Consider the following 56993-nt stretch of genomic DNA (forward strand, 5'->3'; position numbering starts at 1 on the left):
CGTCCGCTGCGCCACGACGCGTGCACGACCACGCCGGCGAGCACGGCGCCGACGGTGCCGAGGGTGAGGTCGCCGAGGGTGTCGGTGTAGGCGCCGGCGCGCTCGACGGAGGTGCTGAGGAAGGCGTAGTACTCCGCGACCTCCCAGACGAGGGCAGCCGTGGCGCCGAAGGCGAGGGAGCGCTCCAGGGTCGCGCCGAGGCTCGAGCTCCAGTGCATCGTCAGGAGGATGACGGCGGCGGCGAGCAGGCCGGTGTTCATGAAGTGCATCCAGTCGTCGAACCACACGATGGTGTCGTAGAGATCCATCCGGTTGCCCAGGATGTCGGTGAAGCAGGTGATGGTGACCAACAGGTCGGCGGCCCAGGGGAACGACGTGCGCTCGCGCCACAGCGTGAACCACACGGCCGGGATGGTGAACGCCAGCAGGGGGTAGGCGATGGCTCGGATCCCCGCGCCCTTGCCCTCCATGTTCCCGACCTCGGGGTTGATCAGCGCCACCACCAGCAGGAGCAGCAGCCCGCCCTTGGCCGACACGTTGAGCGTGCGCACCACCTGAGGGGTCGGGTAGCGCAGTGCCGGTGCCAGGTCGGTCATGGGGATGCACGCTATCCGCGGGCTCCGGTCACCCCGGGACCGGCCCTCGTCGGTGGCCTCTGGGATGCTTGCCCGTCGCACGAGGGACGCGGCTGGACGCGAGAGGAGCAGCGCAGTGAGCGAGATCGCCGGTGAGCTGGCACGGGTGAGGGGCGCCTTCGCGCAGCCGACCCTGACCCTGCTCCACCAGCGGCAGGCGCCCGTCGTGATCACGATCTTCCGCGCGGCCTTCGGGCGCAACAACAAGCCGATCCCGACGGCGCGGCTGCACGCGCAGGTCGAGGAGCACCTCGCGGTGGTCAGGCGCTCCGGTGAGGCGGAGGTTCCCGCGGGCAGCGGCAAGGACCTCTGCCAGCGCTGGATGCGTGGCCAGTGGTTGGTCCGCTCGCTCGACGAGGCCGGTCACGAGGTCTACACGCTGACCTCCCACGCCCAGCAGGCGCTCGAGCTGGTGAAGAACCTCGCGCGCGACCGCGCCACCCTGAGCGAGCACCGGATCGCGACCATCCTCGGGACGGTCCGGCGGTTCAACTCCGAGGCCAACCCCGACCGCACCGCGCGGGTCACGATCCTCAATGCCGAGATCGCCCGGCTCCAGGCCGAGCGCGACCGGCTGGTCGACGGTGCCGAGATGGTGAGCGCCACCGAGGACTACATGCACGAGGGGTTCACCGAGCTGCTCTCGTTGATCTCCGCGCTGCCCAGCGACTTCGCCCGGGTGGAGGAGCGGTTCGCCGTGATCAGGGCCGAGATCCTGGCGGCGTTCCGGGCCGAGGACCGGCCCGCCGGCGAGGTGATCGACGACTACTTGTCCCGCGCCGACGCGCTCATGCACGCGACCCACGAGGGTCGGGCCTTCGAGGGCGCCTTCGCGCTGCTGCGCGACGACGCCCTGGTCACGCAGCTGCGCGAGGACCTCACCGCGCTGCTCGAGCACCCGATCGCCGACGGCATCCTCAGCGACGCCGACCGCGCCGAGCTGCGGGGGACCGTCCGGCTGGTGCGCGACGGCCTCGACCGGGTGCTCGCCCAGCGCTCGCGGGTCACCGCCACCCTCAAGGACTACATCGTGTCCCACGACGTGGCCCGCGACCGCGAGCTCGAGCAGACGCTGCGCCAGGTGGAGTCCGAGCTCATGACCTGGATGGCGACCACCGGCCCGCGCGCGGTGCTCGACGTGCCGCTGCTGCCCGCGCGTGCCGGGGTCGAGCACCTCCGGGAGCGGTTCTACGACCCGGCCGACGACGTCCTCCCGGAGCGCATCACCACCGCCGACCCGGGCGACGGGCCGGCGGTCTCCCTGGCGGCCGTCATGGCACAGGGCGGCCCGCAGCTGACCTCGCTGCGGCAGCGGCTCGACGCCGCCCTTGCCTCGTTGCTCCCGGCCGGCTCGCTCGGGGAGGTCTTCGACGGCTTCGAGCCGGCCCTGCGTCGGCCGGTCGAGATCTTCGGGCTGCTGCACCTGGCGGCCGACCGTGAGTGGGAGGCCGAGGATGCCGTCGAGGAGTTCGCCGCCGTCCGCCCCGACGGGTCGCGGCGCACCTTCGCCGTGCCACGTCTGCCCCTGCCCGATCCCGACCGACCCGAGAGCGAGACCCGAGCATGAGCGTCGACACCGACCTGGACCTCGACCCCGCGATCCTCGACGAGGGGTCGGTCTCGCTCTTCGAGGGCGACGAGGGCGGGCTGGAGCACGCCCAGCGCCACGCCCTGGTGACCCTGCTCAAGCAGCGCTTCATCAGCGCGCGCACGCACCCACGGGACTGGCAGGTGCTCGTCGAGCACGAGCGGGTGCTGCGCTCACGGCTCAACGACCTCTTCCTCGAGCTCGCCGTCGACCGCGCCCGCGAGGTGGCGTGGAAGCGTCAGGCGACCTCCGAGACCGGCAGCCGCTTCCCGACCCTCCTCTACGACGCGGCCTGGTCGCGCGAGGAGACGCTCGTGCTGGTGCACCTGCGCGACCGGCTCCGTGCCGGCCTCGCGGGCGGCGACGCGCACGTGTTCATCGACCGCGACGACATCGTCGACTACGTCGCGACCTTCCGACCGGTGCACGCGACCGACGAGGCGGGCGACGAGAAGCGGGCCCGCAACGCGGTGATCAGCATCGCCAAGGCGGGGCTGCTGATCGCCACCGCGGCCGAGGACCGGTTCGAGATCAGCGAGGCGGTGGAGCCGCTGCTGCCGCTCGACCTGCTCCACGAGCTGCTCGAGGCGCTCCAGCGAGCCACCAGCGCGGAGGCCCCGGCCAGCCCGGAGGAGCAGGCCGAGCTCTTCGACGAGGAAGCCGAGCCCGTGGGCGACGCAGGGGAGGAGTGACGATGTCCATCGACGAGACCGAGCGCATCGACGAGGCCGAGGGCGATGCCACCGACGGGCTCTTCGAGCAGCACACGGTGGAGACCCCCGCCGACGACACCGTGCAGTGGCGGGCCACGCTGCTGCAGCTGGTCAACTGGGGCGGCTTCAGCGGGCTCACCACGGTCCCGCTGCGCGGCGACGCGACGATGATCTCGGGTGCCTCCGGCGTCGGCAAGAGCACGGTCCTCGACGCCTACACCGCCCTGATGATGTCCTCGGACACCAAGTTCAACGGCGCGTCCAACGACGCCGTGGCGGGGCGTGCTCGGGGGGTGGGCCAGCGCAACCTGCTGTCCTACCTGCGCGGTGCGGTCGACGTGATCGACGACCCACGCACGGGCCGACCCGTGGAGAAGCTCCTGCGCGGCAAGGGCACCGACACCTGGGGCGCGGTGGCGATGACGTTCGTCAACGACCAGGGTGGCCGCTTCACCGCGCTGCGCACCTACTACGTGCCCCGGCGCGCCACCCGCTCCGGCGAGGTGCAGATGCAGCTCGCCACGCACGAGGGCACCCTCACGCTCGACAGCCTCGAGGTCGCCGTACCCGAGCGCTTCCACGCCACGACCCTCAAGAAGCTCTTCCCGGGCATCCGGGTGCACCGCACCTACGCCGACTACTCCGCCGTCCTCCACGCGCGGCTGGGCATCGGCGCCAACGGCGACGGCGCCAAGGCGCTGCGGCTGCTCGCCCGCATCCAGGCCGGCAACCAGGTGCGCAGCGTCGACGAGCTCTACAAGGACATGGTCCTGGAGCGGCCCGTCACCTATGCGGCGGCCGACCGGGCGATCGAGCACTTCGACGACCTCGACGCCGCCTACGCCGCCATGCGCACCGAGGAGCAGAAGCTCGACCTGCTCGAGCCGATCGCCGGGCTCCACGAGCGCAAGGGCATCGCCGAGCGTCGCCTCGCCGAGCTCGACTCCTACGGCGTGACGCTGCCCGGTGACACGCCGCTGCGCCTGTGGCTGCTGCGCACCCACCTCGGGCTGATCGAGACCGCCGTCGGCACCAACCGCCACGAGCGTGCGACGACCGCCGACGAGCTGGCGGCCACCGCCGCGGCGGAGCAGACCCTCCAGGCGGACGTGGAGGCGGCCAAGGAGGCCCACCACGCGGCCGGGGGCTCGACGCTCCAGTCGCTCGCACTGTCGCTGGAGCAGGAGCAGGTGATCCGCGAGGGACGCCTCTCACGGCGCACGGTCCTGCAGGAGCGGCTGCTGCCGCTGATCGCGGCCACCGACGCCGGGTCGCCGGACCTCGAGGCGGCGCTGGAGTCGAGCGAGGCCTTCAGCGTGCTCCAGCTGCACGCCCGGCAGTGGCTGGCCGGCTGGGAGCGCCAGCAGGAGAGCACCAAACGCGAGCGCGACGCCACGCGCGACCGTCGCTACCCGATCAGCCAGCGCCAGGCCGAGCTCCGCCGCGAGCGCGCCTCGTTGGAGAGCCGGGCCGGCCGCGTGCCCGCGCGGATGCACGAGCTGAGGGCCGAGGTGGCGCAGGCGAGCGGCCTGAGCATCGAGGAGCTGCCCTTCGTGGCCGAGCTGCTCGACGTGGCTCCCGACGAGTCCCGGTGGCGCGACGCGATCGAGACCGTGCTCGGCGGCAGCGCGCGGATGCTGCTCGTCCCGCTCGACCGGCTCGCCGACTTCTCCGCGGCCATCGACGGACTGCGCCTGCGGGGGCGGTTGACCTTCGAGGGCGTGCCGCTCGACCTTCCCGACCTCGGTCCGGCCGACCCCGAGCGCGTCGCCGGCAAGCTGGTCTTCCAGGACTCGCCGTTCTCCGGGTGGGTCCAGGCACACGTCGCCGAGCCCGGCCGCAACGCGCTGTGCGTGGAGTCGGCCGACGGCCTGGCCGGACCCGGCTTCCGCGTCACGATGGCCGGCCAGACCCGCAGCGGTCGACGCGGCGCCCACGGTCGCAACGACAGCCGCAGCATCATCGGCTTCTCCAACGGCGACGCCCTGGCCGAGCTCGACGCCGAGCTCGCGTCGCTGGAGCGCGAGCTCGCGGACCTCGACGCCGAGGTCTCCGAGCTCGACCGGCAGTCCAGCGTGCTCGAGCAGCGCCGCACCTCCTACGACGCCGTCGCCACCGCGCGTTTCGACGACCTGGACGTGGAGGGCAGCGAGCGACGCATCGCCGACCTCGAGGCCCGTCGTGCCGAGATCCTCGCCTCCGACGACCAGCTCCAGGCGCTGGAGGCACAGATCGAGACCCTGGCCGCCCGTCTGGAGGAGACGCGACGGACGCGCTTCGGCCTGGAGCAGCGCCAGCGCGAGCTCAACGACGCGCACGGCCGCCTGGTCGACGACGAGGACCACGTCAAGGACCGGCTCGAGGCGCTGGACGCCGACGGTGCCGTGGTGCTGACCGAGCAGCAGGAGGCGGCGCTGGCCGCGGACTTCGCTGCCGCGGCCGCTCCGACGGACCCGGCCGACCTCGAGCGGTTCACCGAGACGTCGCACCGCCTGGCTGAGCGGCTGCGCGGTGCGGTCGCGGTCGCGGAGGCCGAGATCAAGCGCGTCGAGGAGGACCTCGCCGCGATCTTCCGGGTCTACAAGTTCCAGTGGGACTCGCCCAACCTGGGGGCCACCGCGGACTCCTACGCCGACTACGCCCGCATCCTCGAGGAGATCCGCGGCAAGGGCCTGGCGCACCGGCGGGCCGAGTGGCGTCGCCGGCTGACCGAGTGGAGCGGGCAGGACCTGGTGCCGCTGGTCGGTGCCATGGCCGCGTCGATCGAGGAGATCGAGGACCGGCTCGAGCCGATCAACGCGATCCTGCGCCGACTCGAGTTCGGCGGGGCCGGCGACCGGCTCCGGATCCGGCTGCGCCGACTGGCTCCGGCGCACGTGCAGGTCTTCATGAAGGACCTCCGAGCGCTCTCGGCAGGCTCCACGTCGGAGCTGGGGGAGGCGGAGCTGGAGCAGCGCTTCACCGCGCTGAGCCGCTTCATGGAGCAGCTCCGCAAGCCAGCGCAGTCCGGCGAGACGGCCGGGGCACCCACCGACCGCGACCGGCTCCTCGACGTACGACGGCACGTGGAGATCAGCGCCGAGCGCTACGACTCGCTCACCGGCGAGCTGCGGGCGACCTACCGCACGCTGGGGGAGAAGAGCGGTGGCGAGAGCCAGGAGCTCGTGGCCTTCATCGTGGGCTCCGCGCTGCGCTTCCGGCTCGGTGACGAGATGCGCTCGCGGCCGCGCTTCGCGCCGGTCTTCCTCGACGAGGGCTTCGTCAAGGCCGACTCCGAGTTCGCCGGTCGCGCCGTCCAGGCGTGGCGTGGCCTCGGCTTCCAGCTGATCATCGGCGTCCCGCTCGACAAGGTCACCGGCCTCGAGCCGCACATGGACGAGCTGCTCGCGATCACCAAGAGCAGCACCACCCATCAGTCGTGGATCATGTCGATCACCGATGCCGAGCGGGTGCCGGCGCCGTGATTGGAGACCGGTCCGCACGATGCCCTAGGTTCCGACCGTGAGTGCACAGGCCCCTTCCACCGTCATCCTCGTCCGCGCCGCACGGTTCGTGCCCAACCCCGCGACCGCGGCCGACAACGCCTTCCAGCGCGACGTCCCCGCGGGGCAGTCCGAGGCGGCCACGTCGACCAGGGCGGTCGCCGAGATGGACGCCGTCGCGCAGGCGCTGCGCGACGCGGGGGTGACCGTGCACGTCTTCGACGACCACGACCACACCCGGCCCGACAGCGTCTTCCCCAACAACTGGCTCTCGACCCATGCGGGCGGCAAGATCGCGGTCTACCCGATGTATGCCTCCAACCGGCGCCACGAGCGCCGTGCCGACGTGCTGGAGCTGCTCAAGTCGCACTACCGCGTGCAGACCATCGTCGACTACTCCGGCCTCGAGCCCGACGGGATCTTCCTCGAGGGCACCGGCGCGATGGTGCTCGACCACGTCTCGCGCGTCGCCTACACCGCGCGCAGCCACCGGGCCGACACCCATGTCCTCGAGCGCTTCTGCACCGACTTCGGCTACGAGCCGATGGCCTTCGAGGCGGTCGACTCCGCGGGCGTGCCGGTCTACCACACCAACGTGATCGCCTGCATCGGCACGAAGGTGGCCATGTTCGCCCTCGAGATGATCCCCGACGAGCAGCGTCGCGCCGAGGTGCGCGAGCGGCTCGCGGTGACCGGTCGCAAGATCGTGGAGCTCACCGAGCAGCAGATCCGCGACTTCGCCGGCAACGCCGTCGAGCTGCAGGGGCGCCGGCCCGACGGCCAGACCCGCTCCATCATGGCGATGTCGGCGCGCGCGCGGGCCAGCCTCACGCCCGACCAGCTGGCGACGATCGAGGAGTCCTGCGAGATCGTCGCCGTCGACATCCCCACCATCGAGCTGGCCGGTGGGTCGGTGCGCTGCATGATCGCCGGCGTCCACCTCGACCGACGTCCCACCGCCGACCTCGACCTCACCCCGGCCGTCGCCGCGATCGACCAGGATCCCCACAGCGCCGACGGCCAGGACCTGGCACGCTAGGGGCGCGGGCTGAGCCCTCGTGCTCTGGTCGGGGGGTGCTGCTTCGGGGACAGTCGTCGCCATGGACACCACTCCCGCACGACACCCCAAGCCCACGGCGACGAGCACCCAGGGTGCTGACGGCCCCCGCGTCCGGCCAGGCGCTTCCGTGCCCGGGCCCCGACCGTGGGTGTCCCTGGCTTTCGCGGTCCTGTCCGCAGGCACCTTCGCCGGAGCGGGCGTGGTGGTGGTGCGAGCCAACGAGTACGCGTGGGACCTCGAGGCGCGCTACGTCCTGAGCCCCAACGAGGACCAGTCCCTGTACGGCGTCGCCTTCGTGCTCTACGCCGCCGTCCTGCTGCTGCCTGCGCTCGTGCACGTCGGTTCACTGGTGGTCCATGCCTTCCGGATCGCCCGCCCGGCGCGCAGCGACCGGTCCGCGAGCGTGCTGCCGATCGCCTGGGTGGCCTACGGCGTCGGCGTCCTGGGCTACGCGGCTGTCACTGCTCTGGGGGTCTCCATGTGTCTGGGTCTCGGCCGTGCCCCCGCTGGCCTCCAGGCAGCGGCGGTGATCGCCAACCTCGCTCCGCTGGCGCTGGTCGCAGCCCCGGGTGCGCTTCCGTTCCTCCTGCGCAAGCGGGCCGTCTCCTAGGCGAGCCCCCCACCAGCAACGCGGCCTCGCTCAGGGTCGCTTGGCCACCGTCAACAAGACCGCAGAGTCTTCGACGGCTTCCAGGGAGTGCCGGGCATCGGGGATGGGCATCAGGTCGCCGGCGGCCCCGTCCACTCGACGATCTCCGGCGACGAGGGTGACGCGACCGCAAACGACCTGCAGAGTCGCCTCGCCAGGACTCTCGTGCTCGTCGAGGCGGGTCCCGGCGCGCAGAGCGATGAGGGTCTGGCGCAGGACGTGGGCGTGACCGCCGTACAGCGTGTGTGCGCTCCGTCCGCTGGACGCTGTCCGAGCGATCTCGAGGTGCTGTGACGCGAGCGCTGTCAGGGATTCATGTTCCATCGTGTTCATCTCCGGGTTCGGGTGTGCGCGGGTCGAGCAGGAAGCTCGGTGACTCCGTCCGGGAGCGTTCGACCACGTCCCAGCCGTCGACGCCGAGGGTGACGACGGAGACGGGGAAGACGCCGAGCTCCTCGCGTTCGATGTGGGTGGCGAGGTCGTCGAGGAGTCGGGTGACGGCCTCGCTGAAGTCGTCGGCCTCCGGGTCGAGACCGGTCAGGGAGCCGTCCAGGTGTCGGTGCTCGCCCTCGAGGTCGCCGAGCTCGTCGAGGAACTCTGCCTTGTGACGCAGAGCGGTGAACAGCCCCGCTTCCTCCCGTCCGGTGTGGCGGGTGAGGTGACCGACCAGACGGGTGAGGAGGGCGAGTGTCCGGTCCCGGTCCCCGTGGTCGAGTGCCTTCCGGATCTCGTAGGCCTCGCCGGCCAACGCTGTGTGCTCCTCCATGAGCTCGCCGATCGGTTCGACGCCTCGGCAGCCGCAGTACTCACACATGTCAGCCGACCCGATCCCATCCACGGCGGGGTCGGTGGCTGCCGAGCCGGTCGTCGTCGCGGCTGCGGTAGACGATGTAGGGCCGGGTGAGGTAGCCCAGCGGGGCGCTGAAGACGTGCACGAGTCGGGTGAACGGCCAGAGCGCGAACAGGCCGAACGCGACGAGCGCGTGGAGCTGGAAGCCGATCGGGGCGTCCGCCATCAGCTGTGGGTCCGGGTTGAACGCGAGGAACGAGCGGAACCAGACCGACACGCCTTCGCGGTAGTTGTACTCACCGCTGATGGTGAGGATCGAGCCGGCGATGGTGTTCCACATCCCCAGCACGATCACGATCCCGAGGAAGGCGTACATGACCTTGTCCATGCGCGTCGTGGCCGAGAAGACCGGGCCGACGGTGCGGCGACGGTAGACGAGGATCGCGAGGCCCACCACGGTCATGACGCCGGCGAGCAGCCCGCCCGCGACGGCGACCACGTGGTAGGTGTGCTCGCTGATGCCGAGGGCATCTGTCCAGGACTCGGGGATGAGCAGGCCGATGACATGGCCGCCGATGACGCCGAGCATCCCGAAGTGGAACAACGGGCTGCCGATGCGCAGCAACCGGTTCTCGTAGAGCTGCGAGGAGCGGGTCGTCCAGCCGAACTTGTCGTAGCGGTAGCGCCACAGGTGGCCGACGACGAAGGTGGTCAGGCACAGGTAGGGGACGACGACGAAGAGGAACTCGTTCATGCGCGTGCTCCTGGAAAGGACGGCATCGGAAGCAGCGTGGACCCGGAGCCGGCGGCGGTGGCTGCTCCGGGGCTGAACTGGGGCGCGGCAAAGGGTGCGAGCCCGACCTCTTCCTCGGGCGGGCCTTCGGCCGCGAGACGTCGTACGGCGTCGCGCTCGTCGCCGCGGAGCGGCGGGAGGGTGGCGGTGACCGCGTCGAGCAGGGGCGCCCACGGAGAGCTCATGTCACGCAGCGAGAGCCGCAGCAGCTCGAGCCCAGCGCGATGGTCGAGCATCAGGTCGCGCCCGAGTGCCTGGTCGCCGGTGGCGGCGAACTCGAGGACGACGCAGAGGTGGTCGGGGAGCTCGGCGTCGTCGAGCTCGAAGCCGGCGGAGAGGTAGGTCTGCTTGAAGCGCAGCAGTGCCATCCCGCGCTTGCGGGTGTCGCCGTGAGCGAAGTAGGTCAGGAACAGGTTGCAGCGTCGTCGGGTGTCGAAGGTCTCGACGTAGTCGGCCTGCAGCTCCGGCAGCGGCGTGGACCCGAGGTGAGCGAGGAACGTCCGGATCGAGCCCCCGATGTCGGCCGGGAGGCCGCGCGAGGCCGAGTGGAGCAGGTCCGTCCGGGCGACCAGGGCCTCGTCGGGGTAGTCGAGCAGCAACGAGACCGACTGCCACACGATCGTCAGCTGCTCCGGCGGCAGGGTCGGCTTCGGACGCCGGCCGCTCACGAGTCGTCCTTCTTCTGCGGGAACAGCCCAGGTGGTGATCCTTTGCCGTCCCAGTTGAGCAGGTTGACGCGAGAGCCCTTGTTCTCGGGTCCGGCGAGGGAGTCGGAGGTCTGGCGGTCCTGGAGCATCTGGAAGTTCTCGACGGCGATCGGGGTCGGTGCGCCGGATCCTTCGCCGAAGAGGTCGTTCTGGCCGCCGCCGTACTCCGAGACCGAGCACTCCGTGGACAGCTCTTCCAGGGAGTGCGCCTGCTCGGCGTGGGCCGGCGGGATCACGTAGCGGTCCTCGTACTTCGCGATCGCGAGGAGGCGGTACATGTCGTACATCTCCTCCTCGGTCATCCCGACAGCGGCCGGGATGGAGCCGTCGGGGTCGCGGCCCATGTTGATGTCGCGCATGTAGCAGCGCATCGCGGCGAGCTTCTTGAGGACGGCGTCCACGGGTGCGACGTCGCCGGCTGTGAAGAGCTCGGCGAGGTACTCGACCGGGATCCGCAGGGCGTCGATCGCGGCGAAGAGGTTGCCCTTGTCCTCGGCGTCCTCACCGGTCTCCGCGACGACGTCCACGACGGGCGACAGGGGCGGGATGTACCAGACCATCGGCATGGTGCGGTACTCCGGGTGCAGCGGCAGCGCGACCTTGTAGGTGTTGATGAGCGCGTAGATCGGGGACCGTTGGGCGGCATCGATCCAGTCGCGGGCGATGCCGGCCTTCTCCGCCTCCCGGATCACCTCGGGGTCATGGGGGTCGAGGAAGACGTCGCGCTGGGCCTCGTAGAGACCCTGGTCGTCGGTGGTGGAGGCGGCCTCGAGGACCTTGTCGGCGTCGTAGAGCATCAGGCCGATGTAGCGCAGCCGGCCGACGCAGGTCTCGGCGCACACCGTCGGCAGCCCGACCTCGATGCGCGGGAAGCAGAAGGTGCACTTCTCCGCCTTGCCGGTGCGGTGGTTGAAGTAGATCTTCTTGTAGGGGCACCCCGAGACGCACATGCGCCAGCCGCGGCACTTGTCCTGGTCGACCAGGACGATGCCGTCCTCCTCGCGCTTGTAGATCGCGCCGCTCGGGCAGGACGCAGCGCACGAGGGGTTGAGGCAGTGCTCGCAGATCCGCGGCAGGTAGAACATGAAGGTCTGCTCGAACTCGAACTTCACCTTGTCGGCGATCTTCGCGAGCATCGGGTCACGGTGGGCGTTGGCGGTCGAGCCGCCGAGGTCGTCGTCCCAGTTGGCCGACCACTCGATCTTCATGTTCTTGCCACTGATCAGCGACTTCGGCCGGGCGACCGGCGTGTGCTCCTGGGCGGGCGCGTCGGTGAGCGTGGCGTAGTCGTAGGTCCACGGCTCGTAGTACTCGCCGATCGACGGCAGCTTGGGGTTGGAGAAGATCGTGAAGAGCTTCTTGAAGCGCCCACCGGCCTTGAGCTTGAGCCGACCGCGCTTGTTGAGCTCCCAGCCGCCCTGCCACTTCTCCTGGTCCTCGTAGGTGCGGGGATAGCCCAGGCCGGGCCGGGTCTCGACGTTGTTGAACCAGATGTACTCGGTGCCCGAGCGGTTGGTCCACGCCTGCTTGCAGGTCACCGAGCAGGTGTGGCACCCGATGCACTTGTCGAGGTTCATCACCATCGCCATCTGTGCCATGACCTTCATCAGTACGTCACGTCCTGGCTGCGCTTGCGGATGATGGTGACCTCGTCGCGTTGGTTGCCGGTGGGTCCCAGGTAGTTGAAGGCGAAGCTCAGCTGGGCGTAGCCGCCGATCAGGTGTGACGGCTTCACGAGCAGCCGGGTGAGGGAGTTGTGGATGCCGCCCCGTTTGCCGGAGGTCTCGGCGATCGGGACGTCGATCAGGCGGTCCTGGGCGTGGTACATGTACACGGTCCCTTCGGGCATCCGGTGCGACACGATGGCGCGGGCCACGACGACGCCGTTGCGGTTGACCGCCTCGATCCAGTCGTTGTCGACGATCCCGACCTTGGCGGCGTCGCGGTCGCTCATCCAGATGTTCTGGCCACCGCGCGAGAGCGACAGCATGAACAGGTTGTCCTGGTACTCCGAGTGGATGGACCACTTGTTGTGCGGGGTCAGGTAGCGGACGGTGAGGCCCTCGACCTGTCCGGCCGACCCGTCGGAGACGGTGCCGAGTGCGGGCTCGGCGAAGAGGGCTGCCATGTTGAGCGGTGGTCGGTAGACCGGCAGGCCCTCGCCGAGCTCGGTCATCCAGTCGTGGTCGAGGTAGAAGTGCATCCGGCCGGTCAGGGTGTGCCAGGGCTTCTTGCGCTCGACGTTGATCGTGAACGGCGAGTAGCGGCGTCCGCCGGTCTCGGAGCCTGACCATTCCGGTGAGGTGATCACCGGGACGGGCGGGCCCTGGGTGTCGGCGAAGGTGATCTGCTTGCCCTCGTGCTCCTCGGCGAGGTCGGCGAGGCGGACCCCGGTGCGCTTCTCGAGGGTCTTGAAGCCCTGGGTGGCGAGGTGTCCGTTGGTGGTCCCGGACATCGCCAGGATCGCCTCGCAGACGTTGATGTCCTTCTTGAGCGAGGGCCGGCCGTCGGCGACCCCGCCGCGGACGGCGCCGTTCTTGGCGCGGAGGTAGTCGACCTGCTTGCTGAGCTCGAACGTGACGCCCTTGGTCGTCGCGCCGAGCGTGTCGACGAGGGGCCCGAGGGCGTTCATCTTCTCGGCGACCGCGCCGTAGTCGCGCTCGACCTCGACGAGCTTGGGCATCGTCACGCCGGGGATCGGCTCGCACTCGCCCTTCTTCCAGTCACGGACGATGCCGTGCGGGTTGGCCATCGCGTCCGGGGTGTCGTGGGTGAGTGGCACGGCGACGACGTCGGTGCGGACGCCGAGGTGGACGGCGGCGAGCTCGCTGAACCTCTCGGCGATCGTCTGCCACGCGTCCCAGTCGGTGCGTGTCTGCCACGGAGGCGCGATGGCGGGGTTGAAGGAGTGCACGAAGGGGTGCATGTCGGTGGTGTTGAGGTCGTGCTTCTCGTACCAGGTCGCGGCCGGGAGGACGACGTCGGAGAAGATCGTGGTGCTGGTCTGACGGAAGTCGATCGTCATCAGCAGGTCGAGCTTGCCCTCGGGTGCCGTCTCTCGCCACGTCACGTCGACCGGACGCTGACCTTCTGGTGTCTCGGTCGCCCGGACCGAGGAGTCGGTGCCCAGCAGGTGCTTGAGGAAGTACTCGTTGCCCTTGCCCGAGGAACCGAGCAGGTTGGCCCGCCAGATGGAGAGGATCCGCGGGTAGTTGCCTGGCGCGTCGGGGTCCTCGCCGGCGAAGTCGAGGTCGCCGGACTTGAGCTGGTCGACGACGTACTCGCCGACCGGCTGGCCGGCGGCGGCAGCGTCGGCGCTGAGGTCGAGCGGATTGCGGTCGAAGGTGGGGTACGACGGCATCCAGCCCATGCGGGCGCTCTGGGCGATGACGTCGGCGGTGGACTTCCCGGCGAGCTGGCCCTTGCCGGTGGTCGCCGAGAGCGTGTCGGCGCCGAACTGGTCGTAGCGGAACTGGTCGGTGTGCAGGTACCAGAACGCGGTCTGGATCATGTTGCGTGGAGGCCGGTTCCAGTCGAGCGCGTTGGCAATCTGGGTGTAGCCGGTGATCGGGCGGACCTTCTCCTGGCCCACGTAGTGGGCCCAGCCACCCCCGTTGACGCCCTGGCAGCCGGTCAGGTTGGTGAGGGTCAGGAACGCGCGGTAGATCGTGTCGGAGTGGAACCAGTGGTTGGTGCCCGCGCCCATCACGATCATCGAGCGGCCCTTGGACTCCTCGGCGTTGGCGGCGAACTCGCGTCCGATGCGGGCTGCGGTCGCGGCGGGGACACCGGTGATGGCTTCCTGCCAGGCCGGGGTGTACGGCGAGCTCGCGTCGTCGTAGCCGGTCGGCCACTGGCCGGGCAGGCTCTGCCCGTTGACGGAACGGCCGACGCCGTACTGCGCCATGAGGAGGTCGAAGACCGTGGTGACCAGGTGGCCGTCGACCCGGCGTGCCGGGACGCCACGCGGCAGGTCGGCAGCGGCGCCGTCGGGGGTGTCGAAGCGCGGCATCCGCACGACGACGGACTCGGTGGCGGTCTCGAGCAGGGACAGGACGGGGTCCACCTCGCCCAGGTCGAGGTTCCACCTGCCGACCCCGGCCTCGCCGTAGCGGTGACCCAGCGATCCGTTCGGCACGACGGGCTGCCCGCTCTGCGAGTCGATGAGCACGGTCTTGAACGCGGCGTTCTCCTCGTCGGCGTGGTCGACGAGGTCGGCGGCGGTGAGGAACTTGCCGGCGGTGTACTCACCCTCACCGGCCTCCTCGAGGCGGACCAGGTGGGGCAGGTCGGTGTAGGTCTTCACGTACTCGGTGAAGTACGGCGTCTGCCGGTCGACGAAGAACTCCTGGAGCACGACGTGACCCATCGCCATGGCGAGGGCTGCGTCGGTGCCGGGCTTCGCGGGCAGCCACTCGTCGGCGAACTTCACGTTGTCGGCGTAGTCGGGAGCGACCGCGATCACCTTCTGGCCGCGGTAGCGGGCCTCGGTCATCCAGTGCGCGTCCGGTGTGCGGGTGACCGGAAGGTTGGAGCCCCACATGATCAGGTAGCCGGCGTTCCACCAGTCGCCCGACTCCGGGACGTCGGTCTGGTCGCCGAACACCTGGGGTGAGGCGACCGGCAGGTCGGCGTACCAGTCGTAGAAGCTCAGCATCGAGCCGCCGATGAGATTCACGAACCGGGCACCGGACGCGTGCGACACCATCGACATCGCGGGGATGGGGGAGAAGCCGGCGACCCGATCGGGCCCGTAGTTCTTGATCGTGTAGACGTGCGCGGCGGCCACGATCTCGGCGGCCTCGTCCCACGTGGCGCGGACCAGACCGCCCTTGCCCCGGGCCGACTTGTAGGCCTTGGCGCGCATCGGGTTCTCGACGATGTGCTCCCAGGCGAGGACGGGGTCGCCGTCGTGCTGGACCTTGGCCTCGCGGAACATCTGGAGCAGGACGCCACGCACGTAGGGGTAGCGCACCCGGGTCGGTGAGTAGGTGTACCAGGAGAACGCCGCGCCGCGAGGGCAGCCGCGTGGTTCGTACTCGGGGGAGTCCGGACCCACCGAGGGGTAGTCGGTCTGCTGGGTCTCCCAGGTGATGATCCCGTCCTTGACGTAGACCTTCCACGAGCACGAGCCGGTGCAGTTGACGCCGTGGGTCGAGCGCACCACCTTGTCGTGGCTCCAACGGTCCCGGTAGAAGTCGTCCGCGTCCCGCCCTCCCTTCTGCGAGAGCGTCCGCAGGTCCGCGGACACCGTCCCCCGGGTGAAGAACCTCCTGCTGCGGACCAGCGCGTCGCTCAGGGCGCCGTCCATGCCGATGTCGGTCGTGGGGCTCTTCGGTGGTGGGGTCAACGGGTTTCCTGTCCTGGGGCGGCGGTGCGTCGGACGACGGTGACGGTGAGGAGCAGGGCGAGGGCGGCGGTGCCGCAGAGCATCCAGAGCCCGAGGGCGTAGGACTCGGTGCGGCCGTAGACGAAGCCCATGATCAGCGGCGGCACGAAGCCGCCCAGCCCCCCGGCGGCGCCGACGATGCCGGTGACGCCGCCGACCCGCGAGGGGTCGGTGACCTTGGCGATGAGGGCGAAGGTCGCTCCGCTGCCGGAGCCCAGCGCGGCCGCCATGGCGAGGAAGGCGATCGTCCCGAGGCCGTGCAGCGGTGGGGTCCCGGCAGAGATGCCCGCACCCACCACGACGATCCCGAAGCCGGTGGCGAGCACGGGGATCGCGCCGAGCTTGTCGGCGAGCCACCCACCCACGGGTCGCATGATGACCGCGACCAGCACGAAGCCGGCCATCCGGTTGGCTGCGTCGGCCGGGGTGAGCCCGTGAGCGGTCTTGAGGTAGGCGGGCAGGTAGACCGAGAACGCGACGTACCCGCCGAACGCGACGGCGTAGAGGAGGCATGCCTGCCAGGTGATCGAGAGCCGGGAGTTGGCCGCGATCCGTGACGTCAGGGAGGTCGTGGGCACCGCGCGACCCGGTGCGTCGCGCATGATCAGCCAGGCCGCCAGCGCGTAGCAGGCCAGCACCGCGGCGGTGATCAGGAACGGCGCCCTGGCGCCCAGCTGATCGGTCAGCCTGACGGTGGTGAGCGCGCTGATCGCGGTGCCCCCCATCCCGGCGCCGAAGATGCCGATCGCCAGACCGCGCTTCTCCGGGGGGAACCACGCGTTGACGAAGGGCACGCCGACGGCGAACGACGTCCCGGCGATACCGAGGAAGAACCCGCCGACGAGGAGCAGGTTGTAGGAGTCCAGCGCGACGAAGGCGATGAAGAGGACCGGCAGGATCGTGACGCCCGAGACGATCGGGAACATCACGCGCCCGCCGTGCTTGTCGGTCAGCCCGCCGACGAGGATGCGGCCGAGCGAGCCGACCACGACCGGGACGGCGACCAGCAGCGCGACGTCGGACTCGCTGAGCGTGCCGATGCTGCCGGTGGCACGGAACAGCGGACCGAGCGGGCTGATCAGCGCCCACGCCCAGAAGTTCACCGCGAAGCCGATGGTCGCCATGGCCAGCATCAGCCAGGGAGATCTGGCCACCGTGTGGTCGCCCCGCGCGGCCGGCGGGGCGGTCGGCGTGGTGATCTTCATCCGAGACTCATGCGGCCCACCATGGACCTCTTCGGTCGGTTTGCCAATGGACGTGCCCACGTCAGACGTCCTTCCGGGTCAGGTGGGTCATGTCAGATCTCCTCACCGGCCGCCATGATGGCGGCTCCGCGTGGAATTAAGTACAGTCAAAACCGTGGAAAATGAAGAGGGTCGAAAGTCCCTCGCTTCCCAGGCAGCCCCCAGACGCCTCGGTCCTCGCGGTGGTTCTCCGGATCGTCGACTGTCGGCGTCGACCGAGCGACTCCTCACCAGCCTGCGGGCCCAGGACCGGCCGGTCACCCTGGCCTCCTTGGCCGCGACCACGTCACTGCACCCCAACACCGTGCGCGAGCACCTCGACACGCTCGTGCGCGCCGGGCTGGCCGGCCGCACCCGCGAGCAACCGCACGGACGAGGCCGACCTGCGTGGGCCTACGAGGCGACGACAGCTGTCTCCGAGGCATCCGAGTACGCCGCACTAGCCGTCGTCCTGTCCTCCACCATCGCTCGCACCAGCCCCCAGCCGAGCGTGGACGCCGAGCGCGCGGGGGAGGACTGGGGACGCACCCTGGCCCGTGACCGGGGTGCCGCACCGACGACCCCCGAGCTGGCTCGCGACCGTGCCCTGGAGCTGCTCGACGACCTGGGCTTCGAGCCCCGTCAGGACCCGTCGGTCCCGTCAACGGTCCGCCTGACCCGCTGCCCGCTGCTCGAGGCCGCCCGCAGCAACCCACTCATCGTGTGCAACGTCCACCTCGGCATGCTGCGCGGAGTCCTGGGCGAGCACGGCGCAGATCCCGCTGGGAGCGCCTTGATGCCGTTCGCCGAGCCCGGTGCCTGCCTGCTGGTGGTCCCGCCGGTCGAGGAGCCCTGAGGGCTCAGAAGCTCACCGCGAAGGCCGCGGCGACTGCCACCGCCACGAAGCAGGCCAGCTCGACGAGCCCGATCCGGCCGGGGCGCCATCCGCTCCAGTCCCGTTTGAAGGCCCGCAGTGCCAACAGGATGAACGGCACGACGAGAGCGACGCCACCAGGCAGCCCCCACGCTCCTGCCAGACCGACGCCGGCGACGAGAGAGGCCACGGCGAAGGCGCGCGACGCCCGGGCGTACGACGCGTTGCGTCGCTCCCGCAGCAGGGACTTCACGTGCAGGGTCGAGCCGACCAGGACGAGCCCGCAGAGCGCGGTCAGCAACCACACCTGTGACGGGACGGTGGTGTGCGGCTCCGCCGACAGCCAGGTGAGGGGGACCAGCGCCACGACCTCGAGGATCAGGACCGCGTCGTTGACCAGGTCCCGCTCATGGTTGCGTCGCGCGAAGGCCAGGTTCACCGCGAACAGCCCGGCGTATCCCAGACCCACTACGAGCAACCACGGCCGCATCGCAACCAGCACCGCCGCCGGCACGGCCGCCGCCAGCATCCAGGTCGCCAGGGGTCGGCGGAAGCGATCGCCTCGGCGAGCCCGCACCAGGCTCAGGGCGAAGTACGAGGCGGGGTAGCAGGTGAACGCCGCCCAGGTGAGCAGCGCCGTGGTCCAGGACGCCGGAGTCACCAGCGTCCCGAGGACGAGCGGGAGCCCCACGAACGCCCAAGCCCCGTGCTGCGGCGGAACCAAGGAGGTCCGTGGCACCCGCGGACGCGCGGTGGGGGCAGCCCAGCCCACGGAGGAGGGGGTCGACACGCGTTCATCGTGAGCACACTGGATCCGCGTGCACAGAGTCGAACGTCCTCAGCTCGAGCGTCTCGGGCTTCATGGCCCGACGAAGACCCCGCTGCGAAGGTGAGCGACATGGCACTCCCGGGCCCGGTTCTCCAGCAGACCGTCGCCGACGTGATGATCACCGACCCGAAGACGCTGGGCGTCGGAGTCAGCCTCGCCGATGCGCAGCGAGCTTTCGCCGACGACCGTGTCCACATGCTCCTGCTGACCCGTGACGGAATCCTGCCAGGGACCCCGGGGCGTGAGGATCTCCCGCCGGGTCTGGACCCACAAGGGCCGCGATCGCTCTCGCCTCACGCGCATCTCCTCGGACTGCTGTGCCTCAAGGGGAGTCGCCAAGGATCCTGCACCGGTTCTGACATCGTGGCGCGCAAGAGCGGCTGCGCGACCGGGGCCGCCCACCTCTCGTCGTCGTTCGCTCCGCGCGGGCCACTGCTGGGGGAGGCGCGGTCGCAAGCACCGTGCATCGACTCGCGGTCGGCGACAATCGCGGTGACGAGCCTTGAGCCTGCCGTTCGGAGACGGCAGCGCAGGAGTGACAGGTCCTGAGAAGTCTCGAGTCGTCCACGCCGGAGCCTGAGATGCGACGAAGGCCCCGGGCAAGCCCGGGGCCTTCGTCGTAGAGCGGTGAATTCGAGCTCTATGTGCACACGTGACTAGATGTCGTAGTAGTGACTGACTGACCCATGCTGACCTGCGCAAACGTCGATGATGTTGCCTCACTTGTATCACGCTTGTAACGAGTTGCCGCACTTTCTCGCGCGCGACCGCAGCGGCGCGATTGTTCTTGGCGGTCGCAGGATGGAGATGGACCGAGCCGCCGACCCTTTCGCCGGGTTGACGGCTAGGGCATCGTGAGGCGATGGACGTGGAGCTGCTGGTGGTGTCGGACTGCCCTCACGAGCTCGGAGCCTTCGAGATGGTGAGGGCGGTGGCGGACGAGCTGTGCCTCGCGGTCTCGGTGATTACGACAGTCATCGAGACGGATGAGCAAGCTCGGTTGCGCGGCTTCACCGGCTCGCCCACGATCCTTGTCAGCGGTCATGATCTCTTTCCGGAGGCGGGCGCTCACGTGGGGATGGCTTGCCGGGTCTACGCAACGCCTGCGGGCTTGTCAAGGCTGCCCTCGATCGAGGCGCTGCGAAAAGCACTAGGGGACGCCGCCGCTTCCTGACGGGCTCGACAGCGCCCAGGACGAGCGAGGATCGTCCTGGGCGCGGCCGGTGCTACGGGCAGGGGGTGTGCTGGGCTCAGGCCGGGGCGACGGCCTCGTGGCGTCGGGTGAGCCACGTGACGGCGGGGTAGCCGGTGAGAAGGCCGAGGACGATGCCGACTTGCATGAGGAACCAGAACGAGCCCTGGTCGACGGGTGGCATGTACTCGTTGAAGTGGAGGAGAAGCATCCAGCCGCCCATGCCGATGTCGAACGCCAGCACCGTCAGCACTGCTGCCATGGCAGCGGCTCCGGCGGACGAGGCGCGAGACGTGCCGCGGCCGCTCGCGGTCCGCTCGTAGACGAACAGCAAGGCCATGGCGAGCAGGCCGATGACGATGATCATGACCCACAGGTCGATGCCGGCGATGGTCAGGCCGGAGGCGATCACAACCGGGACCCCGATGAGGTGCGCGACCGCAGACGCGCCTCCGCCGGGCAGTCCGGCGACCGCAACCGGCTGGGCAGTGGCAGCGGTCCGGGAAGCGTCGGAAATCTGTGCGGTTCGTCCGTGACGGGCGTAGAGGGGCAGTGCGAACGGGCCGAGGTAGAGAGCTGAGGTGACCCAGACGATCTCGGCTGCGACGGTGCCGTGGCGGTGTCGTCGGGCGTAGACGTCGTAGGCGATCGCGGCGGCGCTGAGCAGGGCCAGCGTGATGAAGGTCCAGGCGATGGGGGTGAGCCACTCGGGCACTCGGTTGGTCATGTCCATGAGAGGTGTGTCCTTGATGTCGTGTGGGTGGCGTCGTCGCGATGCGGGCGGACGCAGGGGTGGGACGGGTCCGGTTGGTCAGGCGTAGCTCGACCGACGGACTCGGGTGGGAGAGGGCTCAGGCTGGTGCTGAGCGACCTGTCACACCCTCCACACGCACAGGGACATCGGCGAGAGGACGAGCCAGCCGGACCACCTGCTGCGCTCGCGTTTCACGATGAGGGGACCGGTTGTCCTGGTGAGCAACCCGAGGAACGTGTTGCGTCGACGTGTCATTAGGAGCCCGAGCAGCGTCAGGGGGGCTGCCGCTGCGGCGAGGGCGCAGGTGGCTCGTGCGGCGCCGGAGGCGCAGGCGGCGTCGCACATGCCCGCCATCGGTTCGACCGGCAGCGCTGTCACCTGGCCAACCTCGGCGACCGTCGGAGTCATGACCATCGAGCCCATGGAGGCAGCCCCTGAGGCGGTCCCCGTGGGGCCGTTGCTACCGGTGACGAGAGCTGCGCACATCAGGGCGAGCCCGAGCGTCACGCCGACCAAAAGGGCGTGCCGCGCCCAGCGCGTACTGCTGCGGGCACCGGGCTCGGACACCAGGTGATGTTAGGCGAGGCATCCAAGGGGCCGACAAGGGCTGCTGTGGGTGCTCAGATCCGGGCTGTTCGCAGCCGCAGCGCGTTCGTGATGACGCTGACTGAGGACAGCGCCATGGCGGCGGCGGCGATGATCGGGGACAGCAGCAGTCCGAACGTGGGGTAAAGGACGCCGGCAGCGACGGGGATGCCGGCGACGTTGTAGATGAACGCGAAGACCAGGTTCTGGCGAATGTTGGACATCGTGGCCTGGGAGAGGCGGCGGGCGCTGACGATGCCGGTGAGGTCGCCGCGGAGCAGGGTGACCCCGGCGCTCTCCATGGCGACGTCGGTGCCAGAGCTCATCGCGAGTCCGACGTCGGCGGCGGCGAGCGCTGGGGCGTCGTTGACGCCGTCGCCGGCCATCGCGACCACGCGACCTTCGGCCCTGAGCTGGGTGACGATGTCGCTCTTGTGGTCGGGCAGGACCTCGGCCTCGACCCGGTCGATGTGCAGGCTCCGTGCGACAGCCTCGGCAGTGACCCGGTTGTCGCCGGTGAGCATGACGACCTCGATGCCCTCGGCGCGCAGGGCCTCCAGTGCGGCGGGGGTGGTCTCCTTGACCGGGTCTGCGATGGCGAAGATGCCGGCGACCTGCTCGTCGATGCCGATGAAGATCGCAGTCGCGCCGTCGGCTCGGAGCTCGTCGGCACGGGCGGTCAGGTCAGCTGTTGCGAGGTCGTGGGTGCCGAGGAAGGTGGCGCTCCCCAGCAGGACACGGCGGCCCTCGACGACGCCGACGACGCCCTTGCCCACGGGGGAGTCGAAGTCGCTGACCGCCGGGATGCTCATCCCCTGCGCCTCGGCGGCGCGGACCACGGCCTGGGCCAGGGGGTGCTCGGAGGCGCGTTCGATACCGGCGGCAAGGCGCAGCAGCTCGTCGCGGTCGAACCCGTCGAGGGCGACGACCTGGGTGACGGAGGGGCGGCCCTCGGTCAGGGTGCCGGTCTTGTCGACGACGAGGGTGTCGACCTTTTCCATCAGCTCGAGTGCTTCGGCGTTCTTGATGAGGACGCCGAGCCCGGCACCTCGGCCGACGCCGACCATGATCGAGACCGGCGTGGCGAGCCCCAGGGCGCAGGGGCAGGCGATGATGAGTACGGCGACCGCGACGATCAGGGCGTGTGCCAGGCGGGGCTCGGGGCCTACGAGGCCCCAGACGATGGCGGCGATCACGGCGACTCCGAGCACGACGGGGACGAACCAGCCGGAGACGCGGTCGGCCATCCGCTGGATCGGGGCGCGGGAGCGTTGCGCGTCGGCGACCATCTGCACGATCCGCGCGAGCATGGTGTCGCGGCCGACCTTCTCGGCACGCATGATCAGTGCGCCGGTCTGGTTGAGGGTGCCGCCGATGACCGCGTCGCCCTGGGTCTTCGAGACCGGCATCGACTCGCCCGTCACCAGCGACTCGTCGAGGGAGGAGCGGCCGTCCTCGACGACTCCGTCGACCGGGACCTTCTCGCCGGGACGCACCCGCAGTCGATCTCCGATCTGGACGAGGTCGAGGGTGACGTCCTCCTCGGTTCCGTCGTCAGCGATGCGGTGGGCTGTCTTGGGGGTCAGGTCGAGCAGGGCCTTGATCGCGCCGGAGGTCTGCTCGCGAGCGCGGAGCTCGAGCACCTGGCCCAGCAGGACCAGAACGGTGATGACAGCGGCCGCCTCGAAGTAGACGTCGACGGTCCCTCCCATGTCGCGGAAGGAATCGGGGAAGGTTCCCGGCGCCAGGGTCGCCACGACGGAGAACACCCAGGCGACGCCGGTGCCCATCGCGATCAGGGTGAACATGTTGAGCTGTCTGGTGCGCACCGAGGTCCACCCCCGGGTGAAGAAGGGCCACCCGGCCCACAGGACCACCGGGGTGGCCAGCACGAGCTGGATCCAGGTCGCGGTCGTGGCGGAGACGAACTCGAACGCGGACGGCACGAAGTGCATGCCCATCTCGAGGACGACCACAGGTACGGCGAGAAGCAGGCCGATCCAGAAGCGGCGCGTCATGTCTGCCAGCTCCGGGCCGGGACCTCTGTCCGCGGTCACGGTGACGGGCTCGAGCGCCATCCCACAGATCGGGCACGCCCCGGGACCCGGCTGACGGATCTCGGGGTGCATCGGACACGTGTACTCCCCGGCAGGGTGCGCGGCGCCGCTGGTGCCAGCACCGCCAGCAGTGCCTGTCTGGGAGGGCGTGTGCGCGTGGTGGGTGTGACTGCTCATGAACCCAACATACCCCTATGGGGTATCTAGTCAAGAGGAATTGGTCCCGTACGCCCGGGACTACCGTCGGCTGGAAGACGCTGGATGGGGGCTCTAGACTGTTGGTGATGAGCCGCCGTGGTGCCACCTCGCCCAGGCGTGTCACCGGGCCTCCCGGGACACGTCTCCTGGTCGTGCTCGCGGCGTTAGCGGGCCTGTTCGCGATGCACGGCATGTCCGAGCACGGTGTCGCACACCACGACTCCTCGGCCATGCCCGAGTCAGCCATGTCAGCCATGTCGGACGACGTGATGGCGATGAACCTGGGGGCCGCAGAGGTAGCCGCGGATGTTGCGGTCGACACCGTGGCGGGTCCGGGTGCCGCCGTCGCGGCGGCCGGAGACCTGGTCGGCAGCGGGGCTGACATGGCGATGATGCTGTGCCTGGCTGTCCTTGCCGGGTTGGTCCTTCTGTTGACCAGGGCTCGAGGGCTGTGGAGCGGGCTCGTCATGCGTCCCGCCGTCGCTGGCGCTGACGTGCGCATGACCCACACCGCTCGAGACCCTGTCCCGCCAGACTTGCACGCCCTGTCCATCCAGAGGTGCTGAGGGGCGCATCCACCGGTCACGTCGCACGGCGTGGCCGGGTGGACCGACCCAGCCCTTCAGCAACCCTTCGCGCCACCCCACCGACGTGTGCGGCGGCGACCACTTCTGGAAGAGAGACACCACTGTGTTCACCCTTGCCACACCCCGCAAGCTCGCCGTCGCCCTTGCGGCCACGGCCACGCTGTCCCTGTCCCTGACCGCATGCGGCGGCGATGACCCGGTCGATGACCCGAGTGCCGTCCAGACCGCCGAGAACGGCGACGTCTTCAACGGCGCCGACGTGGCCTTCGCGACCGACATGATCCCGCACCACACGCAGGCGATCGAGATGGTCGACCTCACCGAGGGTCGCACCCTGGACCCCGAGGTCCAGCAGCTCGCCGACGCGATCCGTAACGCCCAGGCCCCCGAGATCGAGACCATGTCGGGATGGCTGACCTCCTGGGGTGAGGATGTTCCCGAGTCCTCGGACGGCGGGCACGACATGTCCGACATGGGCGGGGACTCCGACTCGGACATGGGCTCGATGAGCGGCATGATGAGCGACGAAGACATGGAGGGCCTTGCGAACGCTTCGGACACCGAGTTCCAGGACATGTGGCTCTCGATGATGGTCGAGCACCACACCGGCGCCGTTGAGATGGCCCAGGCTGAGCAGGCCGATGGCGAGTTCGCTGACGCCATCGCTCTCGCCGAGCAGATCGAGTCCTCGCAGACCGAGGAGATCGCGACCATGGAAGACCTCCTCGCCTCCTGACGCGACTCCCTGACCAGGGCATCAAGGTGCCGGGACCGCCACGGTGGTCCCGGCACTCGGTCCAGGTGTCAGGGAATGCTCCCTGATCTCGTTCGCAGACCGACCTTCACGAGGTATTCGCCCTATGTCCAGCTCGAAGACCAGCACCAGCACATCACCACCGCCCGATCCACTGTCTTCGTCGGGACGGATGTCCTCACCGCGCAGCGCGCTGGTCATCGCGACGCTTGGTGCCGCACTTGTCGCTGGCTTGCTGTTCGCGGTCACCCGCGGCGACGAGCACACCGCACCCCAAGCGGCCGGCGGTGTCGAGGTAGGTCACATCCACGGCATCGGCGTCGACCCCGCCGACGGGCAGCTCTACATCGGGGCCCACCTCGGCACGTTCAGCGTCACCCCCGAGGGGACTGTCGAACCTGTCGGTGCCGTACGCAACGACACCATGGCCTTCACGGTCACCGGACCCGGACGGTTCCTGGCCTCCGGGCACCCCGAGCTCGGCACCGACCAGCCCGTCCACCTCGGCCTCATCGAGTCCCGTGACGCCGCCACCACCTGGGAGCCAGTGTCGCTCGCGGGTGGCGCCGACTTCCACGCCCTCGACGTCGCCACCGACGGCCGCACCTGGGGCATCGACTCAGCACGAGGGCTGCTGCTGACCTCCACCGACAACCGCTCGTGGGACACCGTCGCGAACGACCAGTTCATCGACCTCGCCGCCGACCCCACCGCGCAGGACGTCACCCTGGCCACCACCGGAACCGGTCAGCTCCGCTTCTACGACCCGGCCGGGACATCAACAGCGGTGCCCGGCAGCCCCACGCTTACCTTCATCGACTGGGCCGCACCCGACCTCCTCGTCGGCCTCGGTCCCGACGGGACCGTGTACACCTCCACCGGCACCGCATCTGTGTGGCAACCAGCAGGACGGGTCCCGGGCCAACCGAGCGCCCTCGAGGTCACCACCACCGGCTGGTACGCCGCCAGCGACCAAGGGCTCTTCTCCTCCACCACCTCCGGGACCTCATGGGAGCCCGTCTTCACCTACGGCACCGCGCCATGAGCGGCGCCCACCGCCGAGAACGAACCGGCACAAGGCGCCGGGCAGCAGCAGCCATCGGGCTCGTCACGGCGGCCGCTGTCGTTGCCATCGCCAACGATCCAGCAGGCCGCCAGGACGTCCCCGCGGCTCCCGTCGTGGACGTCGCCGCCACACCAGAACTACCCGCCTCCGCGACCACAGGCGCTGATGCTCGAGACGCCACCAGGAAGCCGACCGGCCCGACTTTTGATCCCCGCCTCGCAGAACCAGCTCCGCGACCTGAGACCAAGGCATCATCGTCCAGGGGTGGGCCGCCCGAGACACCTGTGCGGTCGTCGGCAACGTCGACCCGCCCAGCACCGGAGGCGCTGCGCCTGCCCGAGGACGGGTCAGGTGAGTTCCTCGTGGCCCCCGGTCAGACCCCTGCCGCCGGCGTCGGCACCCTGACGACCTACACGGTCGAGGTCGAAGCCGAAGTTCCCGTCGAGGTCCAGGGCGCCGCCGGCGTCGTCGACCAGGTTCTCGCCGACCCGCGCGGGTGGACTGCGACGGGTGCGCACGCCCTGGCCCGTGTCGCGGTCGGCAGCGACATCAGGGTCCTCGTGGCCACCCCGGAGACCACTGACGCCCTGTGTGCACCGCTGGACACCGGTGGCCGGCTCTCGTGTCGCAACGGTGACCTCGTCGTCCTCAACGCCTGGCGTTGGCTCAACGGCGCCCCCGCCTACGCCGGCAACCTGCGCGACTACCGCCGCTATCTCATCAGCCACGAGGTCGGACACGCACTCGGCAACCCTCACGTCGCGTGTCCCGGTCCTGGACGCCTCGCGCCGGTGATGATGCAGCAGACCAAGGGCCTCGGTGAGTGCGTGGCCAACCCTTGGCCGAGTCCCTGATCAAGAAATGGATCCGGCTCGATGCGCTCAGTGCGCCCTTAGTGGCCGGAGTGCTCACTGTGGTCGGGTGTGTCCGCCGGTGGTGGGGTCCCGCTGCTGGTGTCGCCGGAGATGGCGGGGCCGATGACGAAGGCCGACAAGGAGAACATTGCGACCAGGACGGCCAGTGCGACGGCAGGCGCCTTCCACGTGTCGAACCTGGCGTAGAGACGACGCAGCAGCGGTATTGAGAAGATAGCCCCAGCGCACCGAAGAGCAGGTTGCCACCGACGCCCGTGACCAGGGCGGCGCCGAAGATGAGCCCGGCATGGTGCAGCACGTGCGGCAGCAGCCCGAGCAGGGCCCCTAGGACGGCCGAGATCGTGCGCCACGTGCTCTTCAGGAGGCTCATCTCCGCGCTATGGCCGATCGATGCGTTCGTGAGATCCGTCGAGGTCCGCAGGGCGGCTCGGGGGGGAGCCCTGCTGACCTTGCCGACTGCTGTCCTGCTGGCTCTGGCCGCCGCTCATCCCGCGCATCATGAAGAACATCATCAGCGGGCACGCGAGCACGATCAGTAGGAAGGGCGACATCCCTGCCCAGAGTGCGATGGCGGCTCCGCCGACGACCGCGACCACGTAGAGGGGGTACTTGCTGCTGTTGTCCATCAGATCCTCCAACACTGTCCGGACGGGAACTCCCGCCCGTGACCAGACTTGCAGTGCGAGCACCCCCTGCTCAGGGGCGAAGGTCACCACGACCCGGGCAGGGGGCACCAGCGTCAGAGCGTGTAGGAGAGGACGGTCATCATCCCCAGCTCGGCGTGGTAGGCGTTGTGGCAGTGCGTCATCCACTGCCCCGGGTTGTCGGCCTGCAGCTCGACCGTGACCGTCTGCATCGGCAGGACGTTGACCGTGTCCTTACGGACGCCTGTGCCCGCGCTGCCGGCGAGGGCGAACGTGTGGCCATGGACGTGCATCGGGTGGAACATCATCGACCTGTTGCTCATCGTGATGCGCACCCGCTCGCCGTAGCTGATGTCGAGCGGCTGTCGGTCGGCAAAAGCTGCGCCGTTGATCAGCCAGCGCCGACCTCCGTCAGCCATCCCCAAGGTCACCGCCAGCTCACGGTCGACGTCCTTGGTCGTCAGCGTGGACGCGGCGGTGGGCACGAGGTCGCCGTAGGACAGAAGCCGCCCAGTGAGCTCAGCGGGTCGCGCCCCGGGGGTGGGAGCTGCGCCCGGTGCCGAGCGCAGCACGGCCATGGCAGCCGGGTCCGGTTTTCCTTCGGGTGCGGCGACGACGGGGAAGACGCCGTCACCGACCTCGACCACGACGTCGTAGCGCTCACCCATCCCCAGGATGAGCGTGTCGATCTCGAGTGGCTCTACGCCGAAGCCGTCGGTGTGGGTCACGGTCATCCGGTGCCCGCCGACAGCGAACCTGTAGGCGGTGTCACCGCTGGCGTTGATGAGGCGGAAGCGGATCCGGCGGCCCGGCGCCGAGGTGATCGTGACCGGGTCCAGGGGCAGGCGTCCGTTGATCAGGTGGGCCGGGTAGGCGACGTCGCCGGTGTCCGTGCCGAGTGGCGCGTCCGAGGAGACGCCCCCCATGCCATCCATGCCATCCATGCCGCCCATGCCGCCCGTGCCGGCCATGGAGCCCATCCCGTCGCGGGCGAAGTCGGCGAGGATCTTCTTCGGTGTCGGCCCCCAGCCATCGGTCCAGTCGTCGAGGACCAGGACGACCTCGTCGTCGTAGTCGCCGGGTTCGTCGGGGTCCTCCACGATGAGGGCGGCCTGCATGCCGTAGTCGAGCTGGATCCCGGCATGCGGGTGGAACCAGTAGGTGCCGGGGTCGGGGACCACGAAGCTGTAGTCGAACGCCTCCTCAGGGGCGACGGCAGGCATGGTCAGGTCCGGGACCCCGTCCATGTCGTTGCGCAGCGCGAGACCGTGCCAGTGCACCGTGGTCGGCTCGGGAAGCTGGTTCACCAGACGGACCTGCAACAGGTCACCGGCGCCGACCCTGATCTCTGGACCCGGAACTGATCCGTCATAGGCCCATGTCGACACGACACGTCCACCGAGATCCACGTCGGCAGGAGCCGCAGTGATGGTGCGCTGGACCACCCTTCCGGAGGTGGAACGCGCCGCCTCGACCCTCGCTACCGCCGCCGACCCAGGACCGACCACGGTCCGGGACGGCTGGTCGAAGAGCCGGATCCCGGCATAGCTGCCGCCGACCGCAACCGCAGCGACTCCACCGAGCTGGAACACCTGTCGTCGGCTCAGCGACCTCGGCCCCGCGCTGTCGGCGTTCCTCACAACCGCGATTGACCGTGCAAGGTGGCCAACCTGCTCTCGAACTCGGTCTCGTCGATCTCACCACGAGCAAAACGCTCAGCCAGCACCTGCTGGGCCGTGCGGTGCGCCGAGACCATCCCGCCAGCGGAGCGGTCCTGTCGGCTCGGCTGCCGCAGCACGAACACGAACGCCGCGATGATCGCCCCCCAGAACACCAACATCCCGAGGACCATCAGCACATATCCGGCCCCACTGTCCGCCCAACCGCCGTCGCCGCTCCAATACATCATCGCCGTCTCCCTCTGCTTGTTTGCCGACACCATCGAGTTGGCGCCTCCTCCCAGCCTTGCCCCCGACGCGCGAGCTCGACAGGGTCTTTCGTCTTGACGTCCAGGGACTCCAGACACGCGCCGGACGAGCGCGCCTGCTCGCAGGTGCCCTCCTCCCCGTCGTGCTCCTGCTCTCCTCGTGCCAGAGCGCTGACGCCTCACGCATTTGCCGAGTCCTCAACCGGACCAAAGTGCCGGGCGAGGCGACCTTGTTCGACGGTGTGCACATGAGAAAGCAACTCAGGCCTCTGCGCGGGCACTAGGGGGCAACGTTGAGAATGCGAAGACCCCGAGCAAAGGTCTCGGGGTCTTCGGCTCGGACTGCTGAGTTCGAGTTCGATGCCCACCAGTGACTAGATGTCGTACTACCCACTTACTGCCCCATGCTGACCTGCGCAACGGTCGAGGATGTTCGACTTTCTGTACCACCGTTCTACGGCACCCGCCGGCCTGACTTGCTGACGACTGAGGCGATGTATGCGGTGCATGTCCACAGAAGTCGCCCCTGCGAGAGCACACCGCCATGCCGTCAGGACGCTTTCCGTGGCGACGACCAACAATCTGGCGCGAGTGCTTCGCGGGCGGAGTCAGGCCCGACCGTGGTCGTCTTGCAGGCGGACTATGTCGTCCTCGCCCAGGTACGTCCCGAGCTGGATCTCGATGACTTCGAGGATCGTGTCCTGCCGGTTGCCTAGGCGGTGGACTGCACCCCGAGGTACGAACACGTGAGCCCCTTGACGCGCAATGCTTTGCATCTCGCCGACCAGGCACGTTGCCGTTCCGGTCACCACCAACCAGTGCTCGGAGCGGTGCCGGTGTGTCTGCAACGAGAGCCGCGAACGAGGAAGAACCGTCAGCCGCTTGACCTGGTAACCATCATTTCGGTCGAGAATCTCCCAATGACCCCACGGACGTTCCTGGCGCGCGCCCGTCAGGTTCTGGCGCGGCGTTGACGTGGTCGCGCTCATGGCGTCGCCCTTTCGTGTGATGAGCTGAGGAACCCTCTAGCGGCGATGTCCCACCTGGCAGGCACTGATGTGATGTCCGAGTAGGCACGCCGGGGGCCGTCGGCGGAGATGGGTGGGTCTATCGCTTCGACGAGGCGCCGAAGGTGGTACACCCGGTAGTCACCCTCAAGCCTCACCAATTGGTACAGCCGATCAAAGACCAGTTGGGCGCGGCTCGTGTCAACTCCCCAGGTGGCGAGTGTGGTGCCGTTCACGACCGCCCATGTCGGCGGCTCCGGTCCGGTGAGGACGTCGGTGAACTGGGACAGGTCTGGGTCAAGCACCCTCACAGGAAGACTCCAAAGGTGGGGGTAGGGGCTGGTCAGGCCTGCCGACTCGAGGATGGCGGGGTTGCCGAAGGCGACGACGCCCGTGTCTCCGGGCTGCTGGCGGGCCGCCAGATAGCGCGCGACCGCGACGTCGTCGGGGACAGGGTCCTCGCCAAGTGCCGCACTGGCGGTCAGGATCAAAGCCGCTGCCGTGGCGTAGGCGAGGGCTGCTGCTGCCCACTTCGCGCGGGCCGGGCGGTGGGCGGTCACCGCGACGGTGGTGAGCACAAAGCCGGGGAGGAGCTGGAGGAGGTAGTGGAGCCAGTAGCTGCCGCCGAACCCGATGGCGACTGCCTCCCAGGACAGGAGTGTGGCGGCCAGGACACGGAGGTCCGGGCGAGCGTGGTCGCTGGCAGTGTGCATCGGGGGTCGCAGTAGCCTGCGGCCGGGGAGGAAGGCCAGCGCCACGAGCACGAGCGCGCCGCTCGCGAGGAGTGAGGTCGCGAGGGTGATCGCCCGGGCAGGTGTCGCCGAGTTTGCTTGGGTTGCGATGACCGCGGCCGCGTCGAAACGGAACACCACGACCGCGTCCCACAGCTCCAGCGGTCCGGTGCCGCGCAACGCGGCCCACGCAAGAGTCGCGGCAAGAACCGCGCCGGCGCTTAGCGCGAACGCCGCCGCTGCCCCGTGGGCATCGCGCCTCCGGCGACGAACGATCAACCAGATGATTGCCGCCGCTGCGACGACGAACCCGCCGAGCATGTTCTGCTTCACCAGCGGGGCGGCCATGGCTGTGCCACCGGTGAGCGCCCACCACGACCACCGGAGTCGGGTCGGAACGCCGGGCGAGGAGGTGGCGCGAAGGGCACACAACAGCGAGAGCACGCTGGCGAGCACGAACGGGACGGCGAGAAGCTCGCCGTTGACGTCGGTGGCTCCGAACAGGGGGGTGGTCGTGAAGACCGCGGCAGTTGCGGCGACCAGTGCCGGGGCATGACGGACCTCAGGAACCGCGACGCGGCCTATCTGTCCGGCAAGGAGGACGGACGTGATGACGGCGAGGAGTCCGAGGAGATGCAGTGCGTTTGCCCCGCCACCGACGTCGGCCAGCTCGAAGAGTCCGATCAGCAGCGGCGGCCGGTCGACCCAGTAGTCGCCGTACAAGGAGGTGCCGGGTGACCACTGTGAGGCGACGAGCAGGAAGCCACTCTCGTCCGAGCCGAGGGGACGGGCAAAGTTGGGCAGCCAGACCAGGGCGCCCACCGCAGCGATCACAACCACTGTTGCGGGGTGTTCGCAGCGGCTGACACAGCTGCGCAACCAAGGGCCGCGGCCGGCTTGCGGAGGGGGTTGCAGCGGCGGGGGTTGCGGTTCGACCAGGATCGAGGTCACACCCGAGCCGCCGGCAACTCTTCGAGAGTCGGGTCGGGCTCGATGGTCCGGTGGCGGTCCGGCATCGGTGAAGACGAAGCGGCGGTAGGACCAGTAGCGGAACGCGGTTCCGAGACCGAGCCCGATGACGTTCGCCGAGATGTTGTCAGCCAGTCTGCTCGTGAGCCCCAGTACGTCGTGGCTGACGACGAGCGCAGCGAGGGAGATGGCGAGCCCGATGACATTGAAAGCGACGAAGAGGGCAACTTGGCGGCCTCGGTGCGCGCTGTTCCGGCCACGCCAGGTCAGCAGGTAGTTGCCGAGGTAGGTGACGACCATGGCCGCCGCGACGGCGAGGACCTTGGACACGGTCGGGTGATAGTCAGCCAGGGCCGTTTGGCCGCGCAACACGTTGAACGTGACCACATCCACGACGTAGCCAGCTCCCCCGACCAACAGGAAGGTCGGGACCTCCAGGCTCGGTGCTAGCCGTCGTGGCCATGTGGTCCCGGCCTCAGACTGCACGGCTCGCTCCTGCCGTGCGATGGCTGTGCGTCCGGCTCGAGATTTCGCGGACCCGCCACTGCACCACCCGCACGAGTGCCTCCAATGCGACCGTCCCGGTCATCTTGGAAGCGCCGGCGCGGCGCTCGGTGAAGGTGATGGGCAGCTCGACGACCCGCGCACCGCCTCGCTCTGCCCGCCAGGTGCACTCGATCTGGAAGCAGTAGCCGCTGGAGTCGGTCGTGAGTACGCCGAAGTCGCTCAGGGAGCTGGCGCGCCAGGCTCGGAAGCCGGCGGTGGCGTCGTGGGTGCGCAGGCCTAGGACCGTGCGGACGTAGCGGTTGGCACTGCTGGACAGCAGTCGGCGCCGCGCTGACCAGTTCTCGGTCCGGCCGCCGGCGACGTACCGAGAGCCGATGATCAGGTCGTGCTCGTCGAGGGCGACGACCATCGCAGGGATCCGGTCAACCGGATGCGATCCGTCGGCGTCTACTTGCACAACCGTGTCGTACCCATGGGCCAGCGCCCAACCGAAGCCGGCACGGTAGGCCGCCCCGAGACCGTCCTTGGATGCTCGCGACAGCAGGTGCACCCGGCTCCCGAAGGCCGGATGCTTGCGCACGAGCGCTCCGGTGCCGTCGGGGCTGCTGTCGTCGACGACCAGGACCCGGGCACCCAGGTCGGTGGTCGCGGCCAGCACCTCCTCGAGGAAGCGCTCGATCGTCTCGGCCTCGTTGTAGGTGGGCACCACCACCAGGCAGCGGGGGCCGGGCGGGACGGTGCGAGCTCCCGAGGCGGTCGTCATGTCCCCACGGTGCGGGATGGATGCTGTGGGGACGCTGTGAGCCTGTGGACTCGCGTTCCTGTGAGCGGTGGCGGCGCCGCTGTGACGCTGTGTTGACATCAGGGACTTCCCCACGAGGGGAAGGACCGACGCCAGGACCAGGCCAAGCGTCAACAGCTCGATGTGGTCCACAACGAACGGGATACCGCCCAAGTAGTAACCGGCACTGATCATCGTGGCCGTCCAACCCGCGGCGCCGAGCAAGTTCATAGACAAGAAGACGCCGTAGCGCATCTTCCCCACACCAGCGACCACAGGGACGAATGTCCTGGCGATGGGGACGAACCGAGCGAGCACCACGGCTCGAGGACCGTGCCGCTCCACCAAGTCTGCAGCGCGCCGGGAGTGCGCCGGTGTGAACAGTCGCGACTGCGGCTTCCGGAACACCCGGTCGCCGGCATGCCACCCGATGAGGTAGCCGACTTGGTCCCCAGCGGCTGCAGCCAGGAACCCCCCTCCGACAACCGCCCAGATGGGGACGTGGATGACGCCCGATGCTGTCAGGACACCGGTCATGAACAGCAACGAGTCGCCAGGCAGGAAGAACCCCACCAGCAGGCCAGTCTCGACGAAGACCAGTGCCATCACGGCGAGCAGGCCCAAGCTGCCCATGGTCTGAACGTCGGGAACCAAGGCCACCATCATGGGGTGACCGCGGTCCAGAAACGTGGTCGATGGGCTGTTCGATCGGTGATCTGCACCGCTGCACGAGCCTGTCTATTGAGTGATGTCGACACCCCGATGGCGTCACTGCCGACGAAGCAACTTCAACGGTTCGCCATTTCTTGGGCCAGTGCCAAGTGGCCCAGGATGGGCGGGTCGTTGTGCCCCACTGGCTCTGGGGGCCGGCGCGCCGAGCGGCGAGAGTTGCCCGGTGGAGGGGGAGAGAGCCAGTCAGTCGGCGGTCTCAGGGCCTCCGGCGTCCTTGGTGATGGTGGCGGTCTGGGTCGCGGTGTCGGTGGCGCTGACCTCGACGGTGACATCGAGGGCGTTGACGTCGGTGTAGTAGAGGCTGAACTCGTTGACGGGGAAGTGGTCGGCCTCTCCGGTGTTGTCGAAGTGGGCTGCGCGCTGGGCGCCGGGTGCGATCGTGAATGACGAGGGGAGCTCGGCGTAGTAGCTCTCGGTGTCCCCGGTCTTGGGGTCGGCGAAGGTGTAATAGACCTCGAAGGCGGTGAGGTCGGCGGTTCCGGTGTTGGTCAGGGCGATCTCGAGATGATCGGTCGCAGCGTTGCCCGCCTGGTCCACGTTGTTCTCGACGAGCACGGAGTCGATCGTGAGCGCGTTCGTGGTGGAGGTGTTGGAGATCGGGTTGCTGGTGACCGGAAGGATGGGTGAGCCCGGTGCGGGTGCCGTGGAGGATGCGGCACTCGAGGAGCCGCTGGCCGTGGTGCCCGCGGGGGTAGGGGTGCTCGAGCTGCTGCAGCCTGCGATCGCCGCGGTGGCGAGGCCGAAGGCCAGGGCGGCGCCGATGGCGCGTCGGCGTCCGTGGGGGCGGGGTGTGCGTCGGCCCTGCGTGGGGATGGTGGTCATGAGGTTCCTCCTGTTGATGGGGTGTGCTTGTAGGTGCGTCGGAGTCCGAGGAAGAGGGCTACCGTGGCGCTGAGCAGCCAGATGATGTCGGTGCGGGTCTCGCGGAGGAGCTGTCCGAGGGTGAAGGGGCGATAGCGGTCCTTCACGTCGGTCATCGCGAAGGCGAAGCGCTCGAAGTGCTTGGCGAACGAGGTGTCCTCGATGAGGGTGCGGGTCTTCTCGTAGCCGGTGAAGTGCGCCATGACGCTGGTCTCGCCGTCGCGGTCCAGGGTGAGGGCCTGGAACAGACCGCCCGGGAGCTGGTTGTCGGCGTCGAGGGTGTCTCCGATCTGGGGCAGCACGAGCACGACGAGGAGCCAGATGCCCAGGGCGACCACGAGTCCGTTGGCCGACGAGCGGGCGCGTGCGGTGGCGATGGCTCCGAGGCAGTAGAACGCACCGAGGTAGAGCAGGGCGGCGAGGTAGGCGAGCAGGAGCTGGAACCCCTCGGAGGGGCTGATCCAGTCGTGCGCGATGAGCCCGATGCTGAGGACGCCGACGAGTGCGGTCGCGGTGACCAGGGTGGCGAAGACGGCCAGTGCTCCGAGGAAGCTCCCCAGGGCCCGATCCCCGGCGGTGACGGGACGCGACTGCAGCAGGGCCAGGGTGCGGTTGGCGCGTTCGCGGGAGATCGACAGGTAGCCCAAGGCGATGGCGATGACGGCACCGATGATCTCGAGGTACTCCAGTCCGCCGCGCAGCAGCGACAGGGGGGCCAGCGGCGATGGCGCGATGCGGTCCAGGCCGCTGGCCTGGGCTGCTGCCCGGTAGGCGTCGTAGTCGGCGAGCTTGCTGGCGTAGCCGGCTGTGGCGATGTAGACCGAGGCGGCCGTGACGATGACGAGGATCACGAGCAGGACGACGAGGATCCTGCTCCGGAGTGCTGCTCGGTACTCGTGGCGGGCGAGGCTCAGGACGTGGCGGGCGTTACTCATGGCTGGCGCTCCTGGAGAAGTCGTGGGTGCGGACCAGGGCGAAGGCGGCCACGAGGAGGATGGCTGCGAAGCCCAGCAGGGGCAGGATCCGCAGCAGGGTGTCGGTGAGGGCCTCGTGTGGTGTGGTGTCGAGGATGACTCCTGACGCCGCCTTGTACTGCTCGACCACGGACAGCGGTTGTGCCTTGGCGGTGGCCTGGAAGAAGGCCTGGGACAGGCCGATCGGTTCGATGATGGGGTTGAGCGACTGCGTGGGACGGAGCCCGGAGGTGAACTGGGGGACGGCGAAGGTGATGACGAGCCAGGCGCCCATCCCGGTGAGCAGTGCCAGGGAACGCGACGTCGTCAGGAGCACGGTGATCATGCCGATGAGGGCGAAGGGGACCAGGTAGGCCCATGACAACGCGTAGAAGAGGGTGAGTCGGCCGAGCTCTCCTGCGGAGATGCCGTGGTTGACCAGGAGGAGCGCTGCCAGGCTCACGAGGAGGCTGGCCACGAGGAGACCCGCCAGCACGGCGGCGAGGCTGAGGATCTTGCCGGCGGTGTACTGGGCGCGCGACATGCTCCTGGCGAAGAGCAACCGGCCGAGACCTGCGCTCTCCTCGTCGGCGATGGTGAGGTGTCCCAGGATGACGGCGAACAGGGCGCCGACGAGCGGAATGTAGACCACCATGTTGGAGAGCAGCGAGAGGTGCGGCTTCAGGAGGAACGGGTTGGGCGGTGCCGGTGCTCCGGTGGCGGCGAGCTGGCGAGTGGCCTCGTCGAAGACCCGGATGATGGTGCGCTGGCTGGACCAGCCCAACGCCCCGGCCAGCGCCGTGGACAGGAGCATCGCCCCCAGCAGCACGAGCAGCACTCGCTGGCGTCTCAGCGCCAGCACCTGGTGGGAGAAGATGGTGGCGATCACGGCGCGCCGCCCATGGTGGCGTAGATGTCCTCGAGGGATGTCTCGTCGGGGAAGCGCCGGGTGGTGGCCTCGATCGTGTCCTTGTAGATCAGCTCGCCGTGGTTGAGCACACCGATGGTCGTGCACACCTTGGCCACCTCGCTCAGGAGGTGGGTGTTCATGAAGATCGTCATGCCGAGCTCTTGGTTGAGCTGCAGGATCGTCTCGCGCAGTTGGCGCACGCCGAGGGGGTCCAGGCCCGCGGTCGGCTCGTCGAGCAGGAGCACACTGGGTCGGTGGACGATCGCCTGGGCGATCCCGATGCGCTGGCGCATCCCCGTGGAGAACGTCGCCAGGCGGCGGTCTGCCAGGTCGCTGCAGCCCAGGAAGTCCAGGGTCTCCTTGGCGGCTTGACGGGGATTCTTCACGTCGGAGAGGGTCGCGAGGAACTCGAGGTTCTCCAGGGCGGTGAGGTGGCCGTACATGCGTACCTCGGCGGGCAGGTAGCCGATGGAGCGGGTGACGGCTCGCCGTGCGGTGACGACGTCGTGGCCGCAGACCTGTGCGGTGCCGGCGGTGGGCGTGAGCAGTGTGGTGAGGATGTTGATGGCGGTCGTCTTGCCGGCGCCGTTGTGTCCCAGGAACCCGAAGACCTCTCCGTGCTCGATGCGGAGATCGAGCTTCTTGAGGACCGGGTCCTTGTCGTAGGTGTGGCTGAGCTGATCCAGCTCGATGGCCGCGTCGTCCATGTCTTCCTCCTCGTGAGGTGTTTCCACGACGCTAGGAGGAGGCGGGCCAGTGCCAGGGTGGTGCTAGGCCAGGGGAGGGTAAGAACTGATCGCGGCTCGCCGCAGGACGATGTCGATGCGGGTGGTCGGTCCGGTGGTGTGGACCACGAGCCGGCCACGCATCGCCTCGACGTAGCGGGTGGCGAGCGGTAGCCCGTGACCGTGGGAGGGGTCAGTGGTCGTGCTCGTGGTCCCGGAGGCGTCGCGGGCGCTGGGGGAGAACGGTGGCCCTTCGTCGTGGACGGAGACGGTCACGTGAGGTCCGGCCGCCGTCACGACGATGCGGACGGCGCCGCGGCCGTGTCGTCGGGCGTTGTCGAGCAGCACGTCGAGGACGTGCTTGAGCATGGACTCGTTGGCCCAGGCCGGGGGGAGCGGCTCGGTCGCCTCCAGGGAGATCGTGCGTCCCTCGGCCTCAAGACGGGGGCTCCAGGTGGTGCGGGCCTCGAGCAGCAACGGCTCCAGGTCAAGTGCTGTCCCGGCCACCTCGGGTGTCCGGGCGATGCTGAGCAGCTCGGTGATCGTGGTCTCGAGACGGTCGAGGTCGGTGAGGACCTCGTGGAGGACCGTGGTGGCATCGCCGCGAGGGAACTGGAGCTCGGTCTCGATGGCTGCCCTCATCCCGGCGACCGGTGTACGGAGCTGGTGGGAGGAGTCTGCGCTGAAGGAGCGCTCACGCGCGATGAGGTCTTCCAGGGTCCTTCCTGCGCTGGTCAATGCGGTGGCGGCTTCGTCGATCTCAGGGATGCTGGTGCGGGGGAGACTCACCGCGTAATTGCCGCGCCCGAGGTCGACGGCAGCATCGCGCAACGCGCGCACGGGACGTGCGAGCCGGGAGGACAACAGCGCCCCGATGACGGAGCCGACGACCATGACGGCGAGGGCGATGGCGACGAGCAGGCCCACGAGATGCAGCGCGCGCTGGTCGCTGGCATCGGTGGGTTGCTCGGCGCGGATGATCCCGATGACCTGCTCGTCGGCTGCGACCGGGACGGCAACGACCCTCAGCCCAGGAAGCTCCATGTCGACGACCTGGTTGGACAGCGCACGTCGCACGGCCGGCTCGACGAAAGCGGGTCCGGAGCCGGTCACGAGTGCCCCATCGGGACCGTAGAGGCCGAGGCGGACCTGGTCGGTGGTCGCAGGGAGCTCGACGGGGTCGTCGCCGGCCGTGAAGTCGGCGGGGACCTCGCGTGCGGCCAGTACCGCCTGCCGCTCCACCCTCAAGGCCGCGTCCTCGCCGACCAGCTGTCGAACCACCAGCCCCAAGGGGATCGCGAAGAGAACGATGGCGATGGCCGTGACCGAGAGGATCGCGGTGAGGATGCGCCGCCTCATGCGCTCTCGAACCGGTAGCCGACCCCACGCAAGGTGGCGATGCGACTGGGGGCTCCGTCGCGGTCGAGCTTGCGACGCAGCGCGGCGATGTGGAAGTCGAGCGTCTTGGTGGACCCGAACCAGTGCTCGTCCCAGACGTCGCTCATGAGCGTCTCCCGGGTCACGACCGACCCGGTGTCAGCCACGAGGCGGGCCAGGAGGTCGAACTCCTTGGCCCTGAGCTCGAGCTCCTCCTCGCCCCGCCAGGCGCGTCGCGCCTCCGGGTCGACCCGCAGGTCGCCACAGACGGTCGTGGCCTGCGACCGCTCCCCGTGCCGGCGGAGCTGAGCCCTGATCCGGGCGAGGAGCTCGGCGAGCCTGAAGGGCTTGGTGATGTAGTCGACGGCGCCGGCGTCGAGCCCCAGGACGACGTCGAGCTCCTCGTCGCGCGCTGTGAGCACGAGAATGTCGACCGTGGGATGGCGGGCGTGGATCTCGCGGCACACGTCCAGGCCGTCCATGTCAGGCAGGCCCAGGTCGAGCAGAACCAGGTCCGGCGGGTCTGCCTGGCACGCTCGCAGCCCCTCCTCGCCCGACCGCTCCCAGCGCGCGCGGTAGCCGCTGCCACCCAGGGCGCGCTCCAGGGAGGCGCCGATGCGCTGGTCGTCCTCGATCACCAGGATCGAGGGCGAGGAGAGGGGATCTGGGCTCACGGCAGCGCTTCGTTCTCGGTGTCGAGGGTGCGGGGCACGGTCAGGAGGAAGCATGGCCCTCCCGAGCGGGCCTCGCCGCAGATGAGGTCACCGCCGTGCGCGCGGGCGATGTGCCGGGCGATGGGGAGGCCGAGGCCGGTCCCGCCGCTGTCGCGGGCCCGAGAGGAGTCCAGGCGGACGAAGCGCTCGAAGATCCGTTCGCGGTCTGCCAGCCGCACCCCGGATCCGTCATCGACCACCTCGATGCGCGCCACGTCCCCGCGAGTGCTCAGCGTGAGCTCCACCCGCGAGGACGCGTGCCGCTGCGCGTTGTCGGTGAGGTTGCGCAGCGCCCGGGCGAGGTGGTGCTCATCTGCCCGGACCCGCACGGGAGGGGCGGAGACGACCACCTCGAGCCGCCCGTCGCGTCGGAGCCTGCTGGCCTCGGCCAGCACCAGGTCGTCGAGGTCGACGTCCTGCACGCGCAAGGCCAGTCCGTGCTCGTCGGAGCGTGCCAGGAGCAGGAGGTCAGCGACGAGCCGGTCGACGCGGTCGAGCTCGGCGAGCACCTCGGCCGACGTCGTGGTCCAGTCGGCCGAGTCGGGGTGGAGGGCCTGGATCTCGTGCGCCGCTCGGATGGTGGCCAGGGGGCTCCGTAGCTCGTGGGAGGCGTCGCCGACGAATCGCCGCTGCGTGTCCGCTGCGTTCTGGAGCCGGTCGAGCATGGAGTTCATCGTCCGGGCCAGTCGCGTGATCTCGTCCCCACCGGGCGGGACCGGGACCCGCGCGGCGAGGGTGGCGGTGCCGTCGATCGTGGCCACCTGGCGCCGCATCGCCTCGACCGGGGCGAGGGCCCGACCCGTGAGCCAGTACATCGTCAGTGCCACTGCCAGGAGGACGAGCGGAGACCCGAAGGCGAGCAGCCGTCCGACGATGGCCGTCGACTCCTGGACCGTCTCGAGGCTCTGGGCCGCCAGGACGACCATTGGTCCGTCGGGGCCGTCGACGCCTTCGGCGACGACGACGAAGTCTTCTCCCTCTCCGATGGGAAGTCGGGCGCTCGTGAGGGTGACGACGTCGCCAGGCTCAGGGAAGAGCGCTACCACCGGGGGTTCTCCCGTGACCGAGCTGCTGGCTGCCACCACCGTCCGATCGACGTTGACGACCTGCACCAGGGACTGGTCACCACCGCCGCCGACGAGGTCGACCTGGGTGCCTTCGAGCCCCACCTGGGCTGCTATGTCGCTGGCCTGCTGGCGTGCGACGTCGCTCAGCGACGACTCGAGCTGGTGACGTTGCAGGAGCACGAAGGCCAGGGAGGCCGCGGCGAGGACCAGGGCGACGACCACCGTCGCGGCAGCAGAGGTCCGAAGCCGCAGGCCACCTGGCCGACGGCCGAGCAGGGTGCGGGGTCGCAGAGCCTCACCCACCGTTGCTCTCCAGCCGGTAGCCGACGCCTCGCACGGTCGCGATGGCCCGACGCCCGAAGGGCTGGTCGATCTTGCGACGGAGGTAGCCGACGTAGACCTCCACGACGTTGTCGTCACCGTCGTAGTTGAGGTCCCACACGCTCTCGAGGATCTCGGTCTTGGACACCACGTCCCCGCGGTGGCGCATCAGGTAGTGCAGCAGCCCGAACTCACGCGGCGTGAGCGACACCTCGGCTCCGCCCCGTCGTACGACGCGGGTGCCGGGGTCCAGAGTCAGGTCGCCCGCCTCAAGCTGCGCCGGGCGCTCGGGCGCCCCGCGTCGCACCAGGGCCCGCAGACGGGCGACCAGGACCACGAAGGAGAACGGCTTGGTCAGGAAGTCGTCAGCGCCGAGGTCGAACGCGTCGACCTGGTCGAGGTCGCCGTCCTTGGCGGTCAGCATCAGGATCGGCGTCCAGTTCTTCGCCTCGCGCAGGCGACGGCACACGTCGTAGCCATTGAGCCGAGGAAGCATGATGTCGAGGACGATGACGTCGTAGGGCGTCGTCTCCGCCTCCTCCAGGCCGCTCATCCCGTCGTGGGAAACGTCCACGACGAAGCCTTCCGCGACGAGGCCGCGGCGGATGGTCTCGGCCAGGCGGACCTCGTCCTCGACCAGCAGTACGCGCATCTGTGCCCCCTCCTCGCCCGTGTCGTGGAGGCCATGCTCCTCGCTGTCGGCTGAGAGCGCACTGTGAACGAGCCATCGTCGCCATCGACTGTGGGGACTCTCAGGTGGGCTCAGCGTCCTCACAGCCACACCTCGGCATCGTTGCTGTTGTCAGTCCGCAGGGTGCGGTCGACGAAGGGAGCAGATCATGCGCAACATCCGACGCAACATGGCCCTCATCGCCTCCACGGCCGTCATCGCCAGTGTGGGCATCGGTGGGGTGATGGCTGCCCAGGCCAACGACTCCACCAGCCCGGACCAGTCGACGGTGCAGACCCCCGGCAACGCCGAGGAGACCTCGGACGGTCCCGACCAGGGCCCCGACGCCAACCCGAACGAGCCGGGTCACCAGGACGCCGACGAGAGCGGTGAGGTGGACGAGGCCGACGGCGCTGAGGAGGCCGATGGCGCCGAGGAGGCGTCGGACGGTGCTGACCAGGGCCCCGACGCGAACCCGAACGAGCCGGGTCACCAGGACGCCGACGAGAGCGGCGAGGCCAACTAGCCCGTCCTAGACGCGGCGCCGACTCCCCCGGGGAAGCGTCGTGCGCCAGTGGGGTCACCGTCCGCGGTGACCCCACTGTGCTGCGTCCACGGCCCGAGGGGTTCTCAGCCTCCTGGCAGTGCTCGTTCCTCACGTCGGGCCTCGCGCGCCGGGATGCTCTCTTGTGCAGTCAGGTGACGTGCAGGAAGGGCGACCTAGCGTCCCGCAGCATGCGTACTCGAGTGTTTCCGGCACCGAAGGTGCCCCAGGTGTTCCTGCTCTTCTGGGTCGTCAAGCTCCTCACGACAGGGATCGGTGAGACCGGGGCGGACTTCCTCGGCACGCTCAGCATCCCGTTGGCCGCAGCCGGATAGCCGGCTGCGCGCCGGTACTCAGCGTCCTCACAGCGTCGGTCCGTCAGCTTGGGACGCACACCTACGAGTGCACATGGCCACCACGGCCACGACATGGGGGAGCACGATGAAACGCCAGAGCACGACCAGACGAGCGATCGCGTTACTGGCCGCGGCGGCCGCGGCATGCACAGCAGTCACGGCGTGCAGTGCTGCTGATGACCCCGGCGCGGCGCCACCTGGTGCGACGGCTGCGCCGGATCCCCTCACCCCCACGAAGGTCCTCGTCATCGTGGAGGAGAACCACACCTACGACCAGATGCGCGAGGGCATGCCTTACCTGGCGGCTCTGTCGGAGCGCTACGGCTATGCCACGAGCTGGTCGGCCATCACCCATCCCAGCGAGCCCAACTACCTCGCGATGTTTGGCGGCTCGACGTTCGGGATCCTCGACGATCAGGCTCCCGAGGCCAACGTCGGTGACGTCGGTGACGCGCGGTCGGTCTTCGATCAGGCCCTGGCTGCGGGCAAGACGGCGCGGACCTATGCCGAGTCGATGCCGCAGAGCTGCCACGTCTATGACGACCCCGACAAGGCGGTCGGGGTGCCGAAGTACGCCGTGCGGCACAACCCCTGGGTCTACTTCACGTCTGGACGTGAGGACTGCCTGCAGCATGACGTCAGCACGGAGACGTTCGCGGCGGACGCGAGCGCGGACGACCTGCCCAACGTCGGCCTCCTGGTCCCCAACCTCGACAACGACGCCCATGACGGTTCGCTGGCGACAGCGGATGCGTGGCTCGAGGCAACGCTCCAGCCCGTCCTGTCGAGCGACGATTTCCTCAGCGGACGACTGGTGGTCGTGGTGACGGCCGACGAGGACGATCGGTCCGCGGACAACACGGTGCTCACCTCGGTGCTGACACCCGTGCTGGACGGCGTGGTCGTCGGCACGCCCCTCACCCATTACTCCTTGACCCGCTTCATCGCCGACGTCCTCGGCGTCGAGCCGCTGGGCGAGGGCTCGGACGCTCCCGACATGACAGCTGCGTTCGGCCTGTGAGCGAGCTTCGTGACCGGTCGTTCGCTGCGGCGCATCGTCGGACCCTGGTGCTCGTTGCTCTGGTGTGTGCCGGCGTGGTGGTGGCCTTGGCGGGGCTCGTGGTGGCGCAGTGGTCGCCGCTCCTCCGCCTCGACCACGCCATCGGCAGACCGGCTGAGGCCTTCACCCTCCAGCACGGGGGCCTCACCCGGGGGCTCCTGTGGGTGGAGAGCGCCTTCGGCACCCTCGGCACCGCCGTGTACGTCGCTGTTCTGGTCGTGACGGCCTGGCGACGGGGGGATGGGCGACTCGCGAGGTGGCTGGTGCTGGTGACGGTCACGACGGCTACCAGCACGACAGCACTCAAGGTGCTGGTGCATCGAGACCGCCCGGTCTGGGTCGATCCGGTGCAGACCCTGACCACGTTCTCCTACCCGTCAGGACACGCCTCGGCCATCGTGGCCGGCGCGGCAGCCGTGATCGCGGTGGTGCTCTCCTTCCAGGTGTCGCGAGCGGCACGACGTGGGTGCGTGGTCGGTGCCTTCCTCCTGGTCCTGCTGGTGGGAGCGGATCGGGTGATGCTCGGCGTGCACAACCTCTCGGACGTTGCGGGCGGCTATGCGCTCGGTCTGTTCTGCGTCGCGGCGACCACGTTGCTCTACCCGCCGTCGCTCTTCCGGCGGGGCCCTGCAGTCAGGTCGTGTGCAGGTTGTTCGTCGCAGAGTGCTCTGCATGACGACAACACTCCCTGCCGGCAGCACCGGCCGACGCATGCTCAACAAGGTCCCTGAGGTCACCGTCTTCTTCTGGGTCATCAAGATCCTCTGCACGACGGTGGGGGAGAGCTTCGCCGACTACGTCAACGAGACGCTCGGCTTCGGGCTCACCAACACCACGGTCCTGTTCTCGGTGGGTCTGGCGGTCGTGCTGGCGCTGCAGTTCCGGGCCCGCCGCTACATCCCCGGCATCTACTGGCTCGCGGTGGTCCTCATCAGCGTGGTCGGCACGCTGCTCACCGACAACCTGACCGACGCCCACGGTGTCGCCCTGTGGGTCAGCTCCACGGTCTTCGCCGTGCTGCTCGCCGGCGTGTTCGCCGCCTGGTATGCCCGAGAGCGCACGCTGTCGATCCACTCGATCAACACGACGCCCCGCGAGGCCTGGTACTGGTTGGTCGTCCTGGTCACCTTCGCCCTCGGCACCGCCGTCGGGGACTGGACCTTGGAGCTCACCGGATGGTCTGCGGGTGCCTCGATCCTGCTCCCCGCGAGCCTGATCCTCGCCGTGCTGGCAGCCTGGCGCTTCGGGATGGGCCCGGTCCTCTCGTTCTGGCTCGCCTACATCCTGACCCGCCCGCTGGGCGCCAACATCGGCGACTTCCTGGCGCTGCCCAACGGCGACGGCGGGCTCGGCCTGGGCACGCTGGTCACGAGCCTGGTCTTCCTCGGCACCATCCTCGCCACGGTCGTCTACCTCACCGTGACCCGCATCGACCGCACCGAGCTCGCGGCCCCGCCCACGCCCGAGGAACAGGCCGTACGGAGCTGAACTGACGTCACACCGAGAGGAAAGTCCAAGGCCCCGGAGCGATCACACGCGCTCCGGGGCCCTGGCGCGTCCTCGGCGACGCCGGATCAGGGACCTGCAGTCGCGAAGCAGTCAGGTGCCTGGCAGGTGCCCGCTCCTACGGTGCCACCATGATCGCCTTCCTGACACCGCTGCTCTACGGGCTGGGCCCGGCAGCCTTGCTGCTCGCCATGGTCATCGTCTTCGCCGAGACGGGCCTGCTCGTCGGGTTCTTCCTCCCGGGCGACTCGCTCCTCTTCACCGTCGGCATCCTGGTCGCCACGGGCGTGATCCACCTGCCCCTGGTGCTGGTCGCAGCCGGCCTGTTCGGAGCGGCAGCGGCCGGCGACCAGGTGGGCTACCTCCTGGGGCGCCGGTTCGGCCCACGAGTCTTCAGTCGCACCGAGTCGCGGCTGTTCTCCCGCTCGCACGCGCAGCGCGCCGAGACCTTCTTCGCCAAGCACGGCTCGAAGGCCGTCATCCTGGCTCGCTTCGTCCCCGTCGTGCGCACCTTCACCCCGGTCGTCGCCGGAGTGGCGCGGATGCCGCGACGCACCTTCACAGTCTTCAACCTCGCGGGAGCGGCCCTCTGGGCGGTCGGACTCCTCGTCGCCGGCTACTTCCTCGGAGGCGTGCCGATCGTGGCTGCGCACGTCGAGCTGTTCACGATCGGGATGGTGGCGCTCTCGCTGGTCCCCGCAGCAGCCGCAGTCGTGCGACACCGGATCGCCGCGCGGCACAAGGCCGACGGGGATGGCGTTCCTGTCGAGCCCCTCGAGGTGCTGAGATGAATGTGCGGCGAGCACTCGCGGCCGCGGCCACCGGGCTCGTTCTGTCGGCCACCGCGGTCCTTGCAGGCGGTCCGGCCGCGGCCACGGAGGTCGCTGCCTGGCGACCTTCGGCACTGTCAGGGCGGCCAGCCCTTGTCCGCGGTCCCGGACCCGACGTAGCCGTCAACAGGCGTGCGGAGAGTCCTGCCGAACTACGGGCTCTCCGTCGCTCTTTGGGTCTTCCTGTTAGTACGGCTACCGGTCTGGCGGAGTGGGCGCCAGCGACAGCTACAGCCATCGACGGACGCGGCGGGTGTAGCGCCCTCGCTGCCAGGTTGACGTTGGAGTACAGCGGCGCTGTCCCTGGGCACGAGGTTGCCAGGGTCGTGCACCGCGTCGCGCATGAGCTGCACCGCGATCATGTTCCTGCCTCCCGTCTGTTGGACGTCGTGGAAGCAACCTGTCGACGTGAGCTGACCGACCAGCTGGCCCGCGGAACATCAGCGCACCCCAGGTCCTAGCCGAACGGTGGCCGATCCCGGTGGCTAGGTCCCACGATCGCCGGGGCCCTCTCCTGCGAACAGGGGCGGTCGAGGTGACCCCATGGGCGCCAGCTCAACGGTGCAGGACCACGTCGAATCGTCGCTGTGGTGCTGGTGTCGTGGGTCTCCGGCCTCGCACCGCACGGCCTGCGTGATCCACGCGCTGCAAGCCGATGGCACCGATTCCGGGCGATCAAGGACCGCGCCGCGCCCGGACACGGGGTGCCCATGTCACTACAGTGCCCGTGCTCTTCGCTGTTGTCGCCGTCATGATCGGCAAGCACGGCTATCCGTCTTCTGGCATCGGTCCGCGCACGATCCGCCGGGGGCGTCTCTCACCTCAGGGACGGACCTCCAAGACCTCGGTCTTCGCTCGAGGCTCGCCGTGGAGGTCCGAGATTGTGCCCCGCACTGACTCTGAGCTGATGAATTCTGTCCCCAACCGTTCGCTTGTAGCCGATGGCCGGTTCGACGAACGGCCGGTCTGCGATGCGCCGCACACGGTCCGTTCGGCGAAAGGAACGGCGGGCAGAAGGACAGGAGCCCGTAGCTGGGCCAGGTCACCGGTGCCGCGCTGAGGCCGGCGCATTCCTCGGGTGAGGCCGAGCTGCTGTCCACGGAGCCACGCCGGAGATCCACCACCATCCCTCTCCGACTGCACCATGTATGCTTCTATGCGCATACAAGAAGGTTAGGTTGGGGGGATCGGTGACAAGCCCAGATGTTGAGTCGGTCGACGTGGCTGTGGAGGTGTTTCGCATGCTCTCCGATGGCACCCGGGTGAGGTTGCTGTGGCACATGGTCGACGGCGAGGTGTCGGTCCAGGCCCTGGCCCAAGCGGTTAGCAAGCCTCAGGCGGCGACGAGTCAGCACCTCGCAAAGCTGCGGCTCGCCAGGCTGGTGACCACGCGTCGAGAAGGCACGACGATCTACTACCAGCTGGCCAACGACCATGCCCGCCAGCTCGTCACCGACGCCCTGCAGCATGCCGAGCACCTGGGGCCCGGGGTGCCCGCGCACCACCAACGCCCCGAGGTCGCGCCATGACCCCGCACCACGCACACTCCGGCCACGAGGACCACACGCCGGACCACGGGCATGGGCACGGCCACGGGCACAACTCGGGTGGCCTGCTCAGGAGGGCTCGCGCCGTTGTAGGCGGGCACTCGCATGATCATGCGGACTCGCTCGATGATGCGTTGACGGCGAGCACAGATGGCATCCGCGCGGTCAAGATCAGCCTGGCGCTTCTCCTGGTGACAGCAGTCGCTCAAGCAGCTGTGGTCGCGGTGACAGGGTCGGTGGCGCTCTTGGCGGACACGATCCACAACTTCTCCGACGCGTTCACCGCTGTCCCGTTGTGGGTGGCGTTCGTGGTCGGACGTAGGCCTGCAACGCGGGCCTACACGTACGGGTACGGGCGCGCTGAGGATCTCGCGGGGGTGTTCATCGTGCTGATGATCGCGGCCTCGGCGGTTGTCGCGGGCGTCGAGTCGGCTCGGCGCCTCTTCGACCCCGAGCCGTTGACGCATCCGTGGCTGGTGATGGTGGCAGGTCTGGTGGGTTTTGCCGGCAACGAGCTGGTCGCCGGCTACCGGATGCGCGTGGGGCGCCGCATCGGGTCGGCAGCGTTGGTCGCGGATGGGCACCACGCGCGCACGGACGGGTTCACCTCGCTGGCGGTCGTGGTCGGTGCGCTCGGAAGCCTGCTGGGGGTGCCGTTGGCGGACCCCGTGGTCGGTCTTCTCATCACCGTCGCGATCTTGGTGGTGCTGCGCAGCGCCGCACGTGACGTGTACCGGCGTCTCATGGATGCGGTGGACCCGCACCTCACGGCTAGCGCCGAACATGCGCTCCTCGCGGTTCCCGGAGTGTGGGGTGTCGAGGACCTGCGGGTGCGTTGGGTCGGGCACCGGATGCGAGGCGAGGCCAGCATCCTCACTGACCCGTCGCTGCGTCTCGCTCAGGCGCACCAGCTGGCGCACGCTGCCGAGGCGGCGGTGTTGGCGGCCGTGGCGAAGATGGACACCGTCACCGTCCACGTCAGCCCCGCCACCCAAGAGAGCGGCAGCAGCGCCCACCACCCCCTCGAGGAGGGTCGTCCTTCCTGATGTCCGTCACCGCGACGTCACCTGTCACCGCCAGGGTCATGGCCGGTCTTGCCCTGATCGTGGCCGTGGTCGTCCCAGCACCCGCATACGCCCACGGCATCAGTGGCGATGCTGCCGAGACCTCGACGCTCGGGTTCATCGGTATCGGCGTCCAGCACATGCTTCTCGGCTGGGACCACCTCGCGTTCGTGGCGGGGGTGCTGCTGTTGGCCCAGTCGTTCCGGCTCGCGGTCAAGCTCATCAGCCTCTTCGTGCTGGGTCACTCCACCACCCTCATCGCGGCGACGATCGCGGGGTGGCGCGTCGATGCCGACGCAGTGGACGCCGTCATCGCGCTCTCGGTCGCGTTCGTTGGCTGCGTCGGCATCATCGGACGGCCCACTCGCTGGGGCTGGTTCGCGACCGCTGTCACGGTGTTCGGGCTCATCCACGGCCTCGGCCTCGCCACCCGCTTCGACGCACTGGACCTCCCCGAGGACGGCAAGCTCGCCAACGTCATCTTCTTCAACATCGGCATCGAGATCGGGCAGGCCACCGCGATCTTCGCGATGCTCGTCCTCGGGACCCTCGCCGCTTCCTACCTCCGCCCGCTCCCGACCCCTGCGCGCGACGAAGGTCCCCTGATCGAAGCAGCCCCGACGACGACAGACACCCAGGACGCCCTGCTGACGCACGAGGAGACGCCCAGCCGCCGGGCACCCGTGGATGCGGCGGTGGACGAAGTGGACGACGAGGAGGCCGAGCCGCGCACCCGCGAGGTCCTGGCCCGCCAGCTGCTGTGCGCAGGACTGTTCCTCGTGGGCGCCGTCGCAGCAGGCCAGCTGGCCCTGGACGCCGTCACCGCCGAGGCCCCCGCGGAGCAGGCGACGCTCGCGGACGGCACCTCGTGCCTCATCGAGGAGAGGACCGACGTCATCCCGGGCACCGGCGGGCACCCACCGGCATCGTTCTACGGCCCGGACGACATCGTGCCGGTCGACGACTTCGGGCATGCACTGGGCGACGGGTACGTCGTCGTCTGGTACGACCCCGACCTGGACACCACGTCCCTGGAAGCCCTTGAAGCGCTCGTGGCCTCCCCGGAGGGGCGAGGACTGCTGGTGGGGGCCGCAACCCCGTCGGTCGTCGCCGGCCTGGACACGGACCCGCTGGCGGGTGGTGCTGTCGTGCGCGCCGTCCAGATCCGCGAGGCCATGACGTGTGAGCAGCTCGAGCTCGAGAGCCTCTCAGCTTTCTCGACCAACTGGCTCTCCCGCATCTGACCAACGCTCCTGTCCCCACCCAGGTGCGCCGCCGCGCCACTGTTCATGCTCACGGAACCCCACCACCGAGCCTCTCGTGGACTCACCCATCTCGACCGTCTTGCTACGGACACCCACCGCTGAGGGCCGAACGGCCTCAGCCCATGTTGCCGGATCCCAGGCGGCCTCGATGAGTGCCGGGGGTAAGAACGACGAGGTTTGGGTCAAACGCACTGAGCCTGTGTGATCGGCTTGTTGGCTAGTCCCCAAGAGTCGCGGGCACGCGGCAACCCTGAGGTCAGCGGTGGCTCCGGGGTGAGCGCGATCGCGACGATCGGTGTTGACGAACACGTACCGGCGGTAGGACAGGAACTGGACGATGGTGCCGACTCCCACGCCGATCACGTTGGCCGAGATGTTGTCCGCGGTCCGGGAGGTCAGGCCGAGCAGGTCATGGGACAGGATGAGGCAGAGCGCCGAGACCCCGAAGCCGACGGTGTTGAACAGGATGAACAGCGTCACCTCGCGTCGTCTCGTCGCGCGTCCGGTGCCGCGCCAGGTGAGCAGGCTGTTGCCGAGGTAGGTCACGGCGGTGGCGACCAGGACAGCGGCGGCACGTGCCGCGACGGGGTGGTGTCCGGCCAGGGGTCCGGAGTCGAGGAGCGCGTTGAAGGTCAGCACGTCGACGACGTAGCCGGCGCCGCCGACGGCCAGGAAGGTCCCGAACTCGCGTGGGTCGATGCGGCGGAGTAGCTCAGGCAGCAGCATGGTCGTTCCTCGAGGTGGGACGTTCCTGGGCGACGGGTGCGTCGGCACGCGGCCGGGTGAGCTCGGCCCAGCGCCACGCGAGGACCTCGGCGAGCGCTTCGGCCGCGATGGCGCCGGACATCTTGGAGGAGCCGCGTGTCCGGTCGACGAAGGTGATCGGCACCTCGGCGATCCGCAGACCGGCGCGGTGGGCCTTCCAGGTGTTCTCGATCTGGAAGCAGTAGCCGTTGGAGGTGCTGTTCAGGACGTCGATCGCGTGGAGCGCTTCGGCCCGGAACGCCTTGAAGCCGGCCGTGGTGTCGTGCACGGGCACTGCGAGGACCAACCTGACGTAGAGGTTGCCGAGTCGGGAGATCAGGCGACGGGACCGGGCCCAGTTCTGCACCGATCCTTGGGGGACGTATCGCGATCCGACCGCGATGTCCGCGTCGTCGAGCGCGGCGACGAGGGCGCTGATCCGCTCGGGTGGGTGGGAGAGGTCGGCGTCCATCTGGACGACGACGTCGTAGCCGCGGTCGAGTGCCCAGGCGAACCCCGCCCGGTAGGCCGCACCGAGTCCCTGCTTCTCCTCCCCGCTCATCAGGAACACGCGAGGGTCACGAGCGGTGTGCTCGCGGATGCGCTCTGCCGTCCCGTCGGGGCTCTGGTCGTCGACGAAGAGCACATCAGCCTCGGGTGAGGCGCCCCTCACGCGGGTGAGGAGCTCGGTGATGTTGTCGGCCTCGTCGTAGGTCGGGATCACGATCACGACGCGTGGTGCGGGCATGGCTTCTCCTGGGCGGTCACGGTGTGGGCTCTGTTGATGGGGGACTGGTGGGGGTGATCTGGTGGAAGACGCGGTAGCCGTCGATGTCGCCGACGTAGCGGTAGCGGAGGCCCAGCTCGACCTGGGCTGTCGTGGGGTCGATGCCCCAGCCGGCCAGGCTGTCTCCGGTGGTGATGACCCAGTCGGGACGTGAGGCGCCGGCGAGGACGGCGGTGAGGGCCTTCAGGTCGGGGTCGCGGACCCTGACGGGCAGGCTCCAGAGCTCGGGATAGGGGCTGGCCATCCCACTGGCGCGCAGGATGTCGGGGTGTCCGTAGGCGACGACTGCGGTGTCGCCGGGCTGCTGGTGGGTCGAGAGCCACGAGACGAGGGGGTCGGCATGGTAGGCCCCGGAGGTCCGGGCCGCCACGGCGACCGTCGCGACCAGGGCCGCTGCCACGACGTAGCTGAGGGCCGCCAGCAGGTCCCCAGGGACGACGACTGAGGATCGCGGTGCCGGCTGCCGCCCCGGCACCGGGTCGGGGGTGGCGGACGGCGCGGCACAGATCGCGGCCACGGCGAGGACGAGTCCGGGGATCAGGAGGATCAGGTAGTGCAGCCAGTAGCTGCCGCCGGCGAGCACCGCGATGCACTCCCAGGTGAGCAGGACGAGCGCGGGGACGCGTAGATCGACGCCGCTGCGCTCGTGACGCCGACGCAGCCGGACGATCAGGAGTCCGATGATGACCGGGGCGCCCGTCACGGCCAGGGACAGCAGGAGGCGGTCCAGGCGGATCGAGGTCGCGTCGCTGGCGGATCCGCTGATGACCGCCGAGGCGTGGAGGCGGAAGGTGACCACTGCCTCCCAGAGCCCGGCGAGTGACGTCCCGCGGCTCGCCGCGAACCCGAGGGCGAGGGCGGCGCCCAGCAGCGCGCCTGCCGCCGGGACCGCGATGTCGCTGAGGGCGGCCCGGGGGCCTCGACGGTAGGCGGTCCGTGCGGCCAGGAGAGCGATCAGGAGGAGGGCGTCCACCTCGTTCTGCTTCACCAGAACGGCGGCGGCCGCAGCGATTCCTGCAGTGAGGAGCAACTGCGACCGGGCCCAGGGCGAGGTGGCTGTCTGGGCGCGGAGCAGCCGTTCGATGCTGAGGAGGATCGCGGGGAGCGCGATGAGCTCGCCGTTGACCTCCAGGGCGTCGACCAGCGGGCTGACGAGGAGGGTTGCGGTCAGGAGGGCGGTCAGCGCAGGCGCCCAGCGGGTGCCGCGACCTCCTGCGACAGCGTGTGCGCCGATCCGACCGGCGAGCAGCACCGAGATCGCCACCAAGCCGGCCCCGAGCACGCGCAGGGCGACGGTGCCCCCGAGGTGGTCGGCGAGGCCGAAGAACCCGATGAGCAGCGGCGGGCGATCGACCCAGTAGTCGCCGTAGAGCGATGTGCCCGGACCCCACTGGGAACCCACGAGCAGGAGGCCGCCCTCATCGGGCCCCAGGGGTAGGCCCGCGAAGGGCAACCGGACCAGGAAGGCCGAGAGTGCGAGCCCCAGCACACCGCCGGCCGGCGACCAGACCTGCGCGAGGAGATGCCGTCGTGGCCACGGTGAGCGCACGCCAGGAGCGGGCGCTCGTGGTGCCACGGTCGTCGTCATGGACCCAGCGTGTGGCGGTGCGCCTGCCACCCACCTGACCGGAGCCAGCCAGCCCCGGGGAGGGTGCCGGTCAGGCGAGAGGGAGTCGGAGCGCGAAACGGGTGGGTGGTCCCGCATCAGTGAGCTCGAGATCGCCACCGACGCTGCGTGCCACGCGGCGACTGATGCTCAGCCCCAGTCCGGCGCCGGACCCTCCGGTCGAGCTCACGCCCGGCTCGAAGATCTCCTCGCAGTCGCCTCCGCTGACACCGGGTCCGTCGTCCTCCACGACGACGTCGATCATCCCCGTGGTGCTGGCGGCCACGGTGACGGTGACGCGGCTGTCAGCGAAGCGCAGGGCGTTGGCCAGCACGGGGGCCAGGGCGCGGACTGCGACCGAGTGCGGGGCGGCGACCTGAAGGTCGACGACGTCGACCTCGACCTCGACCTCGACCTCGACGTCGACGCCCTGGCCGTCGGCGGCCAGGGTGCTCGTGACGTCGTCGACGACCGCTGCGATCGAGCACGTCGCTGCCTGGCGCAAGGTGTCGGCGTTGCGGGCCACGTCCAGCAGGGTGGTGATGGTGGCGGCCATGCGGTGGCTCGCAGCGGAGATCTCCTCGAGGCTCTCGTGGGCGTGGGGTGGCAGGCCTCCTTGGAGGAGGGCGAGGTCGGCCGCGCCCTGGACCGCCGTCAGCGGGGTGCGCAGCTCGTGCGCGAGGTCGGCGGTGAGTCGTTGCTCGGTGTGGATCGCAGCCGACACCTTGTCGAGGAGGGTGTCCAGGGTGGCGGCGAGGGCGGTGATCTCGTTGGTGGGTGCTCCGAGCTCGAAGCGCCGCGAGAGGTCGTGCTCGCTCCAGTCCGTCGCTGTCCGGGCCAGGACGCTGACCGGTCTCAGGGCACGTGTGGTGACCCAGGCCGCGATCGCGGCGGCGGCGGCGGTGGCGAGAGCGCCGGTGATCAGGCTGACGATCAGGGCGTAGCGCTCTGCGGCCTCGTAGGGGCCCAGGCGCTCGGACAGGACGACGACGCCCTGGTCGCCGGCGTCGCTGAGGAAGGGCAGCGCGAGGACGCGGGCGGTGTCTCCGGCGGTGCGGTAGGTCGTGGTGTCGGTCGTGCTCAGCTCGTCATAGATGTCCGCGAGTGGCGAGGAGGCGACCCCCGCGACGGAGGCTCCCTGGGCGTCGTAGACCACGACGCCGGTGTCGAGCTCGGCCGAGGTCACCGCGAGGCCTTGGCTGTCGGCGTCGCTGACGGTGCTGACCACCGCATCGGCGCGATCCTCGAGCACGGTGTCCACATTGGTCCTGCTGAGGTCGGCGAGGATCAGCTGGAGCACGATGGTGAGCGCGATCATCGCGAAGGCCGTCACGCACGCGGTCAGGATGACGATCTGGCCGCGGAACGAGCTGGTCATGCCGGTGCGGGAGCGCTTCACGTCAGGCGGAACCCGACACCGCGGACGGTCTCGATCGTGACGGGCGAGCCGATGGTGTCGAGCTTGGCCCGGATGCGCCGGACGAAGGAGTCGATGGTGTTCTCGTTGACCACGGCACCGTCTGGCCAGGCTGCCGCGACGACGGCGCGGCGTCTCACGACCTCTCCCGGTCGGGAGGTCAGGGCTGCGAGCATGCGGTACTCGGTCGGGGTCAACAGGATCTCGCCCTGCCCGGAACGGACCCCGTGCCGAGCCGGGTCGAGCACGAGGCCCGAGACCTCGGTGGTGAGGGCCAGGCGTCCGCGCTTCGCGAGCGCCTCCACGCGGGCGATGAGCTCCTTGACGTCGAACGGCTTGGGAAGGTAGTCGTCGCCGCCGGCGCTGAAGCCCGAGAGCTTGTCGTGCACGGCGCCCAGTGCGGTGAGGAACAGCACGGGCGCCGACTGGCCGGCTGAGCGCAGGGCCTGGGTGACGTCTCGACCGTCGGAGTCGGGAAGCCCGATGTCCATGACGAGGACGTCCACGGCGCTCTCGGGTCCGAACTGGCGCAGGGCCTCGCCACCGTCGTGCGCCGCCAGGACCTCGTGGCCCGCGAAACCCATCGCCTGGGTGACCAGACGCCGGATGGCGGGGTCGTCCTCACAGATGCCGACCAACATGGCGTTCACCCCTTCCCTCCGAGTCTCTCAGCATGGCGGGCCAGAGGGGACGTAGATCGCATGATCGACGTTCCCACGCTTCACCTGCACCTCACCTGACCGGTCGACACGGAGCCCACCGGTCCAGCGACGACGAAGGCGTTCAGGTTGTCGGCACCTTCCACCGCGCACCATCGGGTCACGCACCAGCTCTCGCCATCCTCTGACCGGAGAAGCCATGTCCACCATCACCACCGCCACCCGGTGCCCCAGCACCCCACAGGCAGGTCCCCGGCGTAGCCGGACCTTCTCGGAGCGCTCCCTGCTGATCGCGGTGGTCACCGGTGCCGTCGCCACCACCGTCCTGTGGTGGCACGACGCCACGGGGATGGCCGGCATCGGGGACTGGCTCACCGCTGCCGGGCGACTGACCGGGCTCTACGGCGGCTACACCGTCGCGGTGGTGCTCCTCCTGATGAGCCGCGCCCCCTGGATCGAGCACGGACTCGGCTCGGACCGTCTGGCCCGGTGGCACGCCATGGGTGGGAGGTACCTGATCAGCCTGCTGAGCGCGCACGCGCTGCTCCTCACCTGGGGCTACGCGCTCACCTCGCAGACCGGCTTCCTGGCCCAGACGAAGGTGATGATCTTCGTCATCCCCGACGTCCTGCTGGCCACGATCGGCTTCGCCTTGCTCCTGCTCGTCGGGCTCGTCTCGGCACGCAAGGTGCGCGAGCGCGTGTCGTATGAGACCTGGTACCTGCTGCACCTGCTCACCTACGCCGCCGTGGGCCTCAGCTTCCTGCACGTCCTCTCGGCCGGTGCCGACTTCCAGACGGGCTGGGCGAAGGCTGCCTGGATCACGCTGTACGCCGCGGTCGCCGCTGCTCTGCTGTGGTACCGCTGGCTGGTCCCTGTCCGTGACGCCCTGCGTCACCAGTTGCGCGTCGCCGCCGTGGTCCAGGAGGGCCCCGACGTCGTCTCGATCGTGGTGTCCGGGACCGACCTGGACCGGCTCGGAGCCCAACCCGGTCAGTTCTTCCGCTGGCGCTTCCTTACGGCCCGCGGATGGTGGCAGTCACACCCCTTCTCCCTCTCGGCCCTGCCGACCACGGGCCAGATGCGGATCACCGTCAAGGACCTCGGTGACCACAGCCGCGACCTGCAGGGGCTCCGACCCGGCGTGCGCGTCATCGCCGAAGGCCCCTACGGCGCCTTCACGCCCGCGCGCCGCCGCGGTCACGGGGTCCTCCTGCTCGCCGGCGGCATCGGCATCACGCCGCTGCGCACCATGCTCGAGCACCTCGGCCCCGAGACCGGCCCCGTCACGCTCGTCTACCGCGCCAACCAGCCCGAGGAGCTCATCTTCGCCGCCGAGCTCGAGGAGCTCGCACGAGCAGCCCACGTGGAGGTGCACTACGCCCTCGGCCTGCCCGGGGGCGACGGCGACGTCCTCGTGGGTCGCCGACTGGGCGACCTCGTGACCGGACTCGCCGCACGCGACGCCTTCGTCTGCGGGCCCCCGCGCTTCATGGAGGCCGCACGCGACAGCCTGTTGCGCTGCGAGCTCCCGGCACGCCACATCCACTCCGAGCAGTTCACCTTCTAGAGGGAGCGTCACCGATGAACAGACCAGCACTCGCGACCGCAGGCACCGTCCTCGGGGTCCTGCTCCTCCTGGGCGGCAAGGCCGCCACCTCACCCACCCCGTTCGCGCTCCAGGGCTCGAGCTCGCTGTCGGCCACCGCAGCCGGCACGAGCACCGGGCCCGTCATCAACACCCGCTACGGACCCGTCCAGGTCGAGGTGGTGGTCGCGGGTGGGCGCATCACCGACGTGAAGGCGCTCCAGCTTCCCACGGGCGGGCAGTCCGGACAGATCGCCGACTACTCGCAGCCCCTGCTTCGGCGTGAGGCGATCGCGGCCCAGAGCGCAGGCATCCACGCGGTGTC

The 56993-nt window shown here is 69.5% G+C and carries 52 protein-coding genes (1 of these 52 running past the window's edge); 22 read left to right on the top strand and 30 right to left on the bottom strand.

Annotated elements, in window-relative coordinates:
- A partial coding sequence (locus AAG827_RS06115) for a hypothetical protein (protein WP_341924973.1) occupies positions 1 to 596 on the bottom strand: 596 nt, incomplete at its 3' end.
- Positions 597 to 711: 115 nt separating this feature from the next.
- On the opposite strand from AAG827_RS06115, the gene AAG827_RS06120 reads away from it, so the two are divergent.
- The 5 genes from AAG827_RS06120 (at position 712) to AAG827_RS06140 (ending at position 8088) form a co-directional block, all read left to right on the top strand.
- Positions 712 to 2202, top strand: a complete 1491-nt coding sequence (locus tag AAG827_RS06120) for a DUF3375 domain-containing protein (RefSeq protein WP_341924974.1) — start codon at positions 712 to 714, stop codon at positions 2200 to 2202.
- Positions 2199 to 2915 carry a DUF4194 domain-containing protein gene (locus tag AAG827_RS06125; RefSeq protein WP_341924975.1) on the top strand — a complete coding sequence of 239 codons (717 nt, stop codon included), beginning with the start codon at positions 2199 to 2201 and terminating at the stop codon, positions 2913 to 2915. Before AAG827_RS06120 ends, AAG827_RS06125 begins: the two co-directional genes overlap by 4 nt.
- A gap of 2 nt (positions 2916 to 2917) precedes the next feature.
- Positions 2918 to 6400 carry an SbcC/MukB-like Walker B domain-containing protein gene (locus tag AAG827_RS06130; RefSeq protein ID WP_341924976.1) on the top strand — a complete coding sequence of 1161 codons (3483 nt, stop codon included), beginning with the start codon at positions 2918 to 2920 and terminating at the stop codon, positions 6398 to 6400.
- 37 nt (positions 6401 to 6437) lie between these two features.
- Positions 6438 to 7457, top strand: coding sequence for an arginine deiminase-related protein (locus AAG827_RS06135; protein ID WP_341924977.1), 1020 nt, complete (start codon positions 6438 to 6440; stop codon positions 7455 to 7457).
- Between the two features lie 61 nt (positions 7458 to 7518).
- Complete coding sequence (locus tag AAG827_RS06140) at positions 7519 to 8088, top strand: hypothetical protein (RefSeq protein WP_341924978.1); 570 nt, start codon at positions 7519 to 7521, stop codon at positions 8086 to 8088.
- 352 nt (positions 8089 to 8440) lie between these two features.
- On the opposite strand, the gene AAG827_RS06145 is transcribed toward AAG827_RS06140, so the two are convergent.
- The 6 genes from AAG827_RS06145 to AAG827_RS06170 are packed head-to-tail and all read right to left on the bottom strand — an operon-like array spanning position 8441 to position 17011.
- Positions 8441 to 8941 carry a hemerythrin domain-containing protein gene (locus tag AAG827_RS06145; RefSeq protein ID WP_341924979.1) on the bottom strand — a complete coding sequence of 167 codons (501 nt, stop codon included), beginning with the start codon at positions 8939 to 8941 and terminating at the stop codon, positions 8441 to 8443.
- Between the two features lies 1 nt (position 8942).
- On the bottom strand, positions 8943 to 9671 hold the full coding sequence (gene narI, locus AAG827_RS06150; protein WP_341924981.1) for a respiratory nitrate reductase subunit gamma: 729 nt from the start codon (positions 9669 to 9671) through the stop codon (positions 8943 to 8945).
- Positions 9668 to 10378: a nitrate reductase molybdenum cofactor assembly chaperone gene (narJ, locus tag AAG827_RS06155; protein WP_341924982.1), complete on the bottom strand. Its 711-nt coding sequence runs from the start codon at positions 10376 to 10378 to the stop codon at positions 9668 to 9670. The genes narI and narJ overlap by 4 nt, the downstream gene beginning before the upstream one ends.
- Complete coding sequence (gene narH, locus AAG827_RS06160; protein WP_341924983.1) at positions 10375 to 12024, bottom strand: nitrate reductase subunit beta; 1650 nt, start codon at positions 12022 to 12024, stop codon at positions 10375 to 10377. The genes narJ and narH overlap by 4 nt, the downstream gene beginning before the upstream one ends.
- A complete protein-coding gene (locus AAG827_RS06165; protein ID WP_341925047.1) occupies positions 12024 to 15728 on the bottom strand; it encodes a nitrate reductase subunit alpha in 3705 nt (1234 codons plus the stop codon). The genes narH and AAG827_RS06165 overlap by 1 nt, the downstream gene beginning before the upstream one ends.
- A 35-nt stretch (positions 15729 to 15763) precedes the next feature.
- Entirely contained in the window at positions 15764 to 17011 is a 1248-nt protein-coding gene (locus AAG827_RS06170; protein ID WP_341924984.1) for a NarK/NasA family nitrate transporter, read from the bottom strand.
- Positions 17012 to 17252: 241 nt separating this feature from the next.
- On the opposite strand from AAG827_RS06170, the gene AAG827_RS06175 reads away from it, so the two are divergent.
- Positions 17253 to 17885 carry a helix-turn-helix domain-containing protein gene (locus AAG827_RS06175; protein WP_341925048.1) on the top strand — a complete coding sequence of 211 codons (633 nt, stop codon included), beginning with the start codon at positions 17253 to 17255 and terminating at the stop codon, positions 17883 to 17885.
- Positions 17886 to 17889: 4 nt separating this feature from the next.
- Here the strand turns inward: AAG827_RS06175 and AAG827_RS06180 are convergent, their stop codons facing one another.
- Both AAG827_RS06180 and AAG827_RS06185 read right to left on the bottom strand, forming a co-directional pair.
- Positions 17890 to 18693: a YwiC-like family protein gene (locus AAG827_RS06180; RefSeq protein WP_341924985.1), complete on the bottom strand. Its 804-nt coding sequence runs from the start codon at positions 18691 to 18693 to the stop codon at positions 17890 to 17892.
- 69 nt (positions 18694 to 18762) lie between these two features.
- The gene (locus AAG827_RS06185; RefSeq protein ID WP_341924986.1) at positions 18763 to 18927 is read right to left on the bottom strand and encodes a hypothetical protein; all 165 of its coding nucleotides are present in this window, start codon (positions 18925 to 18927) and stop codon (positions 18763 to 18765) included.
- Positions 18928 to 19594: 667 nt separating this feature from the next.
- On the opposite strand from AAG827_RS06185, the gene AAG827_RS06190 reads away from it, so the two are divergent.
- Complete coding sequence (locus AAG827_RS06190) at positions 19595 to 19906, top strand: hypothetical protein (protein ID WP_341924987.1); 312 nt, start codon at positions 19595 to 19597, stop codon at positions 19904 to 19906.
- Between the two features lie 76 nt (positions 19907 to 19982).
- Here the strand turns inward: AAG827_RS06190 and AAG827_RS06195 are convergent, their stop codons facing one another.
- Both AAG827_RS06195 and AAG827_RS06200 read right to left on the bottom strand, forming a co-directional pair.
- Positions 19983 to 20651, bottom strand: a complete 669-nt coding sequence (locus AAG827_RS06195; RefSeq protein ID WP_341924988.1) for a DUF4396 domain-containing protein — start codon at positions 20649 to 20651, stop codon at positions 19983 to 19985.
- 647 nt (positions 20652 to 21298) lie between these two features.
- Positions 21299 to 23497, bottom strand: a complete 2199-nt coding sequence (locus AAG827_RS06200; RefSeq protein WP_341924989.1) for a copper-translocating P-type ATPase — start codon at positions 23495 to 23497, stop codon at positions 21299 to 21301.
- Between the two features lie 107 nt (positions 23498 to 23604).
- On the opposite strand from AAG827_RS06200, the gene AAG827_RS06205 reads away from it, so the two are divergent.
- From AAG827_RS06205 to AAG827_RS06220, 4 genes are all read left to right on the top strand, one after another.
- Positions 23605 to 24084 carry a hypothetical protein gene (locus tag AAG827_RS06205; RefSeq protein ID WP_341924991.1) on the top strand — a complete coding sequence of 160 codons (480 nt, stop codon included), beginning with the start codon at positions 23605 to 23607 and terminating at the stop codon, positions 24082 to 24084.
- A 124-nt stretch (positions 24085 to 24208) separates the two neighbouring features.
- Positions 24209 to 24841: a DUF305 domain-containing protein gene (locus AAG827_RS06210; RefSeq protein ID WP_341924992.1), complete on the top strand. Its 633-nt coding sequence runs from the start codon at positions 24209 to 24211 to the stop codon at positions 24839 to 24841.
- 250 nt (positions 24842 to 25091) lie between these two features.
- The gene (locus AAG827_RS06215; protein ID WP_341924993.1) at positions 25092 to 25904 is read left to right on the top strand and encodes a F510_1955 family glycosylhydrolase; all 813 of its coding nucleotides are present in this window, start codon (positions 25092 to 25094) and stop codon (positions 25902 to 25904) included.
- Positions 25901 to 26779, top strand: a complete 879-nt coding sequence (locus AAG827_RS06220; RefSeq protein ID WP_341924994.1) for a DUF3152 domain-containing protein — start codon at positions 25901 to 25903, stop codon at positions 26777 to 26779. Before AAG827_RS06215 ends, AAG827_RS06220 begins: the two co-directional genes overlap by 4 nt.
- A gap of 398 nt (positions 26780 to 27177) precedes the next feature.
- Here the strand turns inward: AAG827_RS06220 and AAG827_RS06225 are convergent, their stop codons facing one another.
- From AAG827_RS06225 to AAG827_RS06290, 14 genes are all read right to left on the bottom strand, one after another.
- Positions 27178 to 27426: a DUF2933 domain-containing protein gene (locus AAG827_RS06225; RefSeq protein ID WP_341924995.1), complete on the bottom strand. Its 249-nt coding sequence runs from the start codon at positions 27424 to 27426 to the stop codon at positions 27178 to 27180.
- A gap of 113 nt (positions 27427 to 27539) precedes the next feature.
- Complete coding sequence (locus tag AAG827_RS06230; protein ID WP_341924996.1) at positions 27540 to 29084, bottom strand: multicopper oxidase family protein; 1545 nt, start codon at positions 29082 to 29084, stop codon at positions 27540 to 27542.
- A complete protein-coding gene (locus AAG827_RS06235) occupies positions 29081 to 29386 on the bottom strand; it encodes an SHOCT domain-containing protein (protein ID WP_341924997.1) in 306 nt (101 codons plus the stop codon). Before AAG827_RS06235 ends, AAG827_RS06230 begins: the two co-directional genes overlap by 4 nt.
- 593 nt (positions 29387 to 29979) lie before the next feature.
- A complete protein-coding gene (locus AAG827_RS06240; RefSeq protein ID WP_341924998.1) occupies positions 29980 to 30360 on the bottom strand; it encodes a phosphomannose isomerase type II C-terminal cupin domain in 381 nt (126 codons plus the stop codon).
- Entirely contained in the window at positions 30357 to 32564 is a 2208-nt protein-coding gene (locus tag AAG827_RS06245; protein WP_341924999.1) for a GtrA family protein, read from the bottom strand. The genes AAG827_RS06240 and AAG827_RS06245 overlap by 4 nt, the downstream gene beginning before the upstream one ends.
- Positions 32554 to 33990, bottom strand: a complete 1437-nt coding sequence (locus AAG827_RS06250) for a glycosyltransferase (protein ID WP_341925000.1) — start codon at positions 33988 to 33990, stop codon at positions 32554 to 32556. Before AAG827_RS06250 ends, AAG827_RS06245 begins: the two co-directional genes overlap by 11 nt.
- A 291-nt stretch (positions 33991 to 34281) precedes the next feature.
- Entirely contained in the window at positions 34282 to 34920 is a 639-nt protein-coding gene (locus AAG827_RS06255) for a hypothetical protein (RefSeq protein ID WP_341925001.1), read from the bottom strand.
- A complete protein-coding gene (locus AAG827_RS06260; protein WP_341925002.1) occupies positions 34917 to 35894 on the bottom strand; it encodes an ABC transporter permease subunit in 978 nt (325 codons plus the stop codon). Before AAG827_RS06260 ends, AAG827_RS06255 begins: the two co-directional genes overlap by 4 nt.
- Positions 35887 to 36801: an ABC transporter permease gene (locus AAG827_RS06265; RefSeq protein ID WP_341925003.1), complete on the bottom strand. Its 915-nt coding sequence runs from the start codon at positions 36799 to 36801 to the stop codon at positions 35887 to 35889. Before AAG827_RS06265 ends, AAG827_RS06260 begins: the two co-directional genes overlap by 8 nt.
- Positions 36798 to 37529 carry an ABC transporter ATP-binding protein gene (locus AAG827_RS06270; protein WP_341925004.1) on the bottom strand — a complete coding sequence of 244 codons (732 nt, stop codon included), beginning with the start codon at positions 37527 to 37529 and terminating at the stop codon, positions 36798 to 36800. Before AAG827_RS06270 ends, AAG827_RS06265 begins: the two co-directional genes overlap by 4 nt.
- A 63-nt stretch (positions 37530 to 37592) precedes the next feature.
- On the bottom strand, positions 37593 to 38906 hold the full coding sequence (locus AAG827_RS06275) for a HAMP domain-containing sensor histidine kinase (protein ID WP_341925005.1): 1314 nt from the start codon (positions 38904 to 38906) through the stop codon (positions 37593 to 37595).
- Positions 38903 to 39598 (bottom strand): response regulator transcription factor, encoded by a 696-nt coding sequence (locus tag AAG827_RS06280; RefSeq protein WP_341925006.1) that lies wholly within the window; start codon positions 39596 to 39598, stop codon positions 38903 to 38905. The genes AAG827_RS06275 and AAG827_RS06280 overlap by 4 nt, the downstream gene beginning before the upstream one ends.
- On the bottom strand, positions 39595 to 41007 hold the full coding sequence (locus tag AAG827_RS06285; RefSeq protein ID WP_341925007.1) for a HAMP domain-containing sensor histidine kinase: 1413 nt from the start codon (positions 41005 to 41007) through the stop codon (positions 39595 to 39597). The genes AAG827_RS06280 and AAG827_RS06285 overlap by 4 nt, the downstream gene beginning before the upstream one ends.
- Entirely contained in the window at positions 41000 to 41677 is a 678-nt protein-coding gene (locus AAG827_RS06290; RefSeq protein WP_341925008.1) for a response regulator transcription factor, read from the bottom strand. The genes AAG827_RS06285 and AAG827_RS06290 overlap by 8 nt, the downstream gene beginning before the upstream one ends.
- 187 nt (positions 41678 to 41864) lie before the next feature.
- On the opposite strand from AAG827_RS06290, the gene AAG827_RS06295 reads away from it, so the two are divergent.
- The 9 genes from AAG827_RS06295 to AAG827_RS06335 all read left to right on the top strand — a co-directional run bounded on the left by AAG827_RS06295 (position 41865) and on the right by AAG827_RS06335 (position 49846).
- On the top strand, positions 41865 to 42221 hold the full coding sequence (locus AAG827_RS06295) for a hypothetical protein (protein WP_341925009.1): 357 nt from the start codon (positions 41865 to 41867) through the stop codon (positions 42219 to 42221).
- A gap of 209 nt (positions 42222 to 42430) precedes the next feature.
- Positions 42431 to 42574 (top strand): hypothetical protein, encoded by a 144-nt coding sequence (locus AAG827_RS06300; RefSeq protein WP_341925011.1) that lies wholly within the window; start codon positions 42431 to 42433, stop codon positions 42572 to 42574.
- A gap of 271 nt (positions 42575 to 42845) precedes the next feature.
- Positions 42846 to 43616: an alkaline phosphatase family protein gene (locus tag AAG827_RS06305; RefSeq protein ID WP_341925012.1), complete on the top strand. Its 771-nt coding sequence runs from the start codon at positions 42846 to 42848 to the stop codon at positions 43614 to 43616.
- A complete protein-coding gene (locus AAG827_RS06310) occupies positions 43613 to 44386 on the top strand; it encodes a phosphatase PAP2 family protein (protein WP_341925013.1) in 774 nt (257 codons plus the stop codon). The genes AAG827_RS06305 and AAG827_RS06310 overlap by 4 nt, the downstream gene beginning before the upstream one ends.
- Positions 44328 to 45143 (top strand): hypothetical protein, encoded by an 816-nt coding sequence (locus tag AAG827_RS06315; protein WP_341925014.1) that lies wholly within the window; start codon positions 44328 to 44330, stop codon positions 45141 to 45143. Before AAG827_RS06310 ends, AAG827_RS06315 begins: the two co-directional genes overlap by 59 nt.
- A 149-nt stretch (positions 45144 to 45292) precedes the next feature.
- A complete protein-coding gene (locus AAG827_RS06320) occupies positions 45293 to 45952 on the top strand; it encodes a VTT domain-containing protein (RefSeq protein WP_341925015.1) in 660 nt (219 codons plus the stop codon).
- 1187 nt (positions 45953 to 47139) lie between these two features.
- Complete coding sequence (locus AAG827_RS06325) at positions 47140 to 47520, top strand: metalloregulator ArsR/SmtB family transcription factor (RefSeq protein WP_341925016.1); 381 nt, start codon at positions 47140 to 47142, stop codon at positions 47518 to 47520.
- Positions 47517 to 48584: a cation diffusion facilitator family transporter gene (locus AAG827_RS06330; RefSeq protein ID WP_341925017.1), complete on the top strand. Its 1068-nt coding sequence runs from the start codon at positions 47517 to 47519 to the stop codon at positions 48582 to 48584. Before AAG827_RS06325 ends, AAG827_RS06330 begins: the two co-directional genes overlap by 4 nt.
- Before the next feature lie 38 nt (positions 48585 to 48622).
- A complete protein-coding gene (locus AAG827_RS06335; protein WP_341925018.1) occupies positions 48623 to 49846 on the top strand; it encodes a HupE/UreJ family protein in 1224 nt (407 codons plus the stop codon).
- Here the strand turns inward: AAG827_RS06335 and AAG827_RS06340 are convergent.
- The 5 genes from AAG827_RS06340 to AAG827_RS06360 form a co-directional block, all read right to left on the bottom strand.
- A complete protein-coding gene (locus AAG827_RS06340) occupies positions 49811 to 50593 on the bottom strand; it encodes a GtrA family protein (RefSeq protein WP_341925019.1) in 783 nt (260 codons plus the stop codon). The genes AAG827_RS06335 and AAG827_RS06340 overlap by 36 nt on opposite strands.
- On the bottom strand, positions 50580 to 51359 hold the full coding sequence (locus tag AAG827_RS06345; protein ID WP_341925021.1) for a polyprenol monophosphomannose synthase: 780 nt from the start codon (positions 51357 to 51359) through the stop codon (positions 50580 to 50582). Before AAG827_RS06345 ends, AAG827_RS06340 begins: the two co-directional genes overlap by 14 nt.
- 16 nt (positions 51360 to 51375) lie before the next feature.
- Positions 51376 to 52986: a hypothetical protein gene (locus AAG827_RS06350; protein WP_341925022.1), complete on the bottom strand. Its 1611-nt coding sequence runs from the start codon at positions 52984 to 52986 to the stop codon at positions 51376 to 51378.
- A 70-nt stretch (positions 52987 to 53056) separates the two neighbouring features.
- On the bottom strand, positions 53057 to 54403 hold the full coding sequence (locus AAG827_RS06355; protein ID WP_341925024.1) for a HAMP domain-containing sensor histidine kinase: 1347 nt from the start codon (positions 54401 to 54403) through the stop codon (positions 53057 to 53059).
- A complete protein-coding gene (locus AAG827_RS06360) occupies positions 54400 to 55062 on the bottom strand; it encodes a response regulator transcription factor (RefSeq protein WP_341925049.1) in 663 nt (220 codons plus the stop codon). The genes AAG827_RS06355 and AAG827_RS06360 overlap by 4 nt, the downstream gene beginning before the upstream one ends.
- A 217-nt stretch (positions 55063 to 55279) precedes the next feature.
- On the opposite strand from AAG827_RS06360, the gene AAG827_RS06365 reads away from it, so the two are divergent.
- Complete coding sequence (locus AAG827_RS06365) at positions 55280 to 56650, top strand: ferredoxin reductase family protein (protein ID WP_341925026.1); 1371 nt, start codon at positions 55280 to 55282, stop codon at positions 56648 to 56650.
- 14 nt (positions 56651 to 56664) lie between these two features.
- Positions 56665 to 56993, top strand: the 5' portion of a protein-coding gene (locus tag AAG827_RS06370; protein WP_309647498.1) for an FMN-binding protein. 124 nt of this gene lie beyond the right edge of the window; the window shows 329 of its 453 coding nt (coding positions 1-329); its start codon is at positions 56665 to 56667; the stop codon falls past the right edge of the window.

It is taken from the genome of Nocardioides psychrotolerans, assembly GCF_943371775.1.
GTDB lineage: Bacteria > Actinomycetota > Actinomycetes > Propionibacteriales > Nocardioidaceae > Nocardioides > Nocardioides psychrotolerans_A.

What these genes read in the sequence shown, in the direction of transcription:
- AAG827_RS06255 (WP_341925001.1), bottom strand. Translation starts at nt 34,920, where the DNA reads ATGACCACCATCCCCACGCAGGGCCGACGCACACCCCGCCCCCACGGA.
- AAG827_RS06240 (WP_341924998.1), bottom strand. Translation starts at nt 30,360, where the DNA reads ATGAGCGCGACCACGTCAACGCCGCGCCAGAACCTGACGGGCGCGCGC.
- AAG827_RS06125 (WP_341924975.1), top strand. Translation starts at nt 2,199, where the DNA reads ATGAGCGTCGACACCGACCTGGACCTCGACCCCGCGATCCTCGACGAG.
- AAG827_RS06320 (WP_341925015.1), top strand. Translation starts at nt 45,293, where the DNA reads ATGATCGCCTTCCTGACACCGCTGCTCTACGGGCTGGGCCCGGCAGCC.
- AAG827_RS06360 (WP_341925049.1), bottom strand. Translation starts at nt 55,062, where the DNA reads ATGTTGGTCGGCATCTGTGAGGACGACCCCGCCATCCGGCGTCTGGTC.
- AAG827_RS06275 (WP_341925005.1), bottom strand. Translation starts at nt 38,906, where the DNA reads ATGAGGCGGCGCATCCTCACCGCGATCCTCTCGGTCACGGCCATCGCC.
- AAG827_RS06200 (WP_341924989.1), bottom strand. Translation starts at nt 23,497, where the DNA reads ATGAGCAGTCACACCCACCACGCGCACACGCCCTCCCAGACAGGCACT.
- AAG827_RS06300 (WP_341925011.1), top strand. Translation starts at nt 42,431, where the DNA reads ATGCGTACTCGAGTGTTTCCGGCACCGAAGGTGCCCCAGGTGTTCCTG.
- AAG827_RS06330 (WP_341925017.1), top strand. Translation starts at nt 47,517, where the DNA reads ATGACCCCGCACCACGCACACTCCGGCCACGAGGACCACACGCCGGAC.
- narH (WP_341924983.1), bottom strand. Translation starts at nt 12,024, where the DNA reads ATGAAGGTCATGGCACAGATGGCGATGGTGATGAACCTCGACAAGTGC.
- AAG827_RS06170 (WP_341924984.1), bottom strand. Translation starts at nt 17,011, where the DNA reads ATGAAGATCACCACGCCGACCGCCCCGCCGGCCGCGCGGGGCGACCAC.
- AAG827_RS06345 (WP_341925021.1), bottom strand. Translation starts at nt 51,359, where the DNA reads ATGCCCGCACCACGCGTCGTGATCGTGATCCCGACCTACGACGAGGCC.
- AAG827_RS06260 (WP_341925002.1), bottom strand. Translation starts at nt 35,894, where the DNA reads ATGAGTAACGCCCGCCACGTCCTGAGCCTCGCCCGCCACGAGTACCGA.
- AAG827_RS06335 (WP_341925018.1), top strand. Translation starts at nt 48,623, where the DNA reads ATGGCCGGTCTTGCCCTGATCGTGGCCGTGGTCGTCCCAGCACCCGCA.
- AAG827_RS06190 (WP_341924987.1), top strand. Translation starts at nt 19,595, where the DNA reads ATGGACGTGGAGCTGCTGGTGGTGTCGGACTGCCCTCACGAGCTCGGA.
- AAG827_RS06295 (WP_341925009.1), top strand. Translation starts at nt 41,865, where the DNA reads ATGCGCAACATCCGACGCAACATGGCCCTCATCGCCTCCACGGCCGTC.
- AAG827_RS06235 (WP_341924997.1), bottom strand. Translation starts at nt 29,386, where the DNA reads ATGGTGTCGGCAAACAAGCAGAGGGAGACGGCGATGATGTATTGGAGC.
- AAG827_RS06145 (WP_341924979.1), bottom strand. Translation starts at nt 8,941, where the DNA reads ATGTGTGAGTACTGCGGCTGCCGAGGCGTCGAACCGATCGGCGAGCTC.
- AAG827_RS06290 (WP_341925008.1), bottom strand. Translation starts at nt 41,677, where the DNA reads ATGCGCGTACTGCTGGTCGAGGACGAGGTCCGCCTGGCCGAGACCATC.
- AAG827_RS06195 (WP_341924988.1), bottom strand. Translation starts at nt 20,651, where the DNA reads ATGACCAACCGAGTGCCCGAGTGGCTCACCCCCATCGCCTGGACCTTC.
- AAG827_RS06350 (WP_341925022.1), bottom strand. Translation starts at nt 52,986, where the DNA reads ATGACGACGACCGTGGCACCACGAGCGCCCGCTCCTGGCGTGCGCTCA.
- AAG827_RS06130 (WP_341924976.1), top strand. Translation starts at nt 2,918, where the DNA reads ATGTCCATCGACGAGACCGAGCGCATCGACGAGGCCGAGGGCGATGCC.
- AAG827_RS06205 (WP_341924991.1), top strand. Translation starts at nt 23,605, where the DNA reads ATGAGCCGCCGTGGTGCCACCTCGCCCAGGCGTGTCACCGGGCCTCCC.
- AAG827_RS06325 (WP_341925016.1), top strand. Translation starts at nt 47,140, where the DNA reads ATGCTTCTATGCGCATACAAGAAGGTTAGGTTGGGGGGATCGGTGACA.
- AAG827_RS06270 (WP_341925004.1), bottom strand. Translation starts at nt 37,529, where the DNA reads ATGGACGACGCGGCCATCGAGCTGGATCAGCTCAGCCACACCTACGAC.
- AAG827_RS06340 (WP_341925019.1), bottom strand. Translation starts at nt 50,593, where the DNA reads ATGCTGCTGCCTGAGCTACTCCGCCGCATCGACCCACGCGAGTTCGGG.
- AAG827_RS06140 (WP_341924978.1), top strand. Translation starts at nt 7,519, where the DNA reads ATGGACACCACTCCCGCACGACACCCCAAGCCCACGGCGACGAGCACC.
- narI (WP_341924981.1), bottom strand. Translation starts at nt 9,671, where the DNA reads ATGAACGAGTTCCTCTTCGTCGTCGTCCCCTACCTGTGCCTGACCACC.
- AAG827_RS06365 (WP_341925026.1), top strand. Translation starts at nt 55,280, where the DNA reads ATGTCCACCATCACCACCGCCACCCGGTGCCCCAGCACCCCACAGGCA.
- AAG827_RS06165 (WP_341925047.1), bottom strand. Translation starts at nt 15,728, where the DNA reads ATGGACGGCGCCCTGAGCGACGCGCTGGTCCGCAGCAGGAGGTTCTTC.
- AAG827_RS06220 (WP_341924994.1), top strand. Translation starts at nt 25,901, where the DNA reads ATGAGCGGCGCCCACCGCCGAGAACGAACCGGCACAAGGCGCCGGGCA.
- AAG827_RS06315 (WP_341925014.1), top strand. Translation starts at nt 44,328, where the DNA reads ATGACGACAACACTCCCTGCCGGCAGCACCGGCCGACGCATGCTCAAC.
- AAG827_RS06225 (WP_341924995.1), bottom strand. Translation starts at nt 27,426, where the DNA reads ATGGACAACAGCAGCAAGTACCCCCTCTACGTGGTCGCGGTCGTCGGC.